Origin of the sequence: Stenotrophomonas sp. CFBP8980 (assembly GCF_034046095.1) — a bacterium.
GTDB lineage: Bacteria > Pseudomonadota > Gammaproteobacteria > Xanthomonadales > Xanthomonadaceae > Stenotrophomonas > Stenotrophomonas lacuserhaii.
Window position 1 is genome coordinate 1 of sequence record NZ_JAXCXF010000008.1, and the last position, 56,775, is coordinate 56,775.

49 protein-coding genes and 1 pseudogene (1 of these 50 only partly in view) are annotated in these 56,775 nt (G+C 66.1%); 18 read left to right on the forward strand and 32 right to left on the reverse strand.

The genetic code is table 11. The features are described 5' to 3' along the window. Positions 1–180 precede the first annotated feature (180 nt). From SOM47_RS14960 to SOM47_RS14970, 3 genes are read right to left on the reverse strand one after another with little or no spacing between them, the layout of a single operon-like run. Positions 181–1,440 carry an alkaline phosphatase family protein gene (locus SOM47_RS14960; protein WP_320506027.1) on the reverse strand — a complete coding sequence of 420 codons (1,260 nt, stop codon included), beginning with the start codon at positions 1,438–1,440 and terminating at the stop codon, positions 181–183. A gap of 46 nt (positions 1,441–1,486) precedes the next feature. Then, entirely contained in the window at positions 1,487–1,984 is a 498-nt protein-coding gene (locus SOM47_RS14965; protein ID WP_320506028.1) for a methylated-DNA--[protein]-cysteine S-methyltransferase, read from the reverse strand. Then, positions 1,981–3,456: a DNA-3-methyladenine glycosylase 2 family protein gene (locus SOM47_RS14970; RefSeq protein ID WP_320506029.1), complete on the reverse strand. Its 1,476-nt coding sequence runs from the start codon at positions 3,454–3,456 to the stop codon at positions 1,981–1,983. The genes SOM47_RS14965 and SOM47_RS14970 overlap by 4 nt, the downstream gene beginning before the upstream one ends. A gap of 146 nt (positions 3,457–3,602) precedes the next feature. Here SOM47_RS14970 and SOM47_RS14975 point away from each other — a divergent pair, with 146 nt between their 5' ends. The 4 genes from SOM47_RS14975 (at position 3,603) to ubiM (ending at position 7,041) form a co-directional block, all read left to right on the forward strand. Further along, positions 3,603–4,760, forward strand: coding sequence for a COG3904 family protein (locus tag SOM47_RS14975; protein WP_249404364.1), 1,158 nt, complete (start codon positions 3,603–3,605; stop codon positions 4,758–4,760). 58 nt (positions 4,761–4,818) lie between these two features. After that, a complete protein-coding gene (locus SOM47_RS14980) occupies positions 4,819–5,376 on the forward strand; it encodes a DUF4019 domain-containing protein (RefSeq protein ID WP_320506030.1) in 558 nt (185 codons plus the stop codon). 3 nt (positions 5,377–5,379) lie between these two features. Beyond that, complete coding sequence (locus tag SOM47_RS14985; protein WP_042615305.1) at positions 5,380–5,769, forward strand: MAPEG family protein; 390 nt, start codon at positions 5,380–5,382, stop codon at positions 5,767–5,769. Between the two features lie 90 nt (positions 5,770–5,859). Further along, positions 5,860–7,041: a 5-demethoxyubiquinol-8 5-hydroxylase UbiM gene (ubiM, locus tag SOM47_RS14990; RefSeq protein WP_320506031.1), complete on the forward strand. Its 1,182-nt coding sequence runs from the start codon at positions 5,860–5,862 to the stop codon at positions 7,039–7,041. 30 nt (positions 7,042–7,071) lie between these two features. Here ubiM and SOM47_RS14995 read toward each other — a convergent pair whose 3' ends face one another. Further along, entirely contained in the window at positions 7,072–7,305 is a 234-nt protein-coding gene (locus tag SOM47_RS14995; protein WP_042615304.1) for an RNA-binding S4 domain-containing protein, read from the reverse strand. Positions 7,306–7,540: 235 nt separating this feature from the next. On the opposite strand from SOM47_RS14995, the gene SOM47_RS15000 reads away from it, so the two are divergent. The 4 genes from SOM47_RS15000 (at position 7,541) to SOM47_RS15015 (ending at position 14,565) form a co-directional block, all read left to right on the forward strand. Beyond that, complete coding sequence (locus SOM47_RS15000; RefSeq protein WP_320506032.1) at positions 7,541–9,436, forward strand: DEAD/DEAH box helicase; 1,896 nt, start codon at positions 7,541–7,543, stop codon at positions 9,434–9,436. Positions 9,437–9,612: 176 nt separating this feature from the next. Continuing rightward, the gene (locus SOM47_RS15005) at positions 9,613–12,030 is read left to right on the forward strand and encodes a putative bifunctional diguanylate cyclase/phosphodiesterase (protein ID WP_320506033.1); all 2,418 of its coding nucleotides are present in this window, start codon (positions 9,613–9,615) and stop codon (positions 12,028–12,030) included. Positions 12,031–12,186: 156 nt separating this feature from the next. Then, the gene (locus SOM47_RS15010) at positions 12,187–13,803 is read left to right on the forward strand and encodes a GGDEF domain-containing protein (protein ID WP_320506034.1); all 1,617 of its coding nucleotides are present in this window, start codon (positions 12,187–12,189) and stop codon (positions 13,801–13,803) included. Between the two features lie 39 nt (positions 13,804–13,842). Next, the gene (locus SOM47_RS15015; RefSeq protein WP_042615301.1) at positions 13,843–14,565 is read left to right on the forward strand and encodes a pseudouridine synthase; all 723 of its coding nucleotides are present in this window, start codon (positions 13,843–13,845) and stop codon (positions 14,563–14,565) included. A 5-nt stretch (positions 14,566–14,570) separates the two neighbouring features. Here SOM47_RS15015 and SOM47_RS15020 read toward each other — a convergent pair whose 3' ends face one another. Together SOM47_RS15020 and SOM47_RS15025 are read right to left on the reverse strand one after the other, a co-directional pair. Beyond that, the gene (locus SOM47_RS15020) at positions 14,571–15,488 is read right to left on the reverse strand and encodes a DMT family transporter (RefSeq protein ID WP_042615300.1); all 918 of its coding nucleotides are present in this window, start codon (positions 15,486–15,488) and stop codon (positions 14,571–14,573) included. Positions 15,489–15,527: 39 nt separating this feature from the next. Further along, entirely contained in the window at positions 15,528–16,358 is an 831-nt protein-coding gene (locus SOM47_RS15025) for a DUF72 domain-containing protein (protein WP_320506035.1), read from the reverse strand. Positions 16,359–16,465: 107 nt separating this feature from the next. Between SOM47_RS15025 and SOM47_RS15030 the strand changes: the two genes are divergently transcribed. Both SOM47_RS15030 and smrA read left to right on the forward strand, forming a co-directional pair. After that, the gene (locus tag SOM47_RS15030; protein WP_320506036.1) at positions 16,466–18,025 is read left to right on the forward strand and encodes a serine hydrolase; all 1,560 of its coding nucleotides are present in this window, start codon (positions 16,466–16,468) and stop codon (positions 18,023–18,025) included. An 89-nt stretch (positions 18,026–18,114) separates the two neighbouring features. Then, positions 18,115–19,947, forward strand: a complete 1,833-nt coding sequence (smrA, locus tag SOM47_RS15035; RefSeq protein ID WP_320506037.1) for a multidrug efflux ABC transporter SmrA — start codon at positions 18,115–18,117, stop codon at positions 19,945–19,947. A 90-nt stretch (positions 19,948–20,037) separates the two neighbouring features. Here smrA and SOM47_RS15040 read toward each other — a convergent pair whose 3' ends face one another. After that, the gene (locus tag SOM47_RS15040; RefSeq protein ID WP_320506038.1) at positions 20,038–21,849 is read right to left on the reverse strand and encodes a DUF885 domain-containing protein; all 1,812 of its coding nucleotides are present in this window, start codon (positions 21,847–21,849) and stop codon (positions 20,038–20,040) included. Positions 21,850–21,956: 107 nt separating this feature from the next. Here SOM47_RS15040 and SOM47_RS15045 point away from each other — a divergent pair, with 107 nt between their 5' ends. Then, positions 21,957–22,763 carry a DUF4349 domain-containing protein gene (locus SOM47_RS15045; RefSeq protein ID WP_320506039.1) on the forward strand — a complete coding sequence of 269 codons (807 nt, stop codon included), beginning with the start codon at positions 21,957–21,959 and terminating at the stop codon, positions 22,761–22,763. Positions 22,764–22,787: 24 nt separating this feature from the next. On the opposite strand, the gene SOM47_RS15050 is transcribed toward SOM47_RS15045, so the two are convergent. Further along, positions 22,788–23,081, reverse strand: a complete 294-nt coding sequence (locus SOM47_RS15050; RefSeq protein WP_042615294.1) for a hypothetical protein — start codon at positions 23,079–23,081, stop codon at positions 22,788–22,790. Between the two features lie 140 nt (positions 23,082–23,221). Continuing rightward, entirely contained in the window at positions 23,222–24,121 is a 900-nt protein-coding gene (locus tag SOM47_RS15055; protein WP_042615293.1) for a peptidylprolyl isomerase, read from the reverse strand. 155 nt (positions 24,122–24,276) lie between these two features. Here SOM47_RS15055 and SOM47_RS15060 point away from each other — a divergent pair, with 155 nt between their 5' ends. After that, entirely contained in the window at positions 24,277–24,642 is a 366-nt protein-coding gene (locus SOM47_RS15060) for a PadR family transcriptional regulator (protein ID WP_042615292.1), read from the forward strand. Continuing rightward, a complete protein-coding gene (locus tag SOM47_RS15065) occupies positions 24,639–25,661 on the forward strand; it encodes a sensor domain-containing protein (protein ID WP_320506040.1) in 1,023 nt (340 codons plus the stop codon). Before SOM47_RS15060 ends, SOM47_RS15065 begins: the two co-directional genes overlap by 4 nt. A 159-nt stretch (positions 25,662–25,820) precedes the next feature. On the opposite strand, the pseudogene SOM47_RS17660 reads toward SOM47_RS15065, so the two are convergent. Further along, a pseudogene (locus SOM47_RS17660) lies at positions 25,821–26,009 on the reverse strand (polyhydroxyalkanoate depolymerase); the annotation flags it as partial. Between the two features lie 902 nt (positions 26,010–26,911). Here SOM47_RS17660 and SOM47_RS15075 point away from each other — a divergent pair. Genes SOM47_RS15075 through SOM47_RS15090 form a run of 4 tightly spaced genes read left to right on the forward strand, consistent with a single transcriptional unit; the run spans position 26,912 to position 30,737 of the window. Further along, the gene (locus SOM47_RS15075) at positions 26,912–27,718 is read left to right on the forward strand and encodes a HEAT repeat domain-containing protein (RefSeq protein WP_320506042.1); all 807 of its coding nucleotides are present in this window, start codon (positions 26,912–26,914) and stop codon (positions 27,716–27,718) included. Then, on the forward strand, positions 27,709–28,650 hold the full coding sequence (locus SOM47_RS15080; protein ID WP_320506043.1) for a HEAT repeat domain-containing protein: 942 nt from the start codon (positions 27,709–27,711) through the stop codon (positions 28,648–28,650). Before SOM47_RS15075 ends, SOM47_RS15080 begins: the two co-directional genes overlap by 10 nt. Then, positions 28,643–29,587, forward strand: coding sequence for an ABC transporter ATP-binding protein (locus tag SOM47_RS15085; protein ID WP_320506044.1), 945 nt, complete (start codon positions 28,643–28,645; stop codon positions 29,585–29,587). Before SOM47_RS15080 ends, SOM47_RS15085 begins: the two co-directional genes overlap by 8 nt. After that, positions 29,568–30,737 carry an ABC transporter permease gene (locus SOM47_RS15090; protein ID WP_320506045.1) on the forward strand — a complete coding sequence of 390 codons (1,170 nt, stop codon included), beginning with the start codon at positions 29,568–29,570 and terminating at the stop codon, positions 30,735–30,737. Before SOM47_RS15085 ends, SOM47_RS15090 begins: the two co-directional genes overlap by 20 nt. Before the next feature lie 210 nt (positions 30,738–30,947). Here SOM47_RS15090 and SOM47_RS15095 read toward each other — a convergent pair whose 3' ends face one another. Together SOM47_RS15095 and SOM47_RS15100 are read right to left on the reverse strand one after the other, a co-directional pair. Continuing rightward, positions 30,948–32,255 carry a polyhydroxyalkanoate depolymerase gene (locus SOM47_RS15095; RefSeq protein WP_320506046.1) on the reverse strand — a complete coding sequence of 436 codons (1,308 nt, stop codon included), beginning with the start codon at positions 32,253–32,255 and terminating at the stop codon, positions 30,948–30,950. A 96-nt stretch (positions 32,256–32,351) separates the two neighbouring features. Beyond that, positions 32,352–32,942, reverse strand: a complete 591-nt coding sequence (locus SOM47_RS15100) for a class I SAM-dependent DNA methyltransferase (RefSeq protein WP_320506047.1) — start codon at positions 32,940–32,942, stop codon at positions 32,352–32,354. Between the two features lie 63 nt (positions 32,943–33,005). On the opposite strand from SOM47_RS15100, the gene SOM47_RS15105 reads away from it, so the two are divergent. Next, positions 33,006–33,461, forward strand: coding sequence for a CopD family protein (locus SOM47_RS15105; RefSeq protein WP_320506048.1), 456 nt, complete (start codon positions 33,006–33,008; stop codon positions 33,459–33,461). Positions 33,462–33,791: 330 nt separating this feature from the next. On the opposite strand, the gene SOM47_RS15110 is transcribed toward SOM47_RS15105, so the two are convergent. The 20 genes from SOM47_RS15110 to SOM47_RS15205 all read right to left on the reverse strand — a co-directional run. Continuing rightward, complete coding sequence (locus SOM47_RS15110; RefSeq protein WP_320506049.1) at positions 33,792–34,751, reverse strand: acetyl-CoA carboxylase carboxyltransferase subunit alpha; 960 nt, start codon at positions 34,749–34,751, stop codon at positions 33,792–33,794. Positions 34,752–34,825: 74 nt separating this feature from the next. After that, positions 34,826–38,407, reverse strand: coding sequence for a DNA polymerase III subunit alpha (gene dnaE / locus SOM47_RS15115; protein WP_320506050.1), 3,582 nt, complete (start codon positions 38,405–38,407; stop codon positions 34,826–34,828). A gap of 624 nt (positions 38,408–39,031) precedes the next feature. After that, complete coding sequence (gene rnhB, locus SOM47_RS15120; protein WP_320506051.1) at positions 39,032–39,709, reverse strand: ribonuclease HII; 678 nt, start codon at positions 39,707–39,709, stop codon at positions 39,032–39,034. Next, complete coding sequence (gene lpxB / locus SOM47_RS15125) at positions 39,706–40,953, reverse strand: lipid-A-disaccharide synthase (protein WP_042613828.1); 1,248 nt, start codon at positions 40,951–40,953, stop codon at positions 39,706–39,708. Before lpxB ends, rnhB begins: the two co-directional genes overlap by 4 nt. Further along, the gene (lpxA, locus tag SOM47_RS15130) at positions 40,950–41,741 is read right to left on the reverse strand and encodes an acyl-ACP--UDP-N-acetylglucosamine O-acyltransferase (protein WP_042613829.1); all 792 of its coding nucleotides are present in this window, start codon (positions 41,739–41,741) and stop codon (positions 40,950–40,952) included. Before lpxA ends, lpxB begins: the two co-directional genes overlap by 4 nt. Before the next feature lie 19 nt (positions 41,742–41,760). Beyond that, on the reverse strand, positions 41,761–42,216 hold the full coding sequence (gene fabZ / locus SOM47_RS15135; RefSeq protein WP_057507850.1) for a 3-hydroxyacyl-ACP dehydratase FabZ: 456 nt from the start codon (positions 42,214–42,216) through the stop codon (positions 41,761–41,763). Next, positions 42,213–43,235 (reverse strand): UDP-3-O-(3-hydroxymyristoyl)glucosamine N-acyltransferase, encoded by a 1,023-nt coding sequence (gene lpxD, locus SOM47_RS15140; protein WP_320506052.1) that lies wholly within the window; start codon positions 43,233–43,235, stop codon positions 42,213–42,215. Before lpxD ends, fabZ begins: the two co-directional genes overlap by 4 nt. A 235-nt stretch (positions 43,236–43,470) precedes the next feature. Next, complete coding sequence (bamA, locus tag SOM47_RS15145) at positions 43,471–45,825, reverse strand: outer membrane protein assembly factor BamA (RefSeq protein WP_320506053.1); 2,355 nt, start codon at positions 45,823–45,825, stop codon at positions 43,471–43,473. A 95-nt stretch (positions 45,826–45,920) separates the two neighbouring features. After that, on the reverse strand, positions 45,921–47,279 hold the full coding sequence (rseP, locus tag SOM47_RS15150) for an RIP metalloprotease RseP (protein ID WP_320506054.1): 1,359 nt from the start codon (positions 47,277–47,279) through the stop codon (positions 45,921–45,923). Between the two features lie 34 nt (positions 47,280–47,313). Continuing rightward, positions 47,314–48,504: a 1-deoxy-D-xylulose-5-phosphate reductoisomerase gene (gene dxr, locus SOM47_RS15155; protein WP_320506055.1), complete on the reverse strand. Its 1,191-nt coding sequence runs from the start codon at positions 48,502–48,504 to the stop codon at positions 47,314–47,316. A gap of 2 nt (positions 48,505–48,506) precedes the next feature. Beyond that, positions 48,507–49,349 (reverse strand): phosphatidate cytidylyltransferase, encoded by an 843-nt coding sequence (locus tag SOM47_RS15160; RefSeq protein ID WP_042613835.1) that lies wholly within the window; start codon positions 49,347–49,349, stop codon positions 48,507–48,509. Then, a complete protein-coding gene (gene uppS, locus SOM47_RS15165) occupies positions 49,346–50,113 on the reverse strand; it encodes a polyprenyl diphosphate synthase (RefSeq protein ID WP_320506056.1) in 768 nt (255 codons plus the stop codon). Before uppS ends, SOM47_RS15160 begins: the two co-directional genes overlap by 4 nt. Positions 50,114–50,118: 5 nt before the next feature. Further along, complete coding sequence (frr, locus tag SOM47_RS15170; RefSeq protein ID WP_042613837.1) at positions 50,119–50,676, reverse strand: ribosome recycling factor; 558 nt, start codon at positions 50,674–50,676, stop codon at positions 50,119–50,121. 90 nt (positions 50,677–50,766) lie between these two features. Next, on the reverse strand, positions 50,767–51,498 hold the full coding sequence (gene pyrH, locus SOM47_RS15175) for a UMP kinase (RefSeq protein WP_057507858.1): 732 nt from the start codon (positions 51,496–51,498) through the stop codon (positions 50,767–50,769). A gap of 85 nt (positions 51,499–51,583) precedes the next feature. After that, on the reverse strand, positions 51,584–53,122 hold the full coding sequence (locus tag SOM47_RS15180; protein WP_320506057.1) for an HDOD domain-containing protein: 1,539 nt from the start codon (positions 53,120–53,122) through the stop codon (positions 51,584–51,586). 210 nt (positions 53,123–53,332) lie between these two features. After that, entirely contained in the window at positions 53,333–54,211 is an 879-nt protein-coding gene (gene tsf, locus SOM47_RS15185; protein ID WP_042613840.1) for a translation elongation factor Ts, read from the reverse strand. A gap of 124 nt (positions 54,212–54,335) precedes the next feature. Beyond that, on the reverse strand, positions 54,336–55,145 hold the full coding sequence (gene rpsB / locus SOM47_RS15190; RefSeq protein WP_042613841.1) for a 30S ribosomal protein S2: 810 nt from the start codon (positions 55,143–55,145) through the stop codon (positions 54,336–54,338). 237 nt (positions 55,146–55,382) lie between these two features. Beyond that, positions 55,383–56,090 carry a fimbrial biogenesis chaperone gene (locus SOM47_RS15195; protein ID WP_320506058.1) on the reverse strand — a complete coding sequence of 236 codons (708 nt, stop codon included), beginning with the start codon at positions 56,088–56,090 and terminating at the stop codon, positions 55,383–55,385. Beyond that, on the reverse strand, positions 56,090–56,338 hold the full coding sequence (locus SOM47_RS15200; protein ID WP_052811958.1) for a hypothetical protein: 249 nt from the start codon (positions 56,336–56,338) through the stop codon (positions 56,090–56,092). Before SOM47_RS15200 ends, SOM47_RS15195 begins: the two co-directional genes overlap by 1 nt. Before the next feature lie 111 nt (positions 56,339–56,449). Further along, positions 56,450–56,775: the 3' portion of a Csu type fimbrial protein gene (locus SOM47_RS15205; protein WP_320506059.1), read on the reverse strand. 709 nt of this gene lie beyond the right edge of the window; only the last 326 of its 1,035 coding nucleotides appear in the window; its start codon lies off the right edge, out of view — the gene reads right to left on this strand; it ends in the stop codon at positions 56,450–56,452.

Consider the following 56,775-nt stretch of genomic DNA (forward strand, 5'->3'; position numbering starts at 1 on the left):
GGGTGGTTGTGCAGGACCGTCTTTTCGCATGGATGCGAAAAGCGAGCCTACACGGACGTACTTGCGGCGTGTCCTGCACAGCCACCCCGCCCCGCCAGCAAGCAGCCCTGCAGCCTTAGACGTTGATCTTGACGTTGCTTGAAGAGCAGGCGCCGGGCGCAGCCCGGCAAACACACAACCTCAGCGCAAGGCGTCCAGCAACCGCTCGGCATCGCCATCATTGGCGGCGGCCGGCACCTGCAGCAGCCGCGCCAGCAGCGGATACACATCCACGTTGTCGAACGGCGCAATGACCTTGCCCTGCTTGAACGACGGGCCGCGCGCGATGAACACCGCGCGCATCGAAGGCAGCGCGTTGTCATACCCGTGCGAGCCCCGATCCTCATGGCTGCGGCGCGCGATGCGCTCGCGGCTGAGCGCATCCCAGCCCTCGTCCATCTGGCAGATGATTGACGGAATGCGCGGGTTGCTGCCGTAGTGCCAGCGTGCCGGCAGGTCCTGCTTCTTCCAGCACTGGTAGTGCGCGTGGCGGCCTAGCAGGGCAGCCTCGGCAGCGGCCTGCTGCCCTTCCACGGGCTCGAAGCCGATCGACTGGCCCGTGCTGATGTTGCGCGCCAGCCGCGGGTCCGCCATGTCTTCGGTGGCGACCACCTGGCCCGGTGCCACCGGCGCCATGCCGTGGTCGGAGACCACCACCACGTTGGTGTCCGCGCTCAATCCGTGCTGCTGCAGGCCGTCCAGCAGAAGACCCACCACCGCATCGGCCTGCTTCACCGCCGCGATGTACTCCGCCGATTCCGGACCATGCCGGTGGCCGGCCTTGTCGACGGTCTCCAGGTACAACGTGGCCAGCCGCGGCGCATCGACATCGGTCCGTCGCAGCCAGCCCAGCACGCTGTCGGCGCGCGCTTCCAACGCGATGCTTTCATCGTAGCGGCGCCATTGGCTCGGCCGGATGCCCTTGATTTCCGCTTCGCTGCCCGGCCAGGACCAGGTCGCCGTGCGTACCCCGGCCTGCTCGGCGCTGACCCATATCGGCTCGCCACCCCACCATTCGACCTTGGTGACCGTGGCCGCATCGCTCAGCTTGAAGGGCCCCAGTTCGGCCACGTCCATGCTGTTGTGGATGATGCCGTGATGGTCCGGACGCAGGCCGGTGACCAGGGTGTAGTGGTTGGGGAAGGTCAACGAGGGATACGACGGCGTCATCCATTTCGCGCGCACGCCGCCGTCAATGATGCGCTGCAGGTTGGGCGTGATGCCGCGATCCAGCGCGTCCGCGCGCAGGCCATCGATGGACACCAGCAGCAGCTTGTGCGCAGGCTTTTCCTGCACCACGGCCGGGGGCGTGGAGGGCACGGTGGAATGGGGCGGGGCGGAGTTACAGCCAGCCAGCGGCAGGATAGCGGCCAGCATCCAGGCAAAGGGGCGTCGAGTCATCACGCCATTCTAAGGCGAGGCGATGACGCACCCAAGACAACCCACGTCACTGGCGTGCGAACAAGCCGCCATCCCCCTGTTCCAGGCGCAGCAGCGCGGCCTTGGTTTCCAGCCCGCCGCCGAACCCGGTCAGTGCGCCATTGCGGCCGATAACCCGATGGCAGGGCAGCACGATCGGCAGCGGATTGCGCCCGTTGGCGGCACCCACTGCGCGGGTGGCGGTGGGCTGGCCGAGCAAGGTCGCCAACTGCAGGTAGCTCCATGTCTGGCCGAACGGAATGTCGGCCAGCGCGTTCCAGACGCGCAGCTGGAACGGCGTGCCGCGGGGTGCCAGCGGCAGGTCGAAGTGGGTCCGCTCGCCGTGCAGGTAGGCCAGCAACTGCTCGCGTGCATCGCGCACGGTGGCCGGGTTGTGTATCCAGTGCTCGCGCCCCTTCGCATCGTGGCGGTTCTGCGGGAACAGGATGTGGGCGATGCCGTGCGCATCACCGGCCACGGTCAGTTCGCCGATCGGGCTGTCGAAACGATCGTAGTGCAGGGTCATGACGGAACTCCGGTGAACGGGGTGGACAGATGCCACAGGTGCAGCACGGCGTAGGCCCGCCACGGACGCCATGGCTGCGAGCGCTGCTCGGCCTGGCGCTCGGTCAGGCGTTTTTCCGGTGTCCCGAGCATCTGCTGCAGCACCAGGTCACCGGCCGGGAAGGCATCGGGCTGCCCGAGCGCGCGCAGCGCGATGTACTGCGCGGTCCACGCGCCGATCCCGGGCAATGCCACGCAACGCTGCACGAATTCCTGCAACTGCTGGCCGGCGTTGAAATCCAGCTCACCCGCATCGCAGGCGCGTGCCAGGGCGCGCAGGGTCCCCGCGCGCGTACGCGGCAGGCCGATCGATTCCAGAGGGGCGTCGGCAAGTCGTGCCGGCTGCGGGAACAGCCGGTCCAGTCCGTCCGGCATGCCCGGCAGCACCTGCCCGTACGCCTGCACCAGACGCCGTGCCAGCGTGGTCGCCGCGGCCACGCTGACCTGCTGCCCCAGCACCGCGCGCACCGCCACTTCGAAGCCCTCCCAGCCGCCTGGAACGCGCAGGCCGGGCCGCAGCGCGATGCCCTGCGCCAGCAGGGGTTCGTCCTGCAGCGTGGCGTGCACCTGGCGCAGGTCGGCGTCCAGGTCGAACATATGCCGCACCCGCCGCACTACCTGCGGAATCTGCCGCGGGTCGACGCCGTCCAGCTGCAGCACCAGCTCGCTGCGGCGTGCATCGGCATGCACCCGCAGCAGGGCGGGGCGATCAGGCGGACCGATCACGCGTGCATAGCCGTCCTCTTCGATGCGCTCGATGCCGGGAATCATGCGGCGGCGCAGGAACTGCAGCATCAGGCCGAAATCAAGCGGCGGCCGGTAGCCGAGCCGCAGGCGCAGGCCCTCGCCGGTCCGGGTTGCCACGCCGGGCAGGCGACGGATGGCGCCGGGCGGCATGCCGCAGCCGGCCAGGAAGGCGTCGTTGAAGCGGCGCAGGCTGTTGAACCCTGCAGCGAGCGCGACATCGGTGACCGGCAGGCGGGTTTCGGTCAGCAGCTGCTTGGCCTGCAGCAGGCGCTGGTTGCTGTGAAGCTGCAGTGGAGTCACGCCCAGCGCGGCCACGAACACGCGCTGCAGCTGGCGCGCGCCGACGCCGACCCGTTCGGCCAGCGCGGCCACGCTGGCGTCCTGCAGGAAGCCTGCGTGGATCAGATCGAGCGCGCGACGGACCGTCTCCTGTTCCAGCCCCTGCTGGGCGGCGGGCGACAGCTCTGGACGGCAGCGCAGGCACGGCCGGTAGCCCGCGGCTGCAGCGGTGGCCGCGTTGGCGTAGTAGGTCACATTGGACGGCTTCGGTGGCGGCGCAGGGCACACCGGCCGGCAATAGATCCCGGTGCTGCGCACGGCAGTGAAAAACGAGCCGTCAAAGCGCGCGTCGCGCGCCAGGCGGGCGCGTTCGCAGGTGGCAGTGTCGAGGGCGGCGGGCGAGGACATGGCCACAGTCTAGGCCGCAGGGCAGGGCGGGGCTCGCCATTTTCGGACATGGATGCCAGTGGCCGGTACCGATTCAGGAAGCGTTGTCGTCACACGCGGCGCAGGCTCTAGACTGGGGCCGTGTCCTCTTCCCGGTTCGATGGTTCATGTCGCCCAGATGGTGCCTGCCCCTGCTATGCCTCGCCCTCGCCTCATGCAGCAAGCTGGAGAATCCCGGCAACGTCACCGCCAATGAAGCGGCCACGCGTGCGCCCGGCGCTGATGGCGACCACATGGTATCGATCAACGTGGCCGATGCCCCGCGCCCCGTCGCCCCGCCTGCCGAGCGCGCTGATCGTCCGTGGCCGGCGGCATCGCTGGAAAACGGCGAAGCCTGGATCAGCTGCAGCACCGACTACGCCAGCGAGGGCGATGGCGAAGCGCTTCCCGGGCTGGACCGGACCGCGATCGAGCAGGCACTGCAGCCCTGCGTGGAGCGTGGCCTGCTGCGCGTCCGCTACAGCGGCAAGATCAACCCGGGGTTTGCCGAACTGAGCTGGCGCCTGGCCGTGGTGGCCGAACAACTCGGCATCCACAAGCGCATCCTGGACCTGGATTCCAGCGGCGGGCAGGTGGAGTCGGCGATCGTGGCCGGCGATGGCATCGGCGAATCGAACTGGACCATCTGGGTGCGCGAAGGGTCGATCTGCCACAGCGCCTGCGTGTTCGTGCTGGCAGCGGGTGACAATCGCCTGGTCTCGGGCAAGGTCGGCATCCATCGGATGATGCGGATCAGTTCGAAGGCCACCTCGCGCGCCGAACTCAACCGCGAACTGCACGAGGTGTACGACAACGTAAAGGACTACCTGCAGCGCAACGGCGTGGCGGTGGGCGTGGCCGACCTGATGATGACCGTGCCCAATCGCAGCCTGCGCCTGCTCAGCGCCGATGAACTGCGCCAGTACGGCCTGGACGGCACCAACGCGGTGCAGGACGACCTGGAGCGGATCAAGCAGATGCGCGCCTGCGGCGATGACTTCGTGCGCCGCAAGGATGCCTTCCTGGTGGCCTTCGACCAGCAGTGCAAACGCGAAGGCGCGGAACTGGATGCGGTCAACAGCTGTGGCCAGGCGCTGAAGAAAGACTATGGTTTCCCCGATGAGGTGTGCCCGTCGGACAGCCCCTTGTCGGAGATCGATGTGGCGACCCTGCCCCCTGCGCCGGGGGCCTCCCCGGCCGCCGATGGCGCCGCACAGGGGAGCCTGGGGATGGAGGCTTCCACGGCCGCAGAACGGCAGTCCGTGGACGCGCCGCCGGAGTCGTGAAGCCGCATCGCGAAGCTGGCGTAGACTGCGGACACTTCTCCTGAACAGGTAGTGTCCGATGAAGCGTTCGTTGATGGTGTTGTCCCTGCTGCTGCCGCTTACCGCAGGGGCCCAGCAGCCCCAGCCGGCCGCGCAGCCGGCGCCGCGACCTGCCGCCACGCCTGCGACGCCGGCTACCGCACCGGCCGCCGCACGGCCGGGCACGCCGGCCCAGCAGCTCACCCCGGCCCAGCAGGCCCAGCTGGACAAACAGAATGCCGAAATGAGCGCGGCTGCCCTGCAGGCCGTTCGCCTGGTCGATGGCGGACAGGCCGCACAGCTGTGGGATGGCGCCTCGTCGGTGGCACGCAAGGCAGTTGCCCGCGATGCGTTCGCCAAGCAGGTCGCCGCTGATCGCGCTCGCCTCGGCGCGCTGGTCGGCAGGGGCCAGCCGAGCATCAGCCGGGTCCGCTTCAATGCCGGTGCGGCGGTGCCTGAAGGCCTGTACCTCAACGTGACCTACCCGACCCGTTTCGAGAAGAGCGCACAGCCGGTACGCGAACTGGTCAGCTTCCGCCTGGATGAAGACCGCGTCTGGCGTCTTGCCGGCTACAGCGTCCGCGCGCCGGGGACCTGAGCGATGGCCATCGAACTGCAGATGCTGGCCTGGGCCGGTGTGCTCGGGCTGGCGCAGGTGATGCTGGCCGCTGCGGCGATCACCCGCGAGCGGGGCACGCGCTGGAATGCCTCGGCCCGCGATGGCCAGGCGCCGCCGCCCGGGCTGCTGGCGGGGCGCCTGCAACGCGCGCAGGCCAACTTCCTGGAAACCTTCGCGGTGTTCGCCGCTGCTGCCATCGCGGTGGTGGTGGCGGGCAGGCAGGACAGCAGTACGGCATTGGCGGTGCAGCTGTATTTCTGGGCGCGACTGGCCTACGTGCCGTTGTATGCGGCCGGCATCCCTTACGTGCGCAGCCTGGCATGGGTGGTGTCGCTGGTCGGCATCCTGATGCTGCTGTGGGCCCTGCTGTGAGCCGTCACCGCGGCGCCTGATCCAGATCAAGGCGCCGCGCGTGCCGGCATCGCTATGCTGGCGCTGGACATGGAACCGGAGAGCAGCAGCATGCGCGGCACGGATGTGGTGGTGGTGGGCGCAGGCCCGGCTGGACTCTGCTTTGCGCGCGCATTGGCAGGCAGCGGGTTGCAGGTCACCCTGGTCGAACCGCAGCCGCGCCAGGCGCTGGCCGAAGCGGCCTTCGATGGCCGCGAAATCGCGCTGACCCATGCCTCGCGCCAGGTCCTGCAGGACCTGCAGCTGTGGCAACGGCTGCCTGCCGCGGAAATCGCCGAACTGCGCGACGCGCGGGTGCTGGATGGGCGCTCGCCGTTCGCGTTGACCTTCGCCAGCGACCGACGCAGCGGCGATCCGCTGGGCTGGCTGGTGCCCAATCACCTGATCCGCCGCGCGGCGTGGGATGCCGTCCAGGACCAGCCGGGCCTGGAGTTGCGCGACGGACGCAGGGTACAGGGCGCGCGTGCGGTCGATGGTGGCCAGCAGGTGCTGCTCGACGACGGCAGCATCGTGCAGGCACGGCTGGTGGTGGCGGCTGACAGCCGGTTCTCTTCCACCCGGCGCATGCTGGGGATCGGTGCGCGCCTGCAGGACTTCGGCAAAACGATGCTGGTGTGCCGGATGCAGGTCGAGCGCGACCACCACCACACGGCGTGGGAATGGTTCGGCTATGGCCGCACCATGGCGCTGCTGCCGCTCAACGACGGTTTGGCATCGGCGGTGGTCACCCTGCCGCCGCGGCAGGCCGAGGCGCTGCTGGCGAAGGACGGTGCCGCGTTCGGTGAAGCGGTCAGCGGGTTCTTCGAACACCGGCTGGGCCACATGCACCCGGTTACTACGCCGCAGGCATATCCGCTGGTGGGCGTATATGCCGAACGCTTCATCGCCGCCGGGGCGGCGCTCATTGGTGATGCGGCGGTGGGCATGCATCCGGTGACCGCACATGGGTTCAACCTGGGCCTGGCCAGCCAGCAGCGGCTTGCCCGGCTGGTCGTCGCGCAACAGGCGCGGGGGGCCGATATCGCCGATGCACGCATGCTCGCGCGCTACCAGCGCGAGCACCGGGTGGCCTCGCGCGCGCTGTACGAAACCACCAACGCCATCGCCCGGCTCTACACCGATGATCGCGTGCCGGCGCGGCTGGTGCGCGCGGCCGGGCTCCGCATCGCGCAGGGCGTGCGCCCGTTCCGCCGGTTGATCGCCCACCGGCTTACCCAGCCCGTGGCAGGGTAGGAGCCGGCCACGAACCCAGCTGTGCCGGGATTACTCGGCTTCGGGTGGCAGCGCCAGCACGCGGATCACGCTGTCATTGAATTCCACCTGCTGGCCCGCGCGGATCTTGCAGGCCTTGCGCAGTTCGACGGCCCCATCGACCAGCACGAGGCCTTCGCTGATGGCCATCTTGGCTTCGCCGCCACTGCTGACCAGGTCGGTCAGTTTGAGCAGCTGCTTCAGCTCGACGTACTCGCCGTCGAGGTCGAATTCAAGGATCTGCATGGGGTCTTCCTGGAATGAATGGCGCCCATTGTGAGGCAGGCGCGGGCCCCACGCACCGGTCCGGGAGGGGCGGACAGGCGGACGGCGATGACACGCCGTGCACGTCGTTCATGCAAGGTGCTGTAAGCTATGCACTCGAAAAAGCGCCGGGGCACGCGTCAGAAGGGCGCCCTAAGCGCAAAATACCCCCCTTTTTTCGCCTGCCACGTTCGTGGCAGTGCCTTCGGAGTTCCCCATGTCCCAAGATACCCAGGCGCCGCTGCAGTTCGCGCAGCTCGGCCTTTCCGAGCCCGTGATGCAGGCGGTTGCCGCCGTCGGTTACGAAACCCCCTCGCCGATCCAGGCCGCCACCATCCCGGCGATGCTGGAAGGCCGCGACGTGCTGGGCCAGGCCCAGACCGGCACCGGCAAGACCGCTGCGTTCGCCCTGCCGGTACTGTCCAACATCGACCTGCAGCAAAGCAAGCCGCAGGCCCTGGTGCTGGCGCCGACCCGCGAACTGGCGATCCAGGTCGCCGAGGCCTTCCAGACCTATTCCTCGAAGATCGCCGGCTTCCGCGTGCTGCCGGTGTACGGCGGCCAGCCGTATGCCACCCAGTTGTCCGCGCTGCGTCGTGGCGTGCACATCGTGGTGGGCACCCCCGGCCGCGTCATCGACCATCTGAACCGCGGCACCCTGGATCTGTCCGAGCTGAAGACGCTGGTGCTGGACGAAGCCGATGAAATGCTGCGCATGGGCTTCATCGACGACGTCGAAGCGGTGCTGAAGAAGCTGCCGGAGAAGCGCCAGGTCGCGCTGTTCTCGGCCACCATGCCGCCGGCCATCCGTCGCATCGCCCAGACCTACCTGAAGGATCCGGCCGAAGTCACCATCGTCAACAAGACGACCACCTCGGCGAACATCCGCCAGCGTTACTGGTGGGTAAGCGGCATGCACAAGCTGGATGCGCTGACCCGCATCCTGGAAGTCGAGCCGTTCGATGCGATGATCATCTTCGCCCGCACCAAGGCCGGCACCGAAGAGCTTGCCGGCAAGCTGCAGGCCCGTGGCCTGGCCGCCGCCGCCATCAATGGCGACATGCAGCAGGCCCAGCGTGAGCGCACCATCGCCATGCTGAAGGAAGGCAAGCTGGACATCCTGGTCGCCACCGACGTGGCCGCGCGCGGCCTGGACGTGGAACGCATCAGCCACGTGCTGAACTACGACATCCCGTACGACACCGAAAGCTATGTGCACCGCATCGGCCGTACCGGCCGTGCCGGCCGCAGCGGTGAGGCGATCCTGTTCGCCACCCCGCGCGAAAAGGGCATGTTGCGCCAGATCGAGCGCGCCACCCGCCAGCCGATCGAAGAAATGCAGCTGCCCAGCGTGGAAGCGGTCAACGACAACCGCGTCAACAAGTTCACCGCGCGCATCAGCGAAACGCTGGGCCAGGGCGGACTGGACTTCTACCGGCAGCTGCTGGAGCGCTTCGAAGGCGAGAACAACGTGCCGGCGATCGACATCGCGGCCGCGTTGGCCAAGATGATGCAGGGTGATACCCCGTTCCTGCTGCAGCCGCCGGTGCGTGCGCCGCGCGAAGAACGTGCCCCGCGCGAGCGGTTCGAGCGCACCGACCGTCCGGAGCGGAATGATCGCTTCGATCGCGGCGAGCGCCCGAAGTTCGACCGCGCCCCGCGCGCCGAAGGCGAAGGTTTCCAGGAGCGTCCGCGCCGTGAGATGCCGCCGCGCGGTGCACCGGAACAGGGCATGGAAACCTTCCGTATCGAAGTGGGCCACCAGCATGGCGTGAAGCCGGCCAACATCGTCGGCGCGATCGCCAACGAAGCCGGGCTGGAAAGCCGTTTCATCGGGCGCATCGACATCCACGACGGTTTCTCGGTGCTCGACCTGCCGATCGACATGCCGCAGGACGTGCTGACCCACCTGAAGAAAGTCTGGGTGTCCGGCCAGCAGCTCAACATGCGCCGCGTGGAGCCGGGCGAGGACATCAGCCAGGCACCACGCGCCCCGTCCAAGCCGCGTTTCGACAAGGGCGGTCCGCGCCGCAGTGGTCCGGGCGCCCCGGGCGGCAATGATCGGCCGCCGCGTCGCGAAGGCTTCAAGCCGCGTGGTCCGCGCAACGTCTGATCCGCACGTGATCTGATGAATACAACGCCAGCCTCCGGGCTGGCGTTTTTTTTGTCCCGGGACAGGCATCCGGCCAGCGTTGGGCGGTCTACCGGGGGTGCAGACAGCGCCGATTCCAGCGTGCATGATGCGCAGGCAGCAAGCAGGATCTACCACGGATTCGGGGGGTTCCAGGTATGGTTGAGGCCGGTGCGGGGACGCGGCAGCGTGCAAGGGCACGCGGCCTGACACTGCGCTTTGCGCTGCTCACCGGCATGGCGGTCGGCCTGGTGGGCATCTCCGCGCTCATCCAGGAACTGCAGGCTGCCTCTACCGCCTGGATCGTCGGCCAGAGCCACTGGTCGCGTGCCCAACAGCAGGCGGTCGCCTCGCTGCACCGGTATCTGGAAAGCGGCCACGCGACGGATCTGCAGCAGGCACGTATGCAGCTCGACGTGCCGCTGGCTGATCTGCAGGCCCGCCTGGCACTGGAGCAGCAACCGCCGGATACCCATGCAGCCCGCGCGGCGTTCCTGCGCGGTGGAAATGCACGCGGCGATGTGAACCGGCTGATCCTGTCCTACCGCTACGGGCGCGACCTTGCCTATTTCCGCCAGGCCTCGCAGCTGTGGCGGGAAACCGATTCGCCGCTGCTGGAAATCGCCGCGATAAGCGACGAACTGGAGCAGCGGCTGTCCGGGGGGGCCATCCCGGCCCAGGACGCGGTGCGGTATGAGAGGCGGCTGCAGCAACTGGACCTGCAGCTGCAGGACACGGCGCGCCGATTCTCGCTGGCGCTGGTGAACATGTCCGCGCTGGTGCGCATGACGACCCTCGTCGTCGGCGCGCTGTCGGTGGTGGCGATCGCGATCGTGGCGGTGCTGCTGGCCCGGCGTGTACGCATCGACCTGATGGAACAGGAGACGCGCTTCCGTGCGGCCTTCTACCAGGCCAGCGTGGGCATGCTGAAAATCGACAGCGGCGGAGGCCTGATGGAGGTCAACCAGGCCCTGTCCGATCTGCTGCAGCGACCCCGCGAGCAGCTGGTGCACATGCACCTGCGCCAGCTGCTGGCCGAAGGAGAGCTGGTACTGGACGGCGAGGGGGAGATCGACTGGCCCCGTCAGCTGGAGGCCGGCGAGCTGCGCTTCCTGCGCGCCGATGGCAGCCTGATGTGGGGGCGTTGGAGCGGCACCGCTGTCCACCGTGGCAAGCAGGGCACGTCGATCTTCGCCATCGTCGAGGATGTCACGCAGAACCACGTGTTGGCCCGGCAGGTGCAGCACCATGCCAGCCACGATGTGTTGACCGGCCTGATCAACCGCCGCGAGATCGAACGGCAGCTTGAACTGGCGTTGCAGCAGGTGCGCGACGACGGCGGCGTGCACGCGCTGTGCCATCTCAACCTGGACCACTTCAAGCTGGTCAATGAAGCGGTCGGGCACGCGGCAGGTGACCAGATGCTGCGGGCCTTCGCCGAACACCTCAAGGGGGCGGTGCGCGAAGGGGACTGGGTCGGCCGGCTGGGAGCGGACGAGTTCGCGCTGTTTCTCGCCCGCGCGAGCCAGGAGGAGGCACGGCGGGTCCTGCAGCGCGTGATCCGCACGCTGGGCCAGGCCAGCATCGAGTTCGGCGACGACACGCTGAAGATCAGCTGTAGCGTGGGCGTAGTCGAAGTACGCGCCGATACGCCGGACGTGAACTGGTTGATGGGCGCGGCCGACAGCGCCTGCTACGCCGCCAAGCAGGGCGGGCGCAACCGGGTGCACTGTTTCAACGAAGACCGGCTGGCGTTGGACGAGCACCGCGGCGAGGCCGAACGGCTGCGTCGGGTCAGCCACGCCATCGCCGATGGCCGGATGCTGCTGTATGCACAGCGTATAGCGACCGTCGGCGAGCCGGACTACCTGCATTACGAGGTGCTCGTGCGCATGCGCGATGAGCAGGGCGTGTTGCACGGTCCGGGCGAGTTCATCGGCGCCGTTGAACGCTATGGCATGGGGATGTCGCTGGACCGCTGCGTGCTGTCCATGTTGTTCCGCCACCTGCAGGTCTGTCCGGCGCACGTGGCGCGGCTGGGTCTGTGCAACGTCAACGTTTCGGCGCAGTCGATCGCCGAGCCGAGTTTCCTGACCTTCGTCAACGACCTGCTGGAACGCAACCGCACGCTTGCCAAGCGGCTGTGCTTCGAGATCACCGAAACGGCGGTGATCAGCAACCTGGCCCAGGCGCGGGAATTCATCGATGCAGTGAAGGCGCGTGGCTGCCGCATCGCCTTGGATGACTTCGGCTCGGGGCTTTCCTCCTTTGCTTACCTGCGGCAGCTGTCGGCGGACCTGCTGAAGATCGATGGAACCTTCGTGCGCGACATGCTGACCGACCCGGTCAGCCGTGCCACCGTGCGCGCCATCGCCGCGCTGGGGCGCGAACTGCAGCTGGAGGTGATCGCCGAGTGGGTGGAAACTGAAGAGCAGGCGGCGCAGCTGGTGGAGATGGGCGTGCAGGGATTGCAGGGCTATGCGATCGAACGTCCGCAGCCGCTGGAGCGGATCACCCAGACCGCCCTGCACCCGGTGCGGCATGGCACCCAGGGGAAGTGGCTGGGTCGCGGTTGAAGCGTGTCGTCGCTCCCGCGCGCGTCGGCGGTCCGGCGTGAAATCGGCCGGGCTGCGATAATCTCCCGACACGGATGGCAAGCAGGCGGGTGTTGCGTGGGGAGCACGAGGGTACGTTCGGGCCGCTGGAACAGGGGCGGGTGGGTGCTGGCTGCAGTGCTGCTTTCCAGCCTGCTGTCGTTGTGCAATGCCATCGCCGCACCGCAGCCGGTGCGCGACTACCTGCTGCTGGGCGAGGCGACCGACGAGCCGACGCCACATCGCGCGTGTGAGGGCTACATGCTGCGCGGACAGCGCCAGCAGCTGGATATCCCCGCGCCGGAGGGCGGATGGTCCGGCCAGCCGCAGGCCTTGGACGTGTTCAATGTCTTCGCCGGGGAGGTATCCATCCGTCATGGTGACCGTGAGATCTGCGGCAACATGGGCGATGCGCGTACGCGTGACTCGCGGTTCCGCGCGGGCATCGGCATGGTGACCGTCCCCCGCGCTGGAAGCCGCGAGCCGATCCACGTGTCCTGGGCGACCCCGCTGAAGGAGCGCTGGGGCCCCACGCTGCGGCTCGGCGCGCCCAGCCCGGTGCAGCAGCGTGATACCGCCCGGCTGCTGGTGCGTACCGCCTGCGTGGCGGTCGCGCTGGCGCTGGCGCTGTCGTCCCTGATGGGATTTTTCACCTCCCGTGACCGCATTTTCCTGATGTACGTCGGTGCCTGCGCTGTGTTCGTGCTGTGGCAGGCGGTGCTGGGGGGACTGAGCGGGTATCCCGAGCCATGGTTCCCGATCGGGGTGGACAGTGCCTGGTGGCTGGTAGGCCTGACCGCCTGCGCACAGGCCGTGCTGCTCCCGATGCTGTGGCGACTCAATGCAGGTCATCGCGCCTGGCCGCGTTCGCGTGGCGTGGTGTCGGCCGTGGGTTGCGCCTTGTTCGCGGTGGCGCTGCTGGTGCCCTGGATGGACTGGACGTTGCTGGGCTGGACGTCGGATGTGCTGGAGGCGGCCCATTTCGCCGGCTGCGTGGCGGCCCTGCTGGCGGGGGTGTGGGCATGGTCGCGCAACGACCGCTGGGCCAGTATCGGGTTGGTCGCGCTGGCACCGTTCCTGGTGATGATCGTGGCCGACCTGGCGCGCGCCCAGTGGCTGCTGGCCCATCGTGTCGAAGCCCTGCAGCTGGCGGTGACCTGGTTGCTGATGATGGCCGCCTATGCGCTCAACCAGCGCCTGGGCAACCTGCGCGAACAACGTGACGAGATGCGCCAGCTGGCCGACACCGATTACCTGACCGGCCTGCCCAACCGGCGCGCCGGGCTGCGCGAGCTGGGCGTGCAGATCGAACGCGCACGTGCCGAGGGCGCACCGCTGGTGATCGGTTTCCTCGACATCGACCTGTTCAAGGAAATCAACGATCGCCACGGCCACGATATCGGCGATGCGGTGCTGCAGGCGGTTGCCGGGGCCCTGCGCGGCGCCCTGCGAGGCCGTGACGAGGTGTTCCGGATGGGCGGGGAGGAGTTCCTGCTGCTGTTGCCGGGCGCTCCGCGCGATGTTGCCGCGGCGAGGCTGCAGCAGGTGGGGCGCCGGATCACCGAGGCCGGGATGGCGCTGCAGGTGGACGGCCTGGCACTGACCGCCAGCATCGGCCTGGCCCAGTGGCGGCCCGACCACGATGACCTGGCCGCACTGCTGCGCCGGGCCGACCATGCGATGTACGGCGCCAAGCGCGCGGGGCGTGACCGGGTGATGGATGGCGAGCAGCTGGACGCGGTGCGCCCGCTATGAACGGATGCCGTGGGCACGACAATGCCGGATAATGGGGGCATGACCATCCGCATCAACAAATACATCGCCGAAACCGGCTTCTGCTCCCGTCGCGAGGCCGACCGGCTGATCAGCGACCGCCGCGTCACTGTCAATGGACGTCCCGCCGGTACCGGCGCGGTGGTCGGCGAGGAGGACAAGGTGCTGGTCGACGGCCAGCCCCTGCGCGCCCGCCAGGCCAGTCGCCCGGGCGGCCGCCGCCACGTCTACATCGTGCTCAACAAGCCGGTCGGGGTGACCTGCACCACCGAAAGTTCGGTGAAGGGAAACATCGTCGAGTTCGTCGGGCACGAGCAGCGCATCTTCCCGATCGGCCGGCTGGACAAGGATTCCGAAGGCCTGATCCTGATGACCAGCAATGGCGACATCGTCAACCAGATCCTGCGCGCGGAAAACGGCCACCAGAAGGAGTACCTGGTGGCGGTGAACAAGCCGGTGACCGACGAGTTCCTGCGCGCGATGGCGCGCGGTGTGCGCATCCACGACCAGATGACCCTGCCGTGCCGTACTTCGCGCATCGCCAAGTTCGGTTTCCGCATCACCCTGCAGCAGGGCCTGAACCGGCAGATCCGCCTGATGGCGGCCGAGTTTGGTTTCCGGGTGACCCAGCTGCGCCGCGTGCGAATCGACAACATCAAGATCGGCGCGCTCAAGCCGGGCCAGTGGCGCAACCTCAGCGAGCCGGAACTGCGCGGGCTGCTGCCGGGGCAGGTCGACTGGTAGGAAGGTCAGATCAGTTCGGGGTGCTGGACGGGGCGGCGACGGTTGAGCAGTGGATGCAGGAAGACCGCCCCGACGATGACGGCGACGCCGACGTAGAACCAGCCCGCCACCTCGTGCTGCTCACGCAGCAGCACCACCGCCAGGATCACCGCGTACACCGGCTCCAGGTTGGTCACCAGCTGCACGGTGTAGGCGCTGAGGTGGCGCAGCGCGACCAGCGCCAGCGCGAACGGCAGCAGGGTACAGAAGCCGGCCAGCACCAGCAGCAGGATGCCGTCGTGCAGGTCCGGCAGCACCCACAGCGGGCTGGCCAGGGCGGGCAGCAGGAACGGCATCAGCGGTGCCAGCAGGGTCAGGGTCAGGGTGCCGGCGCCCAGTTCCAGCGCGGTGACCGTCAGCGGATCGGCATGGCTGACCATGCGTTTGTTGAGTGAACCGAACACCGCCACCAGCAACGCCGACATCGCGCCCACCAGCACCCCCAGGCGCATGCCTTCGGGCACCCCGCCCACCACCAGCGCCACGCCGGGCAGCACCGCGATGCCGAACAGCAGTTCGCGCAGCTGGAATGGTCGCTTGGCCACCCAGGGTTCGATGATGGAGGTGAACACCGGGGCCAGCGCGATGCAGGTGGCGGCGACCGAGGCATTGGCCAGCTTCACCGCGCCGTAGAAGGTGAGCCAGTGCAGCGCGACCAGCGCGCCGATGCCGGAGTAAGCCGCAACCACCGGCCAGGGCATGTTGCGCAGGCCCCGCCACACCCGCGGCAGCAGTGCCAGCATGGCCACCACCAGCAGCATGCGCCACCACACCAGCGGCAGCGCGGGCAGGGTGATCAGCTTGCCAAGGATGGCCGTGATGCCCCACAGCAGCACGCAGAAATGGATCTGGAAAAGGGCTTTGCGGGTATCGGGGCTGCTCATCGCGGTATTGTGCGGCAAGCCAGCGTCGGCGGCGATGGGTCAGCGTGTGTCGCAGCGCTGCTGCAGGGCGATGGCGGCCGCCGGGTTGCGTCGCTTGCCCACACCGATGCACAGCAGGTAGACCTCGCGCGGCGTCGGATCGGCTGGCGGTGTGATCAGCGGAAGATCTTCGCCCGCGCTGCCTTGTGCCCATGCCTGCGCGCGCGCGGCCCAGCGTTGCTGGAGCGGGGCAGGCAGGCCGGCACGGAGGCGCGCTTGGCTGCGCTTGATCCGGGCGTAGACGAAGTCGGCGCTGAGGTCGCCGTGCAACGGGGCCTCGTCGCTGTCTTCGATGACCAGGGCAATGTTGTGGGTGCGTGCTGCCTGCACCAGCGTGGCATTCACTGCTGCGGGGTTGCGTACCTCCAGCGCGTGCTGCAGCGGCACGCCCTGCAGGGTGGCTGGCAATGATTGCATGAACTCCGCCAGCGCGCCGGCATCGGCCTTGTGAGTGGGGGCGAACTGCCACAGCAGCGGGCCCAGGCGTTCACCCAGGCCCAGCGCAGCCTGCAGGAATGGCTGCGCGGCCTCGGCAACGCCGGACAGGTCGCGCCGCTGCACCAGGTAACGCGGGGCCTTCATCGAAAAACGGAAGCCTGGCGGTGTCTGCGCGGCCCACTGCGCGCACTGTGCCTGGGTCGGCGTGCGGTAGAACGTACCGTTGATTTCGATGCAGCGCAGGGCATTGCTGGCGAACGCCAGTTCCTCGCGCTGTGGCAGTCCCTCCGGATAGAACACGCCACCGCGCCACTCCGGGAATACCCATCCTCCGATGCCGCAACGGATCGGCGCCGAGGTCGAACTACCTTTGGTCTTTCCACCTGTCTCCATCCCACCCCTCCTTTGGCACGGGGAAGGCTGCACCGCCGGCCGTTACCATCATGAGAATTCCCGGCGCGCCTGCTCGGCGCGACCATCCACTCTGGAGAACGTGCGTGATGAAGACCCTGATCGGAGGCGCCATGCTGCTGGCCTTTACCACCCTGGCGAGCGCGGCGACTCCGGCCTCGTTGCAGGATCTGGATGCCACGGTGGAGCGGGTACGCGCGCGCTTCGACGTGCCGGGCATCGCGGTGGCCGTGGTCAAGGACGGCAAGGTGGTGCTGGAGCAGGGCTGGGGCGTGCGCGAGCAGGGCCGCCCGGAGCCGGTGCGGGCCGATACGCTGTTTGCGATTGCCTCCAACACCAAGGCGTTCACCGCGCTGTCGCTGAACCTGCTGGCCGAAGAAGGCAAGCTGAAAATGGACGACAAGGTGGTCGACCACCTGCCGTCGTTCCGCATGTCCGATCCGTTCGTGACCCAGCAGATGACCCTGCGCGACCTGCTCTCGCACCGCAGCGGGCTGGGCCTGGGCGCCGGTGACCTGCTGTTCTGGCCGACCACCGGCTACAGCAACGCCGAGGTGGTGGAACGGCTGGGCAGGGTGCCGCTGAAGGGCGGCTTCCGCGAACGCTATGCCTACGACAACATCCTGTACGCGGTGGCGCAGCAGGTGGTCGAGAAGGTCTCCGGACAGTCCTATCAGGACTTCCTGCAGCGACGCATCTTCGACAAGGTCGGCATGGCCGGCACCCGCTACAACGCTGACCACCTGCGCCCCGGCGACAACGCCGCGGTCGGCCATGCCAAGTTCGATTTCAAGGACCTGCGCACGGTGGCACCGCTGACCTGGCAGAACAATGCCGGCGCCGGTGGCATCTACTCCAGCGTGCATGACATGGCGCGCTGGATGCAGGTGCAGTTGGCGCAGGGAACGCTGGCCGACGGCAGTGCGCTGTTCACAGCGAAGAGCCAGCAGCAGATGTGGCAGATGATCACCCCGCAGGTGGTGGCCGAGCCGGCGGTAGCGGAACTGGCGCCGGCACGGCCGAACTTCGCCGGCTACGCCGAAGGCTGGAGCCTGAGCGATTTCCGCGGCCGCAAGCTGGTATGGCATACCGGCGGTTGGCCGGGCATGGTGTCCCGGGTGACGCTGGTGCCCGGCGAGAACCTGGGCGTGGTGGTGCTGACCAACCAGGAAGCCGGCGCGGCCTTCAATGCCATCACGCTGAGCGTGCTCGATGCTTATCTGGGCGGTGACCGGCATGACTGGGTGGACGCCTACGGCAAGGCCGTGGACAAGAGCCGTGACAAGGCCGACGCGGCCTGGGCCAAACACCAGGCGGCACGCACCGCGCACACCACACCATCGTTGGCCCTGGAGCGGTATGCCGGTCGCTACCGCGACCGCTGGTACGGGGACATGCACATCACCGCCAACGGCAAGGCGCTGCGGCTGCGGTTCGACAAGACCGCGCAGCTGTTCGGCACGCTCGAACACTGGCAGCACGACACCTTCATCGTGCGCTGGGACGACCGTTCGCTCAATGCCGACGCCTTCGTCAACTTCAGCCTGGACCCGGACGGGAAGGTTCGCGAGGTACGCATGCAGGCGATCTCCGAGCTGACCGACTTCAGTTTCGACTTCCAGGATCTGTTGTTCGTGCCGCAGGAATGAGGTTGGCGTGGACGATGGCCAGCGGCCGTCACTACCCGATATGCCTACGGTGGGATAATCCACCGGTTATCCCGTTGTGAGCGACTGTGATGTTCCGCTGGTTTGAATCCCTGATCCCGGTCTTCCCGCCGGTGGACAAGCGCATGCCGCCGCGCAGCGTGTTCAAGTTCTACCTGTTCTACCTGCGCCCGGTGTGGCCGGTGCTGCTGGCCACGCTGGTCGCCGGCCTGCTGTTGGCACTGGTGGAAGTGGCGATGTTCGACTTCCTCGGCCGCATCGTGGACATGGTCGCCGAGCAGCCCGGTGCCGGGTTCTTCCAGCGCCACGCATCGGACCTGCTGTGGATGGTGGCGGTGTGCGTGGTCGCCCGGCCGGTGCTGGTCGGGCTGCACAACCTGCTGGTCAACCAGGCCATCGTGCCGGGCCTGAGCAACCGCTCGCGCTGGCTGATGCACAACTACGTGGTGCGCCAGAGTCTGACCTTCTTCCACAACGATTTCGCCGGCAGCGTGGCCAACCGCGTGATGCAGACCGGCACCTCGCTGCGCGAATCGGCGGTGCAGATGGTCGATTCGCTCTGGTACATCGTGGTCTACACCGGCACCGCGCTGTTCCTGTTCGCCCAGGCCGACTGGCGGCTGATGATTCCGCTGGTGCTGTGGATGCTGGCCTACGCGGTGATCATGGTGTACTTCGTGCCGCGTGCGAAGGAGCGCGCCTGGATCGCCTCCGAAGCGCGTTCCAAGGCGATGGGCCGCATCGTCGATGGCTATACCAACATTCCGACGCTGAAATTGTTCGCCCACGGCGGACGCGAGCAGGCCTACGTCGCCGAATCCATCCAGGAGCTGGCCGAGAAGCATCGCCGGCAGACGCGCATCACCAGCGGGATGGACCTGACCATCGCCATCGTCAACGGGTTCCTGATCGCCGGCACCTGCGGACTGGCGCTGTGGCTGTGGAACGATGGGCTGATCACGGTCGGTGCGATCACCCTGGCCACTGGCCTGGTCATCCGCATCCACAACATGTCTGGTTGGATCATGTGGACCATCAACGGCATTTTCGAGGACATCGGCACGGTGCAGGATGGCATCACCACCATTTCCCAGCCGTTGACGGTGCAGGATCGCGATGACGCCGTACCGCTCAAGGTGAGTGCCGGTGGCGTGCATTTCCAGGATATCCACTTCCACTACGGCAAGCGCGGTGGGGTGATCGCAGGGCTGGACCTGCAGGTGAAGCCGGGCGAGAAGATCGGCCTGGTCGGGCCGTCGGGCGCGGGCAAGTCGACCCTGGTCAACGTGCTGCTGCGTCTGTACGACCTGGAGAGCGGACGCATCCTGATCGACGGGCAGGACATCGCCGGTGTCACCCAGGAAAGCCTGCGCGGGCAGATTGGCGTGGTCACACAGGATACGTCGCTGCTGCATCGTTCGATCCGCGACAACCTGTTGTACGGACGTCCCGAAGCCTCTGAAGTCGAGCTGCGTGCGGCCGTGGCCAAGGCGCGTGCCGATGGCTTCATCGATTCGCTGGTCGATGCCCAGGGGCGGCAAGGCTACGACGCGCTGGTGGGCGAGCGCGGGGTGAAGCTGTCAGGCGGGCAGCGGCAGCGCATCGCGATCGCGCGGGTGCTGCTGAAGGACGCGCCGATCCTGGTGCTGGACGAAGCGACCTCCGCGTTGGATTCGGAGGTGGAAGCGGCGATCCAGGACAACCTGGACGAGCTGATGGGCGGCAAGACGGTGATCGCCATCGCGCACCGGTTGTCGACCATCGCGCGGATGGACCGGCTGGTGGTGATGGACCAGGGGCGCATCGTGGAAACCGGCACGCATGCCGAACTGGTGGCGGCCGGCGGTCTGTACGCGCGGCTGTGGGCGCGCCAGACCGGGGGCTTTGTGGCCGCCGACGGATGATCGGTAGCGCCGAGCCGTGCTCGGCGAGCGCAGCGGGCCGTTAACGGAGAGATAGCGCCGAGCCACGCTCGGCGCTACCGGATGCAGCGCTTACTCGATCGGCTGGTCCAGCATCAGCTGGCGCGCGAAACGCACCGGCGGGGCGCCGTAGGACAGCATCTTGTCGTGGTACGCCTTCAGGTTGAACTGGTCGCCCAGTTTTTCCTGCGCGGCCTTGCGCGTGTCGAAGTGTTCCTGCGCACCGACGAAGTAGGTCGGCAGCTGCGCGGAGGTCAACTGTGCGCGCACCCACTTGCCCGACGCTTCGCTTTCCTGCTGGAACGCATCGTGGGTCATCAGGTGCATCGCCTGTTCGCGCGTCCAGTTGTCCACGTGCACGCCCTGGTCCAGGATCGCGTTGGAAATGGTGCGCAGGTAGAACTTCAGCTGCACCAGGTGGAACAGCGGATCGTTATCCAGGTAGCCCTGTTCCTGCATCATGCGTTCGGTGTAGACCGCCCAGCCTTCGGCGAACAGGCCCGAGCGCAGCACCGCACGCAGCGTGGAGGGGAGCTTGGCCGAATGCCAGCCTTCCAGGTAGTGGCCCGGGGTGCCTTCGTGGATGCTCAGCAGGTGGATCATGCGGGAGTTGTACTCGCGCAGGAACGAGTCGACCTGCTTGTCGTTCCAGTCATCCGGAATCGGCGAGACCGCGTAGAAGGTCTTCAGGTTCTTGTCCAGCGGACCGGGCGAATCACAGTAGGCCACGGCCACGCCGCGCTGGAATTCGGGCATCAGGATGATGTCCACCGGCGCATCGGGCAGGGTCATCAGGTCATGCTCGCGCACGAACGCGGTGGACTGGTCCAGTGCGGCCTTGGCATCTTCCACAACCTTGTCGCGGGCCGGCTTGTCGGCGTAGGCCAGTTCCAACGCGGCTTCGATCGCCTTCTGCTGTTGCTCGTCGCTCGGGTTGGCCGGCATCTGCGGTGCGCCCGGCTTGTCCTTCAGCACGGTCTGGGCGATGCCATACATGTCCTGGCGCACGCGCTTGAGTTCGGCACGTGCACGCTCACCGATCTCCTGCCGCGACAGCGAGGAGTTCAGCGCGAACTTCAGCTTCTGGTCGTACAATTCGGCGCCGACGCGGAACTCGCCCTTGGCATTGGGCACCAGGGTCTTGTCCAGCCACTGCTGCTGCTCGTCCACGGCCTTCTTCAGGCCGTCGATGGCGGCCTGCAGGCGCTGCTGGTCGGCCTGCGGCAGTTCGCCGATGTGCGGGGTGATGAAGGTATCGACGATGCTGAGGATGCCGCGGTTCTGCTTGGCCACCGTTTCGGCATGAATCTTCGGCACGCGTGCCGGATCCAGGTTCTCACGGGCCTGGGCGAAGATCGCCGGGATCTTCTCCATGCGCGCGGTAGCCGACTTCAGGCGCTCGGGCAGCGGGGCGAACTCACGCGCCATCAGGCCGTAGATCGCGCTGCCTGCCAGGCCGTTGTACATCTGCGGATCCCACTTGGACGACTGCAGCACTTCGGCATTCCAGATATCCGACTGCAGCTGGTTGCGCAGGATCGCCGCATCCACCTGGTTTTCGCGGCCCAGCTTGGCCACGTCCATTTTCTCCAGCTCGGCGAGCAGGCCCTTGTAGGCGGTCAGCGTCTTCTGCTGGCCGGCGGCACTGAGGTCGTCGATCTCGCTGTCGAAGCGGTGGTCGCCGATCTGCGTGGCACCCACGGGCGAAAGCTGCATCCAGCTGTCCAGGGCACGCTTGGACAGATCGGCAAAGGCCGCATCGGCGGCGGCATCAGCGGCCTGCGCCGGCGCGGCGGCGGGCGGGGTGGCGGACGACGGGGCGTCGGCCTGCTGGCAGCCGCCGAGGGCAGCGATCAGGGCGAGGGCAAGGAGATGCTGGCGCATCGGAAATCCTGTCTTGGGGTCAATCGCCAAGCATAGGCCGGGGCCGTCGCCCTGTCTGCGTGCCAAAGGATTACCATCGTCGCATTCCAACGCAGGGACGGGACACAATGCACAAGGAAGCAAGGCGCCATCCGCGCTGGGTCGGCGCGCTGGCCATGCTGCTGACCCTGGCCGGCTGTGGCCAGCATGAGGCGGCGACCGATGCAGGTGCCGGTGCTGCCGACGCGGTGGTGTCGCCGGAAGGGGCGTCGCTGGCCTACGAACATGACCTGGACATCCGCCTGGATGCGGCGAAGATCGGACCGCGGGTCAAGCAGATCGCCGATGCCTGCCAATCCGCCCGTTTCGGCGACTGCGCGGTGCTGCAGGTGGGTCAGCAGGGCGGCGAGTACCCCAGCGGTTCGATCCGCGTGCGCATCGCGCCGAAGGGTGTGGAACCGATCATCGGATTGGCCGGGCAGGGCGGGGAGGTGTCCTCGCGCAACACCCACGCCGAAGACCTCGCCCAGCAGGTAGCGGATACCGCATTGGCGAAGGCGCGCCTGCAGAAGGAGCACGAGCGCCTGCTCGCCTACCAGGACAGCAAGGACATCAAGCTGGCCGACCTGCTGGTCATCACCCAGCGGCTGTCGGAAATCGAGGCGGGGGTGGAACAGGCCAACAAGGACGCGGCCCAGCAGCGTCGACGCATCGACACGCAGCTGGTGACGATGCAGTTCAACGCACCGTCCGGACAGCGCAGCCGCAATGAAATCGGCATGGCGCTGTCCGAATCCGGAGCGATCCTCACCACCAGTATCGCGTACCTGATACGGGCCATCGCCGCGCTGCTGCCGGTGCTGGTGATCGGCAGCATCGTCGGCTGGATCGGCCTGCGCCTGTGGCGCCGGCGACGTGCGCGCAGGGCGGGTTGACCCCGCCCCTTCAACCGCGCGGAATCAGCCCTCGTCGGTCTCGTATTCGACGAAGACATCCAGCTCCAGGGCGAGCTCCTGCACCGCATCGCGCACCTTCTGCGCGGTGCTTTCGTTGCCCACCTCCACTTCCAGTTCATGGCTGCCCGGACCAATGTCATCGGACAGGCCGGCCGAACTGGAATCGTCGTCGTCCATCTTCGGCATCAGGTCGTCGGTTTCCTCGACATGCTCGATACCTTCGATGCTCTGCAGCAGGTCGCTGATCGCACGCGCATCGTCTTCGGTTCCGGTAATTCGCAGTCGCAGCATGGCCATGGGGTTGTCCTGGTGGGAAACAGGACTCCAGCCTAGCCAGCCGGCGGAAAAGAGCGGGTGAGGGTGGAGCGGGGAACTTGCTCACGCTTCCTGTACGGCGCTGCACGGGCAGCGTGGCGGTCAGCCCGCGCCGCTGCGCGTCACCGCACCGGTACCGGGATGTTGCACAGATCGATGTGACCGGCCGGCCGTTTGTAGAAATCATCGACCCGGTTGCGTCGGGCTTCCACGGTATCGGCGAAGGTTTTCGAGTCGGTGCGCAGTACCTGGATCGGCGTGCGTTCGGCGGCGGGGACATCGCTGGCGCGGCGTATCGCGGTAATCGGTGTCCGCTGCTTCGGATCCGCGTAGAAGCCCATCGGCGCCGGTCCCCGTGGCAGGGCGCTGAGCAGTTCCATGCCCTTCAGTACGCGGCCGACCACGGTGATGTTGCGGTCCAGCTGGCGCGGCGACTGGCCGGTGACCACGTACAGTTCAGCGCCCACGCTGCTGTCTTCTTCGTTGTTGCGACCTGCGCCCAGCGCGCCATAGCAATGCGCCAGCCAGGTCCTGCCGTCCTTCATGTCCTGGCCGACCGGGAAGCCGTCGACGAAGCCGGTGCGCGACGCCCAGCCATCGCGATCGGGCAGCGGGCTGACCTTCAACCCCGCCGTGGCCCGTTCGAATTCGGCCGGCAGTTTCTTCTGCGCCGATCCCATCGGCCTGGCCTTGGCGGCATCGTCGGCGTCGGCATCGCCGAACTGCACCACGAAGTTGTCCTGGGACCGGTAGATGCTGGTGCCGTCCCAGAAATGTTCGTGGGCAAAGGTCTGGATGTTGGCCACGTGGCGCGGCGCGAACTGCGGCGCCAGCTCGATGATCACCCTCCCGGCCGGCAGGTCCATGTACAGCAGGTTGGCCGGGTCGGGCGTGCGCCAGTCGCGGTCGGGTGCGGTTTCCAGGATCTGCTGCGCGCTGCGGTAGGGCGTGGCCGCGGGGGCCAGCGAAGGCAGCAGGCAGGTGGCCAGGGCAAGCGCCAACAAGGCAGGGCGACGGTCCATGGTGAGCCTTTCAGGAAAGAGAGCCCGATCATGCGCGAGCCCACGGCTTCCTGCCAGCACCCGGCGCGGGTGCCGTAGGGGGCCGTGACCTCCGGCCTATTTCACTAGGTCGAACTCCGCACTAGTGTTCACTTCAACGTAGTGGAGATGCCGCCATGGTCGATGAAGAGATCCAGCTGAAGAAGTTCCAGAAGGAGCTCAGTGCGGGGACCGTGTCGCTGGCGCTGATGGCCGTGTTGGCCAAGGCACCGGAGCCGCTGTACGGCTACCTGATCGCCAAGGAACTGGAGCAGGTGGGTGAGGGCGTGCTGAGTGGCAAGCAGAGCGCCCTGTACCCGGTGCTGCGCAACCTGGAAGGGGCCGGCCTGCTGGAAAGCCACGTGGAGCCTTCCACCAGCGGCCCACCGCGACGCTACTACCGCATCACCGAGCAGGGACGTGCCGTGCTGGAGCAGTGGATCCAGGCCTGGCGTGCCACCCGCGATTCCGTCGATTCCGTTCTGGAGGGCGTACTGCAATGAACATCGAGCACACCATGGGCAGGACCCTGCCGGCGACCATTCCCGATTACCTGGCGCAGTTGCGCGCCGCGCTGCACGATGCCGATCCGGCGATGGTCCAGGACGCGCTGTACGACGCCGAGGAATACCTGCGTTCGGAACTGGCCGCGCAGCCGGGGCGCAGCGAGGGCGAGGTGATCGCCGACGTGGCCGGCAGCTACGGCGCGCCGGACGAGGTGGCCGACATCTACCGTGAAACCGAGTTGACGGTGAACCGCGCGCTGCGTACGCCGAAGACACAACTGGGCACCCGCGTGCCGACCGCCCCCGCAGTGGGCAGCGGCTTCGATGCGGTTCCGCCGGCGGCAGGCGCGGCGGCATCCGGTCCGGCCATCCCGGATCCGCCGCCGTCGCCACCGCGCTCGCTGGCGGCGCGATTCTTCGGCGTGGTAGTGGATCCGCACACCTACGGCGCGCTGTTCTACATGCTGCTTTCGCTGGCCACGGGCACCTTCTTCTTCAGCTGGGTGGTCACCGGCCTGTCGCTGTCGCTGGGCCTGCTGATTCTGATCATCGGTGTACCCGTGGCGGTGCTGTTCTTCGGCTCCATCCGCGGGCTGTCGTTGCTGGAAGGAAGGCTGGTGGAGGCGCTGCTGGGCGAACGCATGCCGCGTCGTCCGCGCTTCAGCGACCGCAGCCGCAGCTGGCTGCAGCGGATCGGCGACATGTTCACCGATGGCCGCACCTGGCTGACCCTGCTGTACTTCGTGCTGATGCTGCCGCTCGGCATCGCCTACTTCACCGTGGCAACGACGCTGCTGGCGCTGTCTCTGGCCTTGATCTGGTCACCGGTTGCGGTGTGGTTCCCGGGTGCCTACACCGGGGTGACCATCAATGGCCTGCCGCTGCTGGAAAGCGCATGGGCCACGCCGCTGCTGGCACTGGCTGGCGGGCTGCTGCTGTTCGGCACGCTGCACCTGGCGCGGGCGGTCGGCCGCATGCACGGCACCCTGGCCAAGCACCTGCTGGTGCGGTTGTAAGGGCGATAGGCCGGTAGCGCCGAGCCATGCTCGGCGAGCGCGCAGCGCGGCCTGTGTCAGCCACCACGATGCCGGATCGAAAAGCCGCCGAGCATGGCTCGGCGCTACCTTGGTTCAACGGTAGTGACGGCCGCTGGCCGTCAGCACCAACGCGGGCTGTCAGCTGGTTTTCCGCCGCAACGGGGTGACGTTGCTCTTCTTCTTCGGCTTCGCCGAGGCCGGTGCTTCGGCATTGGCGGCGAAGAAATCGCGCACCTTCGGGTACACCACTTCGCGCCAGCGACGGCCGCTGAAGATGCCGTAATGGCCGGCGCCTTCGACGATGAAATGCTCGCGGCGGTCTTCGAAGAAGCCTGCGGAAACGCACCGTCGTTCGTGACCTCCCGAACGGCGCTTAGGCAGATCGACACGTCTGTGCGCTGAATGCGCCGCAATCACTCGACCCTGACTGCGACGACGGCATCCCTCGAGTTTCTTCCGCAGCGGCAACTGGTCCATGGTCGCCACCCGGTTAAATGAAATCAGTTCTCAGCCACCGCTGCTGCATCGCTCTCCCGACCAGCCTCCTTGATCGAACTGAGCGTTTGAGCGAAATCTGCAAGCGCGCATGCAGCACTGATGTTCTCATCAGATCCGCCGCAGATGAGCGGCTAGTACAAGAAAATGCGGCGTCGACTACGCCGTATCCGCCGATTAAATAAAGGACTGATTAATGACAACTCTGGATGTGGCGACCATTCCAACCCTCAGCTTTGAGGTCGGACTCTGCGGGTGCTCGCAGGTGGATTCTGTTCTGGAGCCGATAACCACGGCGGTGATGATTATAATTGCGATCCTATGACGCTACATAAACAATCGAGGTTTTTATGATCCAAGTCAGTGAGCTGCCAGCTCTTTCGTATGAAGTTGCGATCTGCGGATGTCGACCTGTAGAGGAGGTCGCGGGTCCAGGATGCTATGCGGCAGGCGTCCTACTCGGAATTCTGATTAATCAAGCGATCGGTTGATTATGCGCCGGCGCATTCTAAGGATTGCGTCGGCCATTCTTGCGTGGGTAAGCTGTTATGAGAAATCCAGAGAACACAATAAGAATATGCGACGACCCGGATCTTCAGCGAGTATTTTTTGATCTGTCAAGCGAGCCGAATAGGCTAGACGGAAGATTGTCGTCGAGCGGGATCAGTGGCCGTCTTTCGTCGATTTCAGCAAGGATTGGCGCAACGAAAGATTGCTCAAACATCGAGGTGTTGATGAATGAGCTGTCAATGGTGATCAGCGAGGAGTGTGTCGAGCAAATTTTGGGAGAGGAGCTCGACCGTTTCGCAAGCACGCCTCTCTACTCGGTAGGGGCGAAGAGCTTTGACAGCGAATCTTTCAGTGGCATGGTCCTGTTTGAGGACGAAGAAATAAGGCTTTCCTTGGTGTCTATCGGGCCGATGGCGCTTCGTCTTAAGAAGATGCGCAACGCTGAACACGACACGGTAGCCGGCATCACGATTCAGGGATCAGATACCTTGCTCCGATTCATTAGAGCAGGCGGTTCAGTGGCTGACTTCTGGTCTGCGCAGCCTTTTTCACCGAATGAGCCTCTGGCAGAAAGGCGCATGCTGGAACAGCCAAGCAGACACGTGGCCGATGGCGACATTGTCTTCCTTAGGGGCGGCGTCGACGCCATGTCGATTGCAAGTTGCGAGCGCCCCATTATTTTTGTGAGTGTGTCCCGCCTTCAGTCGCGGACAGCAGTTAACGCGCATTATCTAACGAGTGGGGGATTGGCTTCGTGTACTGCTTCGGATATGGGTGCGTCACGCGTGCAAATGCTAGCCACGCTAGTTCGTGAGCTTGGCTGGAAAGACGGTGCAGATACTCTGATAGAGCTGGCTGGGCATTCCGATCACTTTGTACGCTGGCACGTGTTGCGAGAGCTTACGGCCCTCTGTCCGACGACAGCATATAGCCACGTCTGCAAAGCTGCTGCTGATGATCCGCACCCACAGGTTCGGGACGCGGCACTGAAAACGCAAGTGATTATTGAAGGAGTGGAAGCATGCCGTTGAACATGGAGCGTGAAGAGTCTGGCAGTATCGTCCTTGACGATCTTGTGGAATTTCTCTGGGAGAACAAGATTCAGCCCAGCGATACTGACTCGCTTGCATCAGCGGCGCCCATGCTTAAGCGTCTTTCGAATAATCGAGAATTTCTAGCTGAGATGGTTTGTAGGGAGCTTTCCGACTATAGGAGTTTGCAATCCTCGAACAGCTACTCCGCACAGGTGTTCATGATCTACCCACCACAACGTAAAGGTCAGCCATTCTTCCTGCGCGCATGCTTCTGGCCTGCTCATGCAGACCAAGTTGTGAAGACAAGCGGTACGGACCCGTTTTTTTATCACAAGCCACATGATCATAATTTCAACTTTCTTACAGTTGGTTATCATGGGCCGGGCTACGCAAGTGATTATTATGAGTATGATTATGAGAGGTGCGATGGCGTCCCTGGAGAAAGTGTCGCACTAAGGTTCATGGAGCGTAGTAGTCTCGAGAAAGGTAAGGTGCTGCTTTACAGGGCCTTCGTCGATGTCCATGACCAATTGCCGGCTGATTCTTTCTCTGTCTCACTGAATATCATGGAGAATTCAATTCGGGCATCCGTGATGGATCAGTATGCATTTGATATCAATAAGGGCGTTATATCTGGTCTGCTTAATCGATCGTCAGCAGTTTCGCTGTTTAATGCTGCAGCGGCTTTGGGTGGTGGGCAGCATCGTGAAGTCCTTGAAGCGATTTCCGTGAAGCACGACATTGATCGGGTCAGGTTGGCAGCCTTTGACGCATTAGCAAGGTCGGCTGAAGGAACTAACGATGCGCTCGAAGTCTGGTCCGGCATCCGGGACAGCGATTCGGCTTTTCTGCGGGGCTGGAGAGCGATACGCACGGCAGAGATAGAGGCGCTTGCCCGGGCCTCTATCAAGGGGGATAGGCTTGCTTGAGCTGAAAGGGGTTGTGAAGTGCTACGGGGACATCACAGCGGTAGACAGGGTTTCGATGAAGGTCGAGGCGGGCACCATAGCCGCCCTCATCGGGCCCAATGGCGCAGGAAAGTCCACGACGTTTCGGCTTATTTCCGGCCTCCTACATGCCGATGATGGGCAGATCCTCTGGTGCGGACAGCGATTGGAAAGTGCGTTGACGCGAGAGCAACGTGGATTCCTGCCGGAGGAACGCGGCCTGTACCAAGCGATAGAGGTGGAACAGTTGCTGCGGTACTGGGCGCGCTTGAGGAACATCGACGGCAGCGCGATTCCGGCGATCCTGGAGGATTGGATCTCCCGGTTTGAGCTTGATTCGAAACGGCGTGCTCTTGTGAGAACGCTATCGAAGGGCAATCAGCAGAAAGTTCAGCTGGCCATATGCCTGATGCACTCGCCAAAGCTAATCGTTCTTGATGAGCCATTCTCCGGCTTGGATCCGCTCAACCAGGATCTGGTCTCCGAAATTCTGCTCGAGCAAGCGGCCAGTGGAGCCACAATTCTCATATCAGCGCATCAAATGGCGCTGGTTGAGAGGATGGCTACTACGGTGACGTTTATGCACGCCGGTCGTACGGTGGCTATGCCAGCGTTCGGCAAGTCCGGAGAGCGACAGGCGGATAGTCTGCAGCGGCTGGTGGTGGTGCACATTGAGTCCGGGGCTCGGCTCCTGCTGACTAATCTGCCGCCGCACCAAGTGACGCACACCGCTGACGACCAGATCACCATTACATTCCCGGCCATGAGGCTCGCCGCTTTTACGGATGCCTTGGCCGAGTTGGCGGCACTCGACGGCGTCGTGGATCTGGAGTTTTCCCGGCCCAGCCTCCATCGGGCCTACGTCGAATCGGTGTCGACCAACACAACGGGAGCAGGGCATGGATCGTCGCATACTTGATGTGGCTCGGTTCGAGTTTCGGCGTTTCCTGGACATCAGGGGCGAGTTGATTGGCGTCTCGGTGCTCGTGCTTATCGCATTGATCCGCTTCGGCGGCGAAGCGCTCATGGTGATGTCGACTCCCAGCAATCTGGCGATTGCTGTTGAAACCAACGTGGATGATTTGTTGCCGATGGGGCAGTCAGGTCGGTTCCATTTCGCGGCTGCAGAGCCCGAAGCGCGAGTCGAGTCGCTGCGACGCATTCGAGATGGCGATCTGGCCGGATTGCTCATTGAAGAGACGCCTAACCACTATCGTCTTTACACCAACGATCGAGTGCACTGGCAGGACGCGCTTGCCGATAGCTTCGCACCTTGGCACCGTTTGCTGAATGCAAGGCGTGCCGGCATTTCAGAAGCAGACCTTCAGGCCATCACCACAGACCCTCAACTCGTTTCAACGCACCTGCAGGGTGGGGGAAATCGAGCGGGGCCGGCTACTTATGCTGCTTCGGTTTCGATAATGGTGCTGAGTATCCTCGGCATCATCTCGGCGCTTTCGCTTGTCCTGCAAGGAATAGCCGGTGAAAAATTCGGCCGGATAAGTGAGATCGTGCTTTCGGCGATCAGTCCCTCCATATGGATCGATGGAAAGCTGATCGCGGCGACACTGCATGGCATCAAAACCATCTTCTCTTACGCAATCTACGGAGTACTGGCCTCGACCCTGCTTGGCGTCCTCGACCCGGCGCAACTGTTCGACGTCCTGCGCGCATGGCCAGAACTTCTTTCAGCACTGTTGATTGGTGTGATCGGGCTAGGTTTCTGGAGCGTTGCATTTGCGCTGGTCGCTGCGCGGCTGCCTAGCGCTACCTCTCCCATCCGGAACACGCTGATCCTCGTGCCTATGACCTGCCTCCTTCTTTGCTTGGGAGGGGCAAAGGAGCCGGATAATGCGTTCATGGTCGCCTTGTCATTCTTCCCGCCCACCATGCCCTTTGCATTGCCGCTGCGGATCATTGCAGACACGGTTGCAGTGTGGGAGGTTGTCGTCTCGGTAGGGCTTGCGCTGGCGAGTACCTGGCGAATGCGAGGCGCGGTTGTGAACGTCTTTGCTGACGCAGTGCTGGGCGCGGGGACCAAGGGGAGTGCGGCCGCTGCAAGTCTGTGAGAGCGTTGATTGCAGGCACCCTGGCCAAGCACCTGCTGGTGCGGCTGTAAAGGCGATGGGCAGGTAGCGCCGAGCCATGCTCGGCGAGCGCGTAGCACGGCCTGTGCCAGCCCCCGCGATGCCGGATCGAAAAACCGCCGAGCATGGCTCGGCGCTACCTTGGTCCAACGGTAGTGACGGCCGCTGGCCGCCAACGCCAACGCCGGGTAGTCAGCCGGCTTTCCGCCGCAACGGGGTGACGTTGCTCTTCTTCTTCGGCTTCGCCGAGGCCGGTGCTTCGGCATTGGCGGCGAAGAAATCGCGCACCTTCGGGTACACCACTTCGCGCCAGCGGCGGCCGCTGAAGATGCCGTAATGGCCGGCGCCTTCGACGATGAAATGCTCGCGGCGGTCTTCGGCAATACCCGTGCACAGCGACTGCGCCGCTTCGGTCTGGCCGAGTCCGGCGATATCGTCCAGCTCGCCTTCGATGCTCAACAGCGCCGTATCGCGGATGGCCGACGGATCGACCCGTTCACCCTTGATGTACCACTCGCCGCGCGGCAGCAGGAAATCCTGGAACACCACGCTGATCGTATCCAGGTAGTACTTGGCGGGCATGTCCAGCACCGCGTTGTACTCGTCGTAGAAGCGACGGTGCGCGTCGGCGTCTTCCAGGTCGCCCTTGACCAGGTCGGCATAGAAATCCCAGTGCGAGCTGAAATGCCGGCTGGGGTTCATCGACAGGAAGCCGGCGTGCTGCAGGAAGCCCGGATACACGCGGCGGCCGGCGCCGGGGTAGCTCGGCGGCACGGTGTGGATGACGTTGTTTTCGAACCACGACAGCGGGTTCTGGGTGGCCAGGTTGTTCACTGCGGTCGGGCTGCAGCGCGCATCGATCGGCCCGCCCATCATCACCAGCGACTTCGGCGTCGGTTCACCGCGGCTGGCCATCAGCGAAACCGCAGCCAGTACCGGTACGGTGGGCTGGCACACGCTCACCACGTGCAGGCGCTCAACGCCGAGGTGGCGGATGAACGCCTGGATGTACTCCACGTAATCATCCAGCCCGAACTCGCCTTCGCTGCCCGGCACCATGCGTGCGTCGACCCAATCGGTCACGTACACGCGGTGGTCGCGCAGCAGGGTGCGCACGGTATCGCGCAGCAGCGTGGCGTGGTGGCCGGACAACGGCGCCACCACCAGCACGAACGGCTGGTTGAGCATGGTGTGCAGCTGGTCGGCTTCGTTGCTGTGGCGCTTGAAGCGCAGCAGCTTGCAGAAGGGCTTGCTGACCTCCTCGTGGACCACGATCGGCACGCGCTCGCCGTCCACGTCGATCTCGTTGATGCCCCACTCGGGCTTCTCGTAATCCTTGCCCAGGCGATGGAACAGCTCGTTCATCGCCGCCAGGCGATCGGCACCGGGCATTTGCCCCCACCAGTGGCCGGCATTGTTGAAGAAGTGGGCATTTGCCTGGGCCTGGTGGACCCAGGGGGCCAGCAGATTACGGGTCAATTCGTGAAGCTGGTAGAGCATATCGACTCAATATGTATGGTCATATGTTGCCGTGCAGCATACCTGATCAGGCGCAGCGGAATATTAATTGGGGTCGCAGATCCGGCAGTGGCCAGTTCAGGCCTTTTCCAGCGCTGCGGCCTCCTGGCCCAGTGAAGCGCCCAACCAGCAGTGCGACCCGATCGGGGTCAGGCCGTGTTTTCCCAGTTCGCGCCGGTACCAGCGGGCCGGGCGCGGGTGGAAGCCTTCGTGGTCCCCGTCGAAGTCGTCCTCGGCGGCGAAGGTCTCCAGGAAGGCGACGCCCCCGGTCAGCTCGCCGATGCCGGCCAGGCCGGTACGCAGCTCGCGGTCGGGCACGTAATGCATCACATCCGAGCAGATCAGCAGGTCCACCGGCGCGCACGGCCGCAGCCAGGCGAAGTCGCCGAAGCTGGCCGGGTGCAGGTTGCGGGTGCGACCGTAGCGGGTGATCGCATAGTCGCTGCTGTCAAAGCCCAGGTAGCTTAACTTCGGGCGCAGCTTCAGCAGCGGCGCGCGCCATGCGCCTTCGCCGCAGCCGATGTCCAGCACGCTGCGGATCGGGCGTTCCAGGTAGTACTCGGCGCTTGCCACGGCCAAGGCGACCTTGCGCGCCAGCCGCGCGCTGCCGCCGATATCGGCGCGGCGGTACCAGTGCTGGAAATAAGCGGCGTCGTAGGTCTTGTGCATGTACGTGGCTCTGCGCATCGGTGAAAATGGTGCTCATCCTACGCCAGCCGCTGGAGCGAGCATATGCAGTCCTACTTCTGGGTCAAGACCTTCCACTTGGTGTTTGTGGTGGCCTGGATGGCGACGGTGTTCTACCTGCCGCGCATCCTGGTCAACATCGCCGAGACGGCAGGACAGGCGGCAGTCAGCGAACGTCTGCAGTTGATGGGGATGCGCCTGTACCGCTTCGGCCACAGCATGTTCGGCCTGGCCTTCGTACTGGGACTGGTGCTGTGGCTCGGCTACCGCGTCATCCCGGATTTCCCGACCATGGTGGCAGCGGGCGGCGCCGGCTGGCTGCACGCCAAGCTGGGCTTGGTGGTGGTGCTGCTGGGGTATTTCATCTGGATCGGGCGGCTGCTGAAAGGCGTGGCCAAGGGCCGCGCGCTGCCGTCTTCGCGCGCGCTGCGCTGGATCAATGAGATCCCGCTGCTGGCCTTCATCCCGATCGTATGGCTGGTACTGGCCAAGCCGTTCTGAGCCACGCTGGGTAGCGCGGGCGCGCCGGCGCGCCGGTAGCGCCGGTAGCGCCGAGCCATGCTCGGCGAGCGCGAAGCGCGGCCTGCGTCCGGCATCGAGGTGCCTGATCGGAGAGCCGCCGAGCATGGCTCGGCGCTACCAGCCGCATCGAGGTGCCTGATCGCAGAGCCGCCGAGCATGGCTCGGCGCTACCAAGCGCATCGAGGTGCCTGATCGGAGAGCCGCCGAGCATGGCTATGCCGGTCCGTCCTGACCGGACACCCTGCGGGCCGTCGCAAGCGACGTTGGCGCGGCTCCTGCCGCTGCCTTCGACGCTGCCAGGGCCGCGGGTTACGCGGCTTCGTAGGTGCCGTAGCTGCGCAGGCGCGTGTAGCGCTTGGCCAGCAGTTCGTCGGTCGGCAGGTCCTGCAGCGCATCCAGCTCGTTGATCAGCACGGCTTTCAGGCGCTTGGCCATCTGCAGCGGGTTGCGGTGTGCGCCGCCGGTCGGCTCGCGCACCACTTTGTCGATCAGGCCCAGGCCCTTCAGGCGCGGGGCGGTCAGCCCCAGCTGTTCGGCGGCGTCCTTGGCCTTGCTGGCGTCCTTCCACAGGATCGAGGCGCAGCCTTCCGGGCTGATCGTCGAATACACGCTGTATTCCAGCATGATGGTGCGGTCGCCCACGCCAAGCGCCAGCGCGCCGCCGGAGCCGCCCTCGCCGATCACCGTGCAGATCACCGGCACCTTCAGCTCGGCCATCTCCATCAGGTTGCGCGCAATGGCTTCGGACTGGCCACGCGATTCAGCATCGATGCCCGGCCAGGCACCGGCGGTGTCGATCAGGGTCAGCACCGGCAGGCCGAAACGCTCCGCCATCTTCATCAGGCGCAGTGCCTTGCGGTAGCCCTCCGGCTTGGGCATGCCGAAGTTGCGCTTGATTTTTTCCTTGGTGTCCCGGCCCTTCTGGTGGCCGATCACCATGACCGCGCGGCCATTGATGCGGGCCAGGCCGCCCATGATCGCCTTGTCGTCGGCGAAGGCACGGTCGCCGGCCAGCTCCTGGAATTCGTCGAACATCAGGTGCAGGTAATCCTGCGTGTACGGACGCGAGGGATGGCGGGCCAGCTGCAGCACCTGCCATGAGGTCAGGTTGCGGAAGATCTGCGCGGTGCGCGTGCGCAGCTTGCCCCGCAGGGCTGTTACTTCGGCTTCAACGTTGACCGCCGGGCCGGCGCTGGCGCTGCGCAGCTCCTGGATCTTGGCTTCCAGGTCGGCGATGGGTTGCTCGAAGTCGAGGTAGTTCGGATTCATCGGAAGCCGTCGTATGAATGTAAGGGGGGAAGTTTAGCCGAATGCGTGCGGATGGCCCGTACGCCGTCGTCTGGTCAGCTCGCCCACGGCGGGCTGTAGCGCACCTTCAGCGTCCGCACCGCGGGGTCGGCGCGCAGGGCCTGGATCAGCTTGGAGTCGATGCGTACGGCGCTTTCACCGCCCACGTCCAACATCCCCGCCAGCGACCCTTCCGGGTCCTTCAGCAGCAGGTCCAGGCGCAGTGGCGTGCGGCCCGGGCGATGGCGGTCGAGCAGCGCATTGACGCGCTCCCAGACCGGCCGTTCGCGGCGCAGGTCCACGCGCAGCGACAACCGCGTGGCGTAGTTCGCGCAGACCTCGTCGAAGTCCCAGCACTGGCGGATGCGCAGGGCGAAGCCGCCATTGAACTCGTCCTCGCGCAGCCCGCCCTTGACCACCAGGATGCGGTCCTTGGTCATCAGGTGGCCGAACTCGGCCATCGCATCGGAAAACGCACTGCACTCGACCCGGCCGCGGCCGTCTTCAAGCTGGATGAAGATCTGGCTTTCGCCCTTGCGGCGCACCCCGACGACCTGGCCCGCCAGCACCGTCTGCACTTCTGGACGCCAGCGCTTTTCGCCCCCGCCGCCCCCGCCGCTGGCGGCACTCCAGATCTTCTCGACCGCGCCGAGATCGGTGCCGACCAGGTCGCGCACGTCGTCGCGATGCGGATCGAAAGGGTGTCCGCTGAGGTAGAAGCCCAGCGTATCGCGCTCACCGGTCAGGCGCTGCAGCAGCGGCCATTCGTCGGTTTCCTGCAGTTCCAGGTGGATCGCCGGTGCATTGGGATCCGGACCGCCGAACAGCGAGTTCTGGCCGGACGCGCGCTCGCGCGCCATCTGCTCGGTCGCCTTGATCACTTCGGGCAGTTGCAGGGCCAGCGAGGCACGATTGCGCCCCAGCTCATCCAGCGCACCGCAGTTGATCATCGCTTCCAGCGTGCGGCGGTTGAGCTTGGCCGAACCGATGCGCGTGCAGAAATCCAGCAGGTCGGTATAGGGCCCGTTCTGCAGGCGCTCGTCGACCACCGCTTCGCAGGCGCCCTGGCCGACGCCCTTGATCGCGCCCAGACCGTACTGGATGGTGTCCGGCGTGGCCGCTTCGAACATGTAGGCGGACTGGTTGACCTTCGGCGGCAGCACGGTCAGGCCGAGGTTGCGCACCTCGTCCAGGAAGCCGACCACCTTCTCGGTATTGTCCATGTCCGAAGACAGCGTGGCGGCCATGAACTCGGCGGGGTAATGCCGTTTCAGCCAGGCCGTCTGGTAGCTGACCAGTGCGTAGGCGGCGGCGTGGGATTTGTTGAAACCGTAGCCGGCGAACTTCTCCATCAGGTCGAAGATCGCATCGGCCTTGGCCTCGCCGACACCGTCCTTGGCCGCGCCTTCGCGGAAGATCTCGCGGTGCTTGGCCATCTCGGCCGGCACCTTCTTGCCCATCGCACGACGCAGCAGGTCGGCGCCGCCCAGCGAGTATCCGCCGACGATCTGCGCCATCTGCATCACCTGCTCCTGGTACACCATGATGCCGTAGGTGTCGCGCAGGATGCGCTCGGTGCGCGGATCGGGGTATTCCACGTCTTCGCGCCCATGCTTGCGGTCGACGAAGGAAGGAATCAGGTCCATCGGACCGGGGCGGTACAGCGAAACCAGCGCGATCAGGTCTTCGAAGCGGTCGGGCTTGGCGTCCTTCAGCAGGCGGCGCATGCCGGAGGATTCGAACTGGAACACCGCGCCGGTGTTGCCCGAAGCGAAGATGTCCTTGTAGGTGGGGGCGTCGTCCAGCGGCAGCTGGGTGATGTCCACCGGCGGGATGCCGGCGCGCTCATGGCGCTTGTTGATCGCCTTCACCGCCCAATCGATGATGGTCAGCGTACGCAGGCCGAGGAAGTCGAACTTCACCAGCCCGACTTCTTCCACGTCGTTCTTGTCGAACTGGGTGACCGGATTGCGGCCGATGCCGTTTTCATCGTGCTCGGCGAACAGCGGGCAGAACTCGGCCAGTGGCTCCGGCGCGATGACCACGCCACCGGCGTGCTTGCCGGCGTTGCGGGTCAGGTCTTCCAGCTGCCGGGCCAGGTCGATCAGGTCGCGGACATCGTCCTCGCTCTGGTAGCGCTGGATCAGCTCCGGCGAGGCCATCTCGCTGTCCTTGCCTTCGCCCATTGCATCCTTCAGCGAAATGCCCAGGATGTTGGGGATCAGCTTGGCCACGCTGTCCACCAGGCCGTACGGGAAGCCCAGCACGCGTCCGCAGTCGCGCACCACGGCCTTGGCCGCCATGGTGCCGTAGGTGATGATCTGGCTGACCCGTTCGCGTCCGTATTTGCGCGCCACGTAGTCGATGACTTCGTCGCGGCGGTCCATGCAGAAGTCGATGTCGAAGTCGGGCATCGACACGCGTTCGGGATTGAGGAAGCGCTCGAACAGCAGGTTGTAGGGCAGGGGGTCCAGGTCGGTGATCTGCAGCGCCCAGGCCACCAGCGACCCGGCACCGGAACCACGGCCCGGGCCGATCGGGATGCCCTGGTTCTTGCCCCACTGGATGAAGTCGGCCACGATCAGGAAGTAGCCGGGGAAGCCCATCTTGATGATGGTATCCAGCTCGAATTCCAGGCGGTCGCTGTAGTCCTGCAAGGTCATGCCAGGCGCTACGGGATTCTTCTCCATGCGCAGCGCCAGGCCCTTGCGCGCTTCGCTGCGGATCCAGCTGTCCAGCGTCTCGTCGTCGGGCACCGGGTAGTTGGGCAGGAAGTAGGTGCCCAGCCGCATTTCGATGTTGCAGCGCTCGGCCAGTGCGCGGGTGTTGTCGATCGCATCGGGGATGTCGGCGAACAGCGCGCACATCTCTTCGGACGACTTCAGGTACTGCTGGTCACTGTAGTCACGCGGACGCTTGGGATCATCCAGCACGCGGCCGGAGGCGATGCACACGCGCGCTTCGTGGGCGCTGAAATCAGTGGGCTGCAGGAAGCGCACATCGTTGCTGGCGATGACCGGCAGGCCGCGCTGGCCGGCCGCCATCAGCGCGAACTGGTTGAACGCCTCTTCGGCTTCGCGCCCGGTGCGGGTCAGTTCCAGGTGCAGGCCATCGCCGAACACGCGCTGCCAGTCGGCCAGTTGTTGTTCGGCGAGGTCGTGCTTGCCGGCGGCGGCGAGGCGGCCTGCCAGGCTGTCGCGGCCACTGAGTGCGAACAGGTTCTGGCAGCCGGCTTTCAGCCATTCAGGGTGTACGGCCACGCCGCCTTCCGGGCGATGGCCTTCCATCCACGCACGCGTCAGCAGGCGCGACAGGCTGAGGTAGCCCTCGCGGTCACGGCACAGCAGGGTCATCCGCCAGGGATCCTGGCCTTCCTCGGCGATCATGACGTCGGCGCCGGCGATGGGCTTGATGCCCACGCCTTCGGCGGCCTTGTAGAACTTGACCAGCGCGAACAGGTTGTTCAGGTCGGTGACGGCCAGTGCGGGCAAGCCAAGTTCGACCGCGCGCGACAGCAGGTTGGCCTGTTTGGCCTTCTTCGGGTCAGCCTGTTCCGGCTTCGCCGGCACGCGGATGGTGGAATCCGCCAGCGAGAATTCGGTGTGGACGTGGAGATGGACGAAACGGGAGTTGGACATGCCGGACCAGGTTGGAGCGCACCGGCCCCGGGAGCAGGCGTAGGAACGGCCGCCGGGGTCGCAGGTGCGCAGGAGTGCGTGCTCAGGGTAGCGGCGAGGGCCTGTACGGACAAGGTCTTGACGTGGGGGTGTAGTTGTCACGCTGCGCGTGGGCTTAGAAGCCAGGGCGAGAGCCGGAGCCAGAGCTGCGGGGCTGCTTGTTGGCGGGGCGGGGCGGGTTGGCGGGGGACGGCAACTACCGCATCCTGCGGGCCTCGTTTCGCGCCATCCATGGCGCTCAACGCCCCCGCCAACCCACCCCGCCCCGCCTTCGACAGGTCCATGGCGGCCATGGACAGAGCAGGGGTTGGACGGGTGGGAGAAACATGGGGTCAGAGTCCTTTCGCGCAGCGAAAGGACTCTGACCCCTACCTTTGTTCTTTTTTTTCATTACGCGGCTGGCGGCCCCCGGAACCTGTCAGAGGGGCGGGCGGGGAGGGTGTGCGGGGCCTTGAGCGGCAGGAGCCGCGAAGAGCTACATGGACGTACTTGCGCGTGCCCCGCATAGCCTCCCCGCCCGACCCACTCAACGCTGTGGCTTCAAACAGCCACCCGCGAGGGGGTCTCACCCGTTCGACGACCCACTCACAGCGCCAGCGCCATCTCCACCGGAGCGGCAACCGGCACCGCCAGGCACTCCCGCACGGGGGCGAAACTGCGCCGATGCTCCACGCACGGGCCGTGCGCGCGCAACGCCGACAGGTGCGCCGGCGTGCCATACCCTTTGTGCTGGTCGAAGCCGAAATGCGGGTACTGCGCATGTACCTGCTGCATGTACCGGTCGCGGCTGACCTTGGCCAGGATCGAGGCGGCCATGATCGCGCGGTCGATGGCATCGCCGCCGATCAGCGCCTCGCCCGGCAGCGCCAGGCCCTTGGGCACCACGTTGCCATCGATGCGGGCCAGTTCGGCCACGTGGGCGACAGCAGCCACTACATCGCGCATGCCCTGCAGCGTGGCCTGGTAGATGTTCAGCCGGTCCACGGTGGGCGCATCCACCAGCACCACATGGAAGGCCAGTGCGCGGTCGACGATGCGGTCGTACAACTGCTCGCGACGGGCGGCAGTCAGCTGTTTGGAATCGTCCAGCCCATTGATGCGTGGCCGTGCCGGATCAAACACCACGGCGGCGACCGCGACCGGACCGGCCAACGGACCGCGGCCGGCTTCGTCGACACCGGCGATACGCCGCACTACCACGGGGGCCGGTCCGGCCGCGCCGAACAGCGCCAGCGTGGCAGCGGCAGCGACGCGACGGCTCACGGGGCCACCGCTCCGCGCTGGACCAGTTCGGCTACCGCGTCGGCCGCGCGCGCCGACGCATCGCGGCGCAACGCCCCGTGCAGCTGCTCGTAGGTCGCTTGCAGGTCGATGATCTTCTGCGGATGGTCGAACCACTGCTGGATCGCCGCGGCCAGCTTTTCCGGCACGCAGTCGTGCTGCATCAGTTCCGGCGCAAGATCCTTGTTGGCCAGGATGTTGGGCAGCGCATAGCGGTCCACCTTGAGCAGGCCCAGCGCCTTGACGAGACGGTAGGTCAGCTCATTGACCCGGTAGCCCACCACCATCGGCCGCTTCACCAGCATCGCTTCCAGGGTGGCGGTACCGGAGGCGAGCACCACCACGTCGGCGGCGATCATCGCCGTGCGTGCCTGGCCATCCAGCACATGCGAATGCACCACCGGCAACGCCGAGCGCGACAATTGTTCATCGATCAGCGCACGGCAGGCCGCGTTTGCCGCCGGTACCACCACGTGCAGACCGGGGATGCGCTCGAATACCTGCCAGGCCGCCTCGAAGAACGGTTCACCGAGCCGGCTGATTTCACCCAGCCGGCTGCCGGGCAGCACGGCCAGCACCTTGGCATTGGACGGCAGGCCCAGTGCCGCGCGCGCCTGCTCGCGGTCCACGTGCAGGGGAATGTCATCGGCCATCGGGTGGCCGACGAAACGCGCATCGATGCCGTGCCGGGCATAGATCGGCGGTTCCATCGGAAACAGGCACAGCACCAGGTCGGCGCTGGCGCCTATTTTCTCGGCACGCTTCTCACGCCAGGCCCAGACCGAGGGGCTGACGTAGTGCACCGTGCGGATGCCACGCTGCTTCAACCAGCGCTCCACGGGCAGGTTGAAATCGGGTGCGTCGATGCCGATGAACACGTCCGGCTGCCACTCCAGCGCGCGCTGGCGGAACTGCGCGCGCAGCTTCAGCAGGCGTGGCAGGTGCCGCAGCACTTCGGTCAGGCCCATCACTGCCAGTTCGCTGGCATCGAACCAGGTCTGGCAGCCCGCGCCGCGCATGCCGTCGCCGCCGATGCCGGCGAACTCGGCGTTCGGGAAACGCGCCTTGAGTTCGCTCACCAACCCTGCACCCAGCAGGTCGCCGGAGGCTTCGCCGGCCACCAGTGCAACGCGCAGCGGCCGCGGATCCACGTGCGCCGGCAAGCTGGCGTTGTGCACGCGGAGCGGGATGACAGCAGCGGTCGGCGGCAGCGGCGCAGGACTCATCGCAGCAGCGGCCGCTCGGCCTGCTCGATGAACGCCAGCAGCTCGGCCACGTCTTCGCTGCTGCGGGCCTGTTCGGCCAGCTGAACCTTGGCTTCGGCCAGGGGCAGGCCGGCCACGTACAGGGTGCGGTAAGCGCGCTTGATGCTGGCGATGCGCTCGGCGTCGAAACCGCGGCGCTTCAGGCCTTCGCTGTTGATGCCACGGGGGCGGCCGAGCGAATCACTGCCCACCATGGTGAACGGCGGCACGTCGCCATTGGTCAACGCGCCCATGCCAAGGAACGCATGCGCGCCGATGCGGCAGAACTGGTGCGCACCGGCGAAGCCGCTGATGATCACGTGGTCGCCCACGGTCACATGGCCAGCCAACGTGGTGTTGTTGGAAAACACGCAGTGGTTGCCCACGTGGCAGTCATGCGCCACGTGCGTATAGGCCAGCATCCAGTTGTCATTGCCCACGGTGGTGATGCCGCCGCCGCCGCCGGTTCCGCGGTTGAGCGTGACGAACTCACGGAATACGTTGCGGTCGCCGATCACCAGTTCGGTGCGTTCGCCGGCGTACTTCTTGTCCTGCGGCTCGCCGCCCACCGCCACATGGCCGATGAAACGGTTGTCGCGCCCGATCCGGGTGGGACCGTGCACGCTGCAATGCGGTCCGATCTCGGTGTTCTCGCCGATTTCAACATCGGCACCGATCAGGGTGAAGGCGCCCACGCGGACCCCGTCGGCGAGCTTCGCCGACGGATCGATTGCCGCCGTGGGGTGGATCAACGGAGCGTGTCCGCTCATCGGTGGTCCTCCTGTTGGGTTATTCGCGGGTGCCGGCACACATGACTTCGGCGCACGCGACGATCTTGCCGTCGACGAAGGCCTTGCAGTCGTACACCGCCATGTTGCGGATCACGCGCTTGATCTCCACGTGCATCTCCAGCACATCGCCGGGGACCACCTTGTCACTGAAGCGGACGTTGTCGACCTTCACCATGTAGAACAGCTTGGACTGTGCATCGCGGCCCAGCGTGAGCTGGGTCAGCACGCCACCGGCCTGGGCCATGGCTTCGATGATCAGCACGCCGGGCATGATCGGCTGTTCCGGGAAATGCCCCTGGAAAAACGGCTCGTTGATGCTGACGTTCTTGCGCGCGACGATCCTGCGGTTCTCGAAGTCGAGCGACACGACTTTATCTACCAGCAGGAAGGGGTAGCGGTGCGGGATCAATGCCCGGATCTGGGCGATGTCCGGCAGGGTCTGTTCCTGGCTCATTCCTTCTCCTTGCTCACAGACAGGATGCGACGGGCCAGCGCATCGAGCTGTTTGAAGCGCGCGGCGTTCTTGCGCCACGTGCGATTGTCGGTCAACGGGGTGCCGGACGAGTATTCGCCTGGCTCGGTAATGGAATTGCGCACCACGGACTTGCCGGTGATCACGACCTTGTCGCAGATTTCCAGGTGGCCGACTACGCCGACGGCGCCGCCCAGCAGGCAGTAACGGCCGATCTTCGCACTGCCGGCGATGCCGGTGCAGCCGGCGATCGCCGAATGGGCGCCGATCTGTACGTTGTGGGCGACCTGCACCAGGTTGTCCAAGCGCACGTCTTCGGCCAGCACGGTGTCTTCAAGCGCGCCACGGTCCACGCAGGTATTGGCGCCGATCTCGCAGTCATCGCCGATAAGCACGCCGCCCAGCTGCGGTACCTTGATCCACTTGCCGGCGTCCATCGCCAGGCCGAAGCCATCGGCGCCGAGCACTGCGCCGGGATGGATCCGCACGCGCTTGCCCAGCTTCACCCGGGTGACCAGGGTGACCCGGGCGATCAGTTCGCAGCCGTTGTCCAGCGTGCAGTCTTCGCCGATCACGCTGCCAGCGCCGATGATGCAGTTCTCGCCGACCACGCTGCGCTCGCCGATGGTGACGAAGGGGCCGATGTGGGCGCTGGCGGCCACCTGCGCGCTGGGGTCGATGACCGCGCTGGGGTGGATGCCCGGCGGACGCGTGGGCGCCACGTCGAACAGGGCGGCGATGCGGGCGAAGGTGTTGTAGGGATCCTTGGCGACCAGCGCGGTGCCGGGGGCGGCCTCGGCGTCGTCGGCGCGCAGCACCACGATGCCGGCCTGGCTGTCGGCCAGCTGCGCGCGGTAGCGCGGGTTGGCCAGGAAGGTGAGCTGGCCCGGTCCGGCATGGGCCAGCGTCGCCACGCCACCAATGGAGGTGGAGGCATCGCCATGGACCTGCAGGCCGAACTGCTCGGCGAGTTGCTGGGCGGTGTAGGTAGGAGTGTTCACGCGGGGAGTTTACCGCGTGACGTGACGGGGGTCATTGTCTGGCTTCGGTGGATTGGCGGTGCAGCACCTCCCTGCAACGGGGGCCGGGAGGGTCCGGGCTGGGCAGGACACGCCGTAGACCCATCCCTCGGCTCAGGTCCCCGCCCCAAGCGCGAAGCGCGGTGGCGGGCGGCCGCTGCCGGAAAACAAGATCGCCGGGCAATGCCCGGCGATCATGTAATACCTGCAGCAGCTGTTAGAACTGGCCGCCGAAGGTGAACTGCAGGCGTTCGACTTCGTCGCCGTCTTCCTTCTTCAGCGGGAAGGCGTAGCTGATCGAGATCGGACCCACCGGGGCACGCCACAACAGAGCTACACCAGTGGAGACACGCAGTTCGTTTGCCTTGAAGTTGTCCACCCCAGTGTAGACGTTGCCGAAGTCCAGGAACGCCGACACGCGCGCCGAGGGGCTGTCGAACAGGCGCGGGAAGTAGGCTTCCACCGAACCGACCGTCTTCAGCGAGCCGCCGAGCGGCTGGCCGTTGCGGTAACCGTTGGTGATTTCCGAACGCGGACCGAGGGTGTTGTCTTCGAACCCGCGCACCGAGTTGGTACCGCCAGCATAGAAGTTCTCATAGAACGGCAAGCCGGAGGCAGTAACAGTACGCCCGTCGGGCAAAACGACCGTGCTGTCGTTGCCATAGCTGTCGCCATAGCCGACCTCTGCGCGGGTGTTGATCACCAGCGAAGGAATGATCGGCCAGTACTTGCTGATCTGGTAATTCAGCTTGTAGTACTCAACGGTAGAGCCCGGCAGGGTGGCTTCCAGGCCTACGCGCTGATACGTACCACGCGTCGGCATGAAGTAGTCGTTGCGCGAATCGCGTGCCCAGCCCAGTTCCGAACGCCATGCATGGAAGGTCTTGCGGCCAACCGCATTGATGTAGTCGATGATCGACTTCGGCGTCGAGCCGTCGTACGTCGTGATCTGGTTGCTGTCAATACCAAACATCAGCGAAACCGTATCGGTCTCGGTGATCGGCACGCCGAACACCATCTGCGCGGCACCGTTGGTGCTGTTGTACTGCGCGGTGTTGAAGTCGGAGTAGTCCAGTTCGCGCCAGGACAGGTTGTAGCCCAGCGACACACCGTCATCGGTGAAGTACGGGTTGGTGTAGCTGAAGCCGTAACGCTGCAGGTAGCTGCTGCGCGATGCTTCCACCGACACGCGGTTGCCGCCGCCGAGGAAGTTGTTCTGCGACAGCTGCACCGAGGTGGTCATGCCGTAGGACTGCGAATAACCCAGGCCGAACACGAAGCTGCCCGAAGTGGTTTCCTTGACGTTGTACACAACGTCGACCTGGTCGTTGCTGCCGGTGACCGCCGGGGTTTCCACTTCCACCGCCTCGAAGTAACCCAGGCGCTGCAGGCGGATCTTGGAACGGTCGATGGCGGCCTGCGAGTACCAGCTGTTCTCGAACTGGCGCATTTCACGGCGCAGCACTTCGTCGGACGTGCGGGTATTGCCGCGGAACACGATCTGGCGGACCGAAACGCGCGGGCCGGGGACGACCTGCATGTTGATCGCCACGGTGCGGTCGGCACGGTTGCTGGTCGGGATAGGGTTCACCTTGGCGAACGCATAACCGATGTTGGACAGCGAGTTGGTGATGCTGTTGCTGCTGAACTCCAGCAGCGCGCGCGAGAACGTATCGCCGGGCTTCTGGATGACCATGCGCTCGACATCTTCCTGCGGCAACACGGTATCGCCGCTGACCTTGATCTCGGAAATCTTGTACTGCTCGCCTTCGGTGACGCCGGCGCTGATGAACATGTCGCGCTTGTCGGGGCTGATCGAGACCTGGGTGGAGTCGATGCTGAAGTCCACGTAGCCGCGGTCCAGGTACCAGGAATTGAGCTTTTCCAGGTCGCCGGACATCTTTTCCTTGGAGTACTGGTCGTCGCGGCGATACCACGAGGCCCAGTTGTGCTCCTTAGACTCCCAGGTATCCAGGATGTCTTCGGCTTCGAACTTCTCGGTGCCGATCAGGTTGACGTGGCGGATCTTGGCCGCCTTGCCTTCCTTGATGGTGATCGCGATGTCCACCCGGTTGCGGTCCAGCGGGCTCACCACCGGGGTGATTTCCACGTTGTACTTGCCACGGTCGTTGTACTGGCGGCGAAGCTCCTGGGTCACCCGGTCCAGGCTCAGGCGATCGAAGGTGCCGCCTTCGGTCAGGCCGATATCGCTCAGGCCCTTCAGCAGCTGGTCGGACTTGATGTCCTTGTTGCCGGTGACGGTCAGCTTGTTGATGGCCGGACGTTCCTTGACCGTGACCACCAGGATGTCGCCCTGCCGGTCCAGCTGCACGTCTTCGAAGAAGCCGGTCTTGTACAGGGCGCGGATCGTTTCACTGATCTTGGCGTCGGTCAGTGCCTGGCCGCGTTCCACCGGAAGATAGGTGAAAACGGTACCGGAGCTGATGCGCTGCAGGCCGTCAACGCGGATGTCGCTGACCGTGAAGGGGGCGGCAGCCTGGGCCAGTGCGGGGGCGCCGATGCCAACAGCGAGGGCGAGGGCCAGCAGGCGGCGGTTCGGGAGTCGCGTCATGTCACGTCCGGTTGAGGTCGATTGCGTGTTGCGGGATGCGGGATGCCGACGTGTAGACGGCGACAGCAGGAAAAAGTTCATCAAGGAGCCCAGGTTCATCGGGTGACCAGGCCAAGGATGTCGTTGTAGAACGCCAGTCCCATCAGCCCTGCCAGCAGCGCCAGGCCAACAAACTGCCCGGCGGCCATGGCGCGCTCACTGAGCGGGCTGCCCTTGACCAACTCGATAAGGTAATACAGCAGGTGCCCGCCGTCCAAGACAGGGATGGGCAACAGGTTGATGATGCACAGGCTCAGCGACAGCAGGGCCAGGAACTGGAGGAACCAATCCAGGCCCCGCTGCGCGGAAACATTGGCCACCCGGGCGATGGTGACCGGCCCGGAAACGTTCTGCAGCGAAGCGCTGCCGGTGACGATCCGGCGCATCATGCCCAGCGAATCGGCCGCCATGCGCCCGGTTTCGCGGATGGCGACGGGCACGGCGGCGAAAGCGCCGTACTTCAGCACGGTGTCGTAGGCCGGGGCGTGGGACTCGGAAAAACCGATGCCGAGCTGCCAGACGGGCTGCTGGTTGCCATCCAGGCCCTGCCGGGGGGTGACTTCCAGCGCCAGCCGCTCACCGCCGCGCAGCACGTCGATCATGCCTGGCCCGCCGCGCTTGCCCAGTGCCTGCACGGCCGGGTAGACCTGGTCTGCCGCATCGATACGCTCGCCGTCCACCGCCACGATCAGGTCGCCGGGTTGCAGTACGCCGCGTACGGCGGAGTCGTCCACCAGCCGGTCCACCAGCGCCGGCTGCAGCCAGAACTGCCAGTTGACGCCGGCCAGCGGGGCGACCCGGCGTTCATCGAAGCCAGCCGGCAGCTGGGACAGCGGCAGCACGCGCTGGTGCTGGCGTTCCTGGGCGTCGACCACCTGCAGGGTGACGTCGTGGCGGTCCATCGCCGCCGCGGTGAGCGCCATGCTGGCCTCGCCCACGGTGGCCACGCTGCGGCCATCCACCGACAGGATGCGCTCGCCGCCCTGCAGGCCGGCGGCCTGGGCCATGCCCGTGGCGCGGCCGACGGTGGCTGAATAATCCTGCTTGCCGATCACGAACATCGCCCACAGCAGCAGCATGCACAGCAGCAGGTTGGCGAACGGACCGGCCGCCACCACGGCGATACGCTGCCAGACGGTCTTGTGGTTGAAGGCCTGGCCGCGTTCGTGGGGATGCACCTCCACCTCGCGCTCATCCAGCATCTTCACGTAGCCGCCAAGCGGAATGGCGGCGATGGCGAATTCGGTGCCATGGCGGTCGCGGCGCGACCACAGTGGCTTGCCGAAGCCCACCGAGAAGCGCAGCACCTTGATCCCGCACCGGCGCGCCACCCAGTAGTGCCCGAACTCGTGGATGGTCACGAGCAGGCCCAGGCTGACGATCATCCACCATACCGATCCGAGGAACTCAGTCATGGCAGCTCACGGTGGTGGTGGCAGGGCAGGGCATTCAGAGGGCTTCGATGGCAGTCCGGGTGAGCAGGCGGGCACGCTGGTCGGCGGCAAGCAGGCCGCCCAGTGTATCGGCAGGCTCGACCGGCAGTGTTGACAGAGCGTTATCCACAAGCGCGGGAATGGTCAGGAAGCCTATCCTTCCCTGAAGAAATGCTGAAACGGCCTCTTCGTTGGCCGCGTTGAGCACCGCCGCGGCAGTGCCCCCGGCCTGCATCGCCTGCCAGGCCAGCGCCAGGCAGGGGAAGGCGTCGGTGTCGGGAGCTTCGAAATCCAGCCGGCCCTGGCGCAGCAGGTCCAGGCCGGCGACCCCGGCGTCGAGGCGCTGCGGCCAGCCCAGGCCCACGGCCAGGGTGGTGCGCATGTCCGGCAGGCCCATCTGCGCCAGAGTAGAGCCGTCGACGAACTCGACGAGCGAATGGACCAGGCTCTGCGGATGCACCAGCACCTCGATCCGCGATGCCGGCACGTTGAACAGGTGGTGGGCTTCGATGACTTCCAGCCCCTTGTTCATCAGGGTGGCTGAGTCCACCGAGATCTTCGGGCCCATCGACCATTTCGGATGGGCCACGGCCTGCGCCGGGGTGACCCGCTCCAGTTCGGCGCGGCTGCGGCCACGGAACGGGCCGCCGGAAGCGGTCAGCAGGATGCGGCGTACGCCGGCGCCTTCCAGAGTAGCGTCGCGAGAGCGCAGGCACTGGAAAATGGCGCTGTGTTCGCTGTCGATCGGGATGATTTCCGCCCCCGCCTGCTGCGCGGTGCGCATCAGCAGTTCACCGGCCAGCACCAGCGATTCCTTGTTGGCCAGCAGGAGGCGCTTGCCTGCCGCCGCGGCGGCGAGCGTGGAGGACAACCCGGCAGCACCGACGATCGCGGCGATCACCGTATCGCAGTCATCGCCGGCGGCCAGTGTGTCCAGTGCAGCGCTGCCGGCGTGGGCGGTGGTTGGCAGCCCGGCCTCGCGCAGGCCATCACGCAGGCGCGGGTACAGCGCCTGGTCGGCGATCACCGCGTGCAACGGACGGTGGACGAGGCACAGCGCGATGAGCGCATCGACCTGGGTCCCGGCAGCCAGCACGGTTGGCTGGAAGCGGGCCGGGTGGCGCGCGATCACATCCAGCGCCGATGCGCCGATCGAGCCGGTGGCGCCGAACACGGCGACACGGCGGAGGGCAGGGGCAGCATGCATGGTCAGAGTCCGAAGATTTCCTTGCCGATGGCAAACACCGGCAACGCGGCCAGTACGCCGTCGATACGGTCCAGCACGCCGCCATGGCCGGGAATGATGTGGCCCGAATCCTTGGCGCCGGCATGGCGCTTGAGCAGGCTCTCGAACAGGTCGCCGAGCACCGAGGCGAACACCGCCACCACCGTCACCAGCAGCAGCCAGGGCAACTGTGCAGGGGTGACCAGCTGCCAGGCATCCACGCCGAAACCAAGGCCGAACGCGGTAGCCACCAGCAGGCCGGCAATCAGCCCACCGAACAGGCCTTCCCAGGTCTTGTTGGGGCTGATGCGCGGGGCCAGCTTGTGGCGGCCGAAGGTGCGGCCGGCGAAATAGGCGCCCGAATCGGCGGCCCAGACCACGGCCAGCGCGGTCAGCAGCCACAGGTGGCCCTGGTCGCTGGTGGCGTGCAGCAGCACCAGCGAGGCCCACGCCGGCAGGATCGCCAGGGTGCCGGCAAGCAGCTTGAGCGCGCGCGCGGGGCTGTCCGGCTGTGCACCGAAGTTGAAGAAGCGCAGCCACAGCAGGGCAAGCAGCCACCAGCCGACGCCGACCAGCGCAGCCACGCGGAACAGGAACAGCGAAGCGTCGCGGTCCCAGACCACCAGCACCATCAGCACCAGGTTGAGCAGCAGCAGGGTGGTGCGGGCCAGCGTGTCTTCCACGCCCGCCAGCTTCAGCCATTCCCACAGGCCGATCAGGAACACCGCAGCGGCGGCGGCAGCCAGCCATTGGCTGGGCAGCAGCAGGATCGCGGCGATGGCCGCCGGCGCCATGATCAGCGCGGCGAGGACTCGGGTCTTGGTCATGGGCTGGACGTCTCGGTGGCCAGGGCAGCGATCTGGGCACTGGTCAGGCCGAAACGGCGCTCCCGCCCGGCGTAGGTGTCCAGTGCGCGCTGCAGCTGGTCGGTGTCGAAGTCCGGCCACAGTACATCGGTGAACCAGAGTTCGGTGTAGGCCAGCTGCCACAGCAGGAAGTTGCTGATGCGGGTGTCGCCACCGGTGCGGATGAACAGGTCCGGGGCGGGCATGTCGGCCAGCGCCACGTGGCTGCCGAGCAGATCTTCATCGATCTGTTCGGGCAACAGGCGGCCGGCGGCCACTTCCTGGGCCAGCGTACGCGCGGCGCGCGCGATGTCCTGGCGGCCGCCGTAACTGGCGGCGATGGACAGGGTCATCCCGGTATTGTCCACGGTCCGCTGTTCGGCCAGTTGCATGCGGCTGACCAGCGAGGCACCGAAGCGCTCACGTTCGCCGATGAAGCGTACGCGCACGCCACGCCGGTGCAGCTCGTCCACTTCGCGATCCAGCGCGTGCAGGAACAGCTTCATCAGCGCCTGCACCTCGTCATCCGGGCGGCCCCAGTTTTCGCTGGAGAACGCGAACAGGGTCAGCGCCGGGATGGCCAGTTCCAGGCAGCGGTCGATGGTGCGGTTGACCGCGCGTGCGCCGGCGCGGTGGCCGATCATGCGCGGGCGGCGGCGCTGCTGCGCCCAACGCCCGTTGCCATCCATGATGATGGCAACGTGGCGCGGCAGCGCGCTGGGCAGCGGGGGCGGGGCTGAAGGCATCGACTTCAGACCGCCATCAGTTCCTTTTCTTTTTCAGCCACGACCTTGTCCACGTCCTTGATGCTGTTGTCGGTCAGCTTCTGGATATCGTCCTCGGCGCGCTTCTTGTCGTCCTCGGTGATTTCCTTGTCCTTGAGCAGCTTGGCCACTTCCTGGTTGGCATCACGGCGGATGTTGCGGATGGCGACCTTGGTTTCCTCGCCTTCCTTGCCCACGGTCTTGGCCAGTTCCTTGCGGCGCTCTTCGGTGAGCGGCGGCAGGTTCAGGCGGATGACAGTGCCGACCACGGTCGGGGTCAGGCCCAGGTCGGAGGCGTAGATCGACTTCTCGACCGCTGCGACCAGCGACTTGTCGAACACCGAGATCACCAGCGAACGGCCTTCGGAAACGCTGATGGTGGCCACGTTGGCCAGCGGCGACTGCGAGCCATAGGCCAGCACGGAAATGCCGTCCAGCAGCGCCGGCGAGGCGCGGCCGGTGCGGATGGTGGTCAGGGTGTGGCGCAGAGCGTCGATGCTCTTGGCCATGCGCGTCTGCGCGTTCTGCTTGATGTCGTTGAGCATCGCCCGGTCCTGGGTATTACTGGAATCGGGCGATTATAGGCGAATAGGCGCCCAGCCGGGACCGCAGGGCCCCGGCCATGCATCCGGCGCTCAGGCGGCGGGATTGCGGCCGCTGACCAGGGTGCCGATGTTCTCGCCGTGCAGGATCTTCAGCAGTTCACCCGGCTGGCCCATGTCGAACACGCGCATCGGCAGGTCGCTGTCGCGCGCCAGGGCGAAGGCCGCGGTATCCATCACTTCCAGGCCGCGGATGATCACTTCGTCGTAGGTCAGGCTGTCGAAGCGCACCGCATCGCTGTGCTTGTTCGGATCCTTGTCGTAAACGCCATCGACCTTGGTGGCCTTCAGCAGCAGGTCGGCGCCGATTTCGATGGCGCGCAGGGCGGCGCCCGAATCGGTGGTGAAGAACGGACTGCCGACGCCGGCGGCGAAGATCACCAGGCGGCCCTTTTCCAGGTGGCGGATGGCGCGGCGGCGGATGTAGTCCTCGCACACGTCGTTTATTTTGATGGCACTCATCACGCGGGCCTTGGCACCGACTTTTTCCAGTGCGTCCTGCATGGCCAGCGCATTGATCACCGTGGCAAGCATGCCCATCTGGTCGCCGGTGACGCGGTCCATGCCGCCTGCGGCCAGCCCGGCGCCGCGGAAGATGTTGCCGCCACCGATCACCAGCGCTACTTCCGCGCCAGCCTGCTGGGCTTCGACCACTTCACGCGCCAGGCGGTTGATGATCTTGGGATCGATGCCGTAGTCCTCGTCCCCCATCAGCGCCTCCCCGGAAAGTTTCAACAGGATGCGGCGATAGGCGAGCTTGGACATGGGGGACCTCAGGGTGCGTGAATTCCCGGCAGATTCTACTGGCAAGCGCGGCGCGGCTGTAGTTATTTCGCGCACGGGCTCTGGTTCAGGCGGCGGACGGGGCTTCGGCCGGTGGGGCCAGGGCCGCTCCATCGCCCGGGGAACGCGCGATCACCCGGTTGCGGCCAAGGTTCTTGGAGCGGTACAGCACATCATCGGCGGCACGCAGCAGGTCCTGCACGTCGGCGAAGCGTTCATAGCCTCCCTGGGTCGCCACGCCGGCGGAGAAGGTGATGAACAGCGGCCCGCCTTCCAGCATTGCCATCGGGGTGGACACGATGCGCGCCAGCACGCGGCGGATCACATCCAGGGCGACCGATTCCGTTGTGTTGGGCAGCAGCGCGACGAACTCTTCGCCGCCAAAACGCGCCACCGTGTCGCTGGTGCGCAGCTGTCCCTGCAGCGTGCCGGCGAACTCGCGCAGCACTTCATCGCCGGTCAGGTGACCGTGCGCATCGTTGATCTTCTTGAAGTCGTCCAGGTCGATGAAGGCCACCGAAAGCGGCCAGCCATGCTGCGTAGCGCGCAGGAATTCCTGTTCGAGCACCGCTTCCAGCTGGCGGCGGTTGAGTACGCCGGTCAGGGCATCGCGGTGGGCCTGTTCGGTCAGCCGGTTGGCACGCGCTTCGAACTCGTCGGCGCGGCGGCGGGCCTGCTCGGCGTCCTGCATCTGGCGCAGGTTGCGCAGCGTGGCCAGCTCCTGTGCGTGGTCGATCAGCAACTGCACGCGCGCCGGGGTGGTCGGCGCGGTGTCGAACAGGCTGGCGATGGTCGGCAGGGCTTGGCTGATCTGCGCCAACACCTGGTCGAACTGCGCGCTGTCCAGCTGCAGGCGGGCATGCACCTGCTCCAGCGCGCGCTCGCGTGCGGCGTCGGGGTCGCTGTCCAGCCAGATGTCGGCCACCGTGCCGGACAGCTGGACACAGGCCTGGAAGGTGTCCTGGGACGGGGCGCTGTCTTCACTCCGCGCGATCGCTTCGGTGAGGTAGCGGGGCAGGTCCCACTGCGCGGCCATGTAGGCGCCGACCTCGGCGTGGGTGCACTGCAGCTGCGCCCGTTCGGCGTCCAGCAGTGCCGCGTTGCTGTGGGCGTCGCGCAGCAGAGGCAGGTAGGTATCGGGGTGTGACTGGGCCAGGGCAAGCACGCCGATGTCCTGCAGCAGGCCGGCCAGCATCAATTCTTCCAGCCGGCGCAGGCCGCGCGCCTGCCCCAGCTGGCTGGCGGCCAGCGCGCTGAGGATGCTGCGGCGCCAGGCGCGTTCGCGCAGGTCCTGTTCGGGGCTGCCCGCCGTGCCTGCCACGCCCTGGGTAATGGTGAAGCCCAGGGCCAGGCTGAGGGTGGCATTGAGCCCGAGCATGGTCAGCGCCTGGCCCAGGTTGTCGATCCGGCGGCGGCTGGCATACAGCGGGGAATTGGCGATGCGCAGCATGCGCGCGCTGAGCGCCATGTCGATGGCGATGATATCGGCGGCGGTGCTGAGGTCCGCTTCGGGATCCTGGGCCAGTTCGATGATGCGCAGCGCGATGCCGGGAGGCGACGGGAGATTGCGGCAGAGCGCCAGGACGGCTGTCAGCTCGGGAGGCATATCGAGTCGTTCGTTCAAGGGTGCGGGATGAGGGTTCCGTCACAGATCTGCATGGTGGCCCTTGCACTAAGCGAACTCCCCCGAAAGAAGTATCGGTCCGAACGCCACATAACGCAAAGGCAGTGCGGCGCTGGCCCGGGGGCCTTGCGCCGCACGCACAAAAAAGCCGCGCAGAGCGCGGCTTCTTCGTGAATCAGGTCAATCCGGCAATCAAGCCAGGCCGGCCTGCTTCATCACTTCGGCGGCGTAGTCTTCCACCACCTTCTCGATGCCTTCGCCCACGGCCAGGCGCTTGAAGCCCACCACGTCGGCGCCGGCAGCCTTCAGCACCTGCTCGACGGTCTGGTCGGTGTTCAGCACGTACGGCTGGCCGTACAGGGTGACTTCGTTGACGATCTTGGCGATCTTGCCGCTGATGATCTTCTCCAGGATGTCGGCCGGCTTGGCCTTGTCCTTGTCGGTCATCTTGGCCAGCTCGATTTCCTTCTCCTTGGCAACGAAGTCGGCCGGAACGTCGGACGCCTTGTTGTGCGGGGGATTCATCGCCGCCACGTGCATGGCCAGGCCACGGGCCAGCTCGGCATCGCCACCGGCCAGTTCCACCAGCACGCCGATGCGGCCGCCGTGGACGTAGGCGGCCACGTTGTTGCTGCTTTCCAGGCGCACGATGCGACGCACGTCGACCTTCTCGCCGACCTTGGCGATGACCGCAGCGCGGGTCTCGTCGACGGTGTCGCCCGAAGCCAGCTTGGCGGCCTTCAGCGAATCGATGTCGGCAGCGCCGGAGGACAGCGCAACGTCGACGACCGACTTGGCGAAGTTGGTGAAGTTCTCATCCTTGGCGACGAAGTCGGTTTCGGAGTTGATCTCGACCAGCACGGCCTTGCCGGCTTCCTGGGCGGCCACGATGACGCCTTCGGCGGCAACGCGATCGGACTTCTTGTCAGCCTTGGCCAGGCCGGACTTGCGCAGCGCTTCGATGGATGCCTCGATGTCGCCGTTGTTCTCAACGAGCGCCTTCTTGCATTCCATCATGCCGGCGCCGGTGCGCTCGCGCAGTTCCTTGACCAGGGAAGCAGTGATTTCCATGGGATTACCTCACAAAAGAAAGGGGTTGGGCCGGCATGCTGGCCGGCCCGTATGACAGGGTGCTGTCAGCCGCCGAAGCGGCCGGCAGGGCGGGTGGACGCAGTGCATCCACCCGGGGCCTGGATCAGGCCTGTGCGTCGTCGGACTTCTTCGGCGCAGCCTTCTTGGCCGGAGCGCGACGGGCCGGCTTGGCCTCTTCGCCTTCAGCGGCTTCGGCGAACTCTTCTTCGCGCACGGTGGCGGCGTGCGGCGCAGCGGCCTTGCCTTCCAGCACGGAGTCAGCGGCAGCGCGGGCGTACAGCTGCACGGCACGGATGGCATCGTCGTTGCCCGGGATGGCGTAGTCCACCAGTTCCGGGTTGTAGTTGGTGTCGACCACGGCGATCACCGGGATGCCGAGCTTCTTGGCTTCCTTGATGGCGATGTCTTCGTGGCCGATGTCGATGACGAAGATCGCGTCCGGCAGGCGGTTCATGTCCTTGATGCCGCCCAGCGAAGCTTCCAGCTTGTCGCGCTCGCGACGCAGGCCCAGCACTTCGTGCTTGACCAGCTTCTCGAAGCTGCCGTCGTTCTCGCCGGCTTCCAGTTCCTTCAGGCGGGCAACCGACTGCTTGACGGTACGGAAGTTGGTCAGGGTGCCGCCCAGCCAACGCTGGTTCATGAACGGCATGCCGCAACGCTCGGCTTCTTCGCGGATCGACTCGCGCGCGCTGCGCTTGGTGCCCAGGAACAGGATGGTGCCGCGCTTCTGGGCAACCGAGGAGATGAAGTTCATCGCATCGTTGAACAGCGGGACGGTCTTTTCCAGGTTGATGATGTGGATCTTGCCACGGGCACCGAAGATGTACGGAGCCATCTTCGGGTTCCAGTAACGGGTCTGGTGACCGAAGTGGACGCCGGCTTCGAGCATCTGGCGCATGGTGATCTGGGGCATTGCAAAACTCCTGGCAGGGAACCGGCGTGCTCCGTTGTCCCTTGCGGGACGCCCGCGGAAAGTGTGCGGGACTGCGCGGGCGCGCATTGATGGTTCCGGGGTTGGGCTTCCCCATCGTCTCCGTGGCCGAACCCCTTGCGGGGCACCCCGGCACGGATCGGGACGATGGGTGTGGATTCACCGGTGACGTCCGGTGTGGACGATTGCCCGCGCAGGATGCGGCAGGCAATCCGGGGATTATAGACCGGCGCTGGCGCCGGCTGCAATCGGCCCAAGATCTTCTGCCGCAGTGCCGTCGCGGCGGGCCTGGAAACGGCCACCCGCGTAGCCATCGGCACGCTCAGGCAGCACCCAGCATACCGTGGCGCCGGGCAGTACATAGCCGGACAGGCCGGACTGCAGGGGTTGCCGCGCGCCGCCGGGGGCAACGTAGCCCAGGTCCTGCAGGCGCGCCCGGTGGCTGCCGGGGTTGTGCAGCCGCAGGCAGGGAGTGGCGCCGCGCATGCCCAGCTGCGCCGACAGCGAGCTGGCCACGGGGTGCTGCGGCGAAATGAACAGCGGCAACGAGTACCGCGGCAGATGGCGGTCGGAGGGCTCGACCAGCACCCGGAACGCCTGTTCGCCCGGCGCGTCCAGGGCCACCGGCAGCACCAGCCGGACCCGCTGGCGCGCGCCCGCAGGCAGGTGCGGCATGGCCGGGCTGGCCACGATCGCGGTGGTGGGCTGCAACCGGTCACGGCCGCTGGATTGGTCCCACTGATGGACGAGGATGCGGCCCTGCCAAGGCTGTGGCTCGTCGTTGACCAGCCACAGTTCGGCCTGGGTCTGTCCGGGCTGCAGCTGCAGCGTGGTCGGACGCAGCTCCAGTGCCTGGCTGGCGCCTGCACAACCGGCCAACAGCAGGGCCAGCGTGCGTCGTCGTTGCAGTGGGCCTGCCGGAGGCATCAGAACACCATCAAGGGTGCGCTGCTGCCTTCCGTGGCGTCGGTGTCCGGGGCCAGCTGGCGCAGCTGTTCGGGCAGGCGCGTCGGCTCGCTGCGCTGGTGCGGAGCGCCGCAGCGTGCGGCAGCTTCCGAAGCGCCTGCAGGTAGCGGACCGTCCTGGCAGCTTTCCACGATCACCAGCCGCAGGCGCAGCGGTTGGCTTTCAGTGGCGGCGTGCGCGCCGCCGGCCAGCAGCAGGCAGGCCGCCATGGCCGGTGCCCTGTACCCCCGTCGCGTTGCCATCCCGTCGTCCCCTGCGCTGCACTTCAGCCCTTATCGGCTGCCTGCCCGCCGGCTTTAACGGGGAGCCCGGCGTGGCGGTCAGTAGGTGATGGTCACGGTGATCCGGTCGGCGTAGTTGCCGGCCACCGGCAGTGCGCCGGTAGTGGCGGGGGCGCGCCCGTAGATGGTGACCTGCTGGGCCACGCCGGTCCCGGTGCCGGCCACCACGTCGGTGCCCACCGTGTTGCCCCAGCGCTGCAGCCGCGCGCTGTCGCGGTACAGCTCATAGGGAATGAACGCGGTGGTGGTGGTCGCATGGCGCATCCGTCGGGTGCTGCCGGCGGCATGCAGCCCGTTGTCCAGCGAAACGTTGAAGGCGGTACGGCGCACGCAGGTCAGGGTCAGCTGGGCGGTCTGGTTGATGG

Excerpts from the sequence above, each read along its gene's own strand:
- SOM47_RS14960 (WP_320506027.1), bottom strand. The coding sequence starts at position 1,440 with ATGACTCGACGCCCCTTTGCCTGGATGCTGGCCGCTATCCTGCCGCTG.
- SOM47_RS14965 (WP_320506028.1), bottom strand. The coding sequence starts at position 1,984 with ATGACCCTGCACTACGATCGTTTCGACAGCCCGATCGGCGAACTGACC.
- SOM47_RS14970 (WP_320506029.1), bottom strand. The coding sequence starts at position 3,456 with ATGTCCTCGCCCGCCGCCCTCGACACTGCCACCTGCGAACGCGCCCGC.
- SOM47_RS14975 (WP_249404364.1), top strand. The coding sequence starts at position 3,603 with ATGTCGCCCAGATGGTGCCTGCCCCTGCTATGCCTCGCCCTCGCCTCA.
- SOM47_RS14980 (WP_320506030.1), top strand. The coding sequence starts at position 4,819 with ATGAAGCGTTCGTTGATGGTGTTGTCCCTGCTGCTGCCGCTTACCGCA.
- SOM47_RS14985 (WP_042615305.1), top strand. The coding sequence starts at position 5,380 with ATGGCCATCGAACTGCAGATGCTGGCCTGGGCCGGTGTGCTCGGGCTG.
- ubiM (WP_320506031.1), top strand. The coding sequence starts at position 5,860 with ATGCGCGGCACGGATGTGGTGGTGGTGGGCGCAGGCCCGGCTGGACTC.
- SOM47_RS14995 (WP_042615304.1), bottom strand. The coding sequence starts at position 7,305 with ATGCAGATCCTTGAATTCGACCTCGACGGCGAGTACGTCGAGCTGAAG.
- SOM47_RS15000 (WP_320506032.1), top strand. The coding sequence starts at position 7,541 with ATGTCCCAAGATACCCAGGCGCCGCTGCAGTTCGCGCAGCTCGGCCTT.
- SOM47_RS15005 (WP_320506033.1), top strand. The coding sequence starts at position 9,613 with ATGGTTGAGGCCGGTGCGGGGACGCGGCAGCGTGCAAGGGCACGCGGC.
- SOM47_RS15015 (WP_042615301.1), top strand. The coding sequence starts at position 13,843 with ATGACCATCCGCATCAACAAATACATCGCCGAAACCGGCTTCTGCTCC.
- SOM47_RS15020 (WP_042615300.1), bottom strand. The coding sequence starts at position 15,488 with ATGAGCAGCCCCGATACCCGCAAAGCCCTTTTCCAGATCCATTTCTGC.
- SOM47_RS15025 (WP_320506035.1), bottom strand. The coding sequence starts at position 16,358 with ATGGAGACAGGTGGAAAGACCAAAGGTAGTTCGACCTCGGCGCCGATC.
- SOM47_RS15030 (WP_320506036.1), top strand. The coding sequence starts at position 16,466 with ATGAAGACCCTGATCGGAGGCGCCATGCTGCTGGCCTTTACCACCCTG.
- smrA (WP_320506037.1), top strand. The coding sequence starts at position 18,115 with ATGTTCCGCTGGTTTGAATCCCTGATCCCGGTCTTCCCGCCGGTGGAC.
- SOM47_RS15040 (WP_320506038.1), bottom strand. The coding sequence starts at position 21,849 with ATGCGCCAGCATCTCCTTGCCCTCGCCCTGATCGCTGCCCTCGGCGGC.
- SOM47_RS15045 (WP_320506039.1), top strand. The coding sequence starts at position 21,957 with ATGCACAAGGAAGCAAGGCGCCATCCGCGCTGGGTCGGCGCGCTGGCC.
- SOM47_RS15050 (WP_042615294.1), bottom strand. The coding sequence starts at position 23,081 with ATGGCCATGCTGCGACTGCGAATTACCGGAACCGAAGACGATGCGCGT.
- SOM47_RS15055 (WP_042615293.1), bottom strand. The coding sequence starts at position 24,121 with ATGGACCGTCGCCCTGCCTTGTTGGCGCTTGCCCTGGCCACCTGCCTG.
- SOM47_RS15060 (WP_042615292.1), top strand. The coding sequence starts at position 24,277 with ATGGTCGATGAAGAGATCCAGCTGAAGAAGTTCCAGAAGGAGCTCAGT.
- SOM47_RS15065 (WP_320506040.1), top strand. The coding sequence starts at position 24,639 with ATGAACATCGAGCACACCATGGGCAGGACCCTGCCGGCGACCATTCCC.
- SOM47_RS15075 (WP_320506042.1), top strand. The coding sequence starts at position 26,912 with ATGAATGAGCTGTCAATGGTGATCAGCGAGGAGTGTGTCGAGCAAATT.
- SOM47_RS15080 (WP_320506043.1), top strand. The coding sequence starts at position 27,709 with ATGCCGTTGAACATGGAGCGTGAAGAGTCTGGCAGTATCGTCCTTGAC.
- SOM47_RS15090 (WP_320506045.1), top strand. The coding sequence starts at position 29,568 with ATGGATCGTCGCATACTTGATGTGGCTCGGTTCGAGTTTCGGCGTTTC.
- SOM47_RS15095 (WP_320506046.1), bottom strand. The coding sequence starts at position 32,255 with ATGCTCTACCAGCTTCACGAATTGACCCGTAATCTGCTGGCCCCCTGG.
- SOM47_RS15100 (WP_320506047.1), bottom strand. The coding sequence starts at position 32,942 with ATGCACAAGACCTACGACGCCGCTTATTTCCAGCACTGGTACCGCCGC.
- SOM47_RS15105 (WP_320506048.1), top strand. The coding sequence starts at position 33,006 with ATGCAGTCCTACTTCTGGGTCAAGACCTTCCACTTGGTGTTTGTGGTG.
- SOM47_RS15110 (WP_320506049.1), bottom strand. The coding sequence starts at position 34,751 with ATGAATCCGAACTACCTCGACTTCGAGCAACCCATCGCCGACCTGGAA.
- dnaE (WP_320506050.1), bottom strand. The coding sequence starts at position 38,407 with ATGTCCAACTCCCGTTTCGTCCATCTCCACGTCCACACCGAATTCTCG.
- lpxB (WP_042613828.1), bottom strand. The coding sequence starts at position 40,953 with ATGAGTCCTGCGCCGCTGCCGCCGACCGCTGCTGTCATCCCGCTCCGC.
- lpxA (WP_042613829.1), bottom strand. The coding sequence starts at position 41,741 with ATGAGCGGACACGCTCCGTTGATCCACCCCACGGCGGCAATCGATCCG.
- fabZ (WP_057507850.1), bottom strand. The coding sequence starts at position 42,216 with ATGAGCCAGGAACAGACCCTGCCGGACATCGCCCAGATCCGGGCATTG.
- bamA (WP_320506053.1), bottom strand. The coding sequence starts at position 45,825 with ATGACGCGACTCCCGAACCGCCGCCTGCTGGCCCTCGCCCTCGCTGTT.
- rseP (WP_320506054.1), bottom strand. The coding sequence starts at position 47,279 with ATGACTGAGTTCCTCGGATCGGTATGGTGGATGATCGTCAGCCTGGGC.
- dxr (WP_320506055.1), bottom strand. The coding sequence starts at position 48,504 with ATGCATGCTGCCCCTGCCCTCCGCCGTGTCGCCGTGTTCGGCGCCACC.
- SOM47_RS15160 (WP_042613835.1), bottom strand. The coding sequence starts at position 49,349 with ATGACCAAGACCCGAGTCCTCGCCGCGCTGATCATGGCGCCGGCGGCC.
- uppS (WP_320506056.1), bottom strand. The coding sequence starts at position 50,113 with ATGCCTTCAGCCCCGCCCCCGCTGCCCAGCGCGCTGCCGCGCCACGTT.
- frr (WP_042613837.1), bottom strand. The coding sequence starts at position 50,676 with ATGCTCAACGACATCAAGCAGAACGCGCAGACGCGCATGGCCAAGAGC.
- pyrH (WP_057507858.1), bottom strand. The coding sequence starts at position 51,498 with ATGTCCAAGCTCGCCTATCGCCGCATCCTGTTGAAACTTTCCGGGGAG.
- SOM47_RS15180 (WP_320506057.1), bottom strand. The coding sequence starts at position 53,122 with ATGCCTCCCGAGCTGACAGCCGTCCTGGCGCTCTGCCGCAATCTCCCG.
- tsf (WP_042613840.1), bottom strand. The coding sequence starts at position 54,211 with ATGGAAATCACTGCTTCCCTGGTCAAGGAACTGCGCGAGCGCACCGGC.
- rpsB (WP_042613841.1), bottom strand. The coding sequence starts at position 55,145 with ATGCCCCAGATCACCATGCGCCAGATGCTCGAAGCCGGCGTCCACTTC.
- SOM47_RS15195 (WP_320506058.1), bottom strand. The coding sequence starts at position 56,090 with ATGCCTCCGGCAGGCCCACTGCAACGACGACGCACGCTGGCCCTGCTG.
- SOM47_RS15200 (WP_052811958.1), bottom strand. The coding sequence starts at position 56,338 with ATGGCGGCCTGCCTGCTGCTGGCCGGCGGCGCGCACGCCGCCACTGAA.